This is a genomic window from Brevundimonas sp. P7753 (assembly GCF_013386595.1).
GTDB lineage: Bacteria > Pseudomonadota > Alphaproteobacteria > Caulobacterales > Caulobacteraceae > Brevundimonas > Brevundimonas bullata.
In genome coordinates this window covers 1-57,671 of sequence record NZ_JACARP010000014.1, presented here as the reverse complement: position 1 = coordinate 57,671, position 57,671 = coordinate 1, and the positions used below count along the sequence as shown (strand labels likewise).

Genomic DNA, 57,671 nt, shown 5'->3' with positions numbered 1-57,671 from the left:
AATGATGTTGGCGGACTTGCCGCCCAACTCCTGATGTACGCGCTTGATGGTGGGGGCGGCGTTTCGGGCCACCTCGACGCCCGCGCGGGTCGAGCCGGTGAAGCTGACCATGTCCACGCCAGGGTGGCCGGACAGGGCCGCGCCGACACCCGGCCCGTCGCCGTTGATCAGGTTGAACACGCCCGCCGGAACGCCCGCCGCGTCCATGATTTCGGCCCAGAGAAGGCCCGACAGGGGCGCGACCTCTGACGGCTTCAGCACCATGGTGCAGCCCACGGCCAGGGCCGGGGCGACCTTGCAGCCGATCTGGTTCGACGGCCAGTTCCACGGGGTGATGAAGGCGCAGACACCGATGGGGTCGCGGCTGATCAGGGTCGAACCCCGCGCCTCCTCGAACTCATAGTCCTTGAGCACGGCGATGGCCGTGCTCAGATGGGCCGCGCCCATATAGGCCTGAGCATTACGCGCCAAGGCGGCGGGGGCGCCCATCTCGGTCGTGATGGCCAGGGCCATCTCGTCCTGACGACGGACGTACTCGGCCAGGATGGCTTCCAGCAGGTCGATCCGTTCCTGCCGCGAGGTTCGGCTGAAGCTGATGAAGGCGCGCTGAGCCGCCTTGACCGCGCGATCCACGTCTTCCGCCCCGCCCAGGCTGATGCGGGCCACGGCCTGCTCGGTCGCCGGGTTGATGACATCCAGGGTGCGGGCCGCAACGGGATCGACCCAGGCGCCGTCGATGTAGAATTTCAGATGGTCGATCATGACGCCTCCAGGGACGAGGGAATTGGGCAAGATATAATCACAGCGCGACCGCCTTCATCGGCGTCGCACGGTCGGCCAGCCTTGCGCGACAAACGGGCGTCCGGCGGCCGATCAACTGGCGTCCGACCAGAAACTCGGCGGGCGCGTTGACAGCTTCGACGGCCTGTATCAGGTCGCCCGCCATGTGGAACAGGGCGAAGCCGGGGGCGTCAGGGACGCCGCGCACGACCATGTCGTCGCAGCCGATCGGCACGCCCGCGATCTGCAGCTTGAGGTCATACTGGTCCGACCAGAACCACGGCGTCTCGGGTTCCGGCGCGGGCCGTCCCACGATGGCGGCGGCGGCCTGACGCGCCTGCTCGAGCGCATTGGGCACGCTCTCCAGCCGCATGACCGTGTCATAAAGCGGCAGGGGTCGTCGGGTCACATCGCCTATGGCGAAGATCGCCGTGTCGCTGGTTCGCGCCGCCAGGTCGACCAGGACTCCGTCCTGGCACTCCAAGCCCGCCGCCCGCGCCAGCTCGTCGTTGGGCTGGGCGCCGACCCCGACCAGAACCGCGTCGCAATCCAGCACGGAGCCGGCGCCGAGATGGACGGCCTTCACCCGCCCGTCCTCGCCGCTCAGGCGCTCAACCGTGGCATCGAGAATGAAATGAACCCCGCGTTCGCGGTGAGAGGCCTGGAAGAAGCGTGACAGAATCGGACAGGCGACGCGGGCCAGGATGCGACTTTCGCGCTCCACGATGACCACCTCAGCGCCGAGCGCACGGGCCGAGGCCGCCGCCTCCAGGCCGACATAGCCGCCGCCGATCACGACCAGCCGCTTTACGCGATGGCGCACTGGCGCAAGCGCCGTCTTCAGCGCCTCGGCGTCAGCGGCTGTGCGCAAGGCCATGACGCCGTCCAGCTCAACGCCGTCGATATCCAGCCGGCGCGCCCGTGCGCCCGTCGCCAGGATCAGATGATCGTAGGCCAATGTTTCGCCATCGCTCAGCCGAACCGTCTGCCCGGCTCGGTCGATGGCCTCAACTGCCTGCGCCAGGCGCAGATCGACCTGGTTGTCGCCATACCATTCGGGGGCCTTGAGCCGCAGGGCGTCTTCATCAGCCTCGCCCTTCAGCCAGGCCTTGGACAGCGGCGGTCGTTGATAGGGCGCCACAGGCTCGGCGCCGATCAGGGAGACTGCGCCGACGTGGCCGTACTGGCGCAACAGGGCGGCGGCGGTTCCGCCCGCATGTCCGGCTCCGACGATGACGATGCGCGCGCTGTCGCTCATGAACCCTGGCTCTACCCGGAATAACAAAGTCCCGATCAGGAGACCGGCGAGGCTGAGGCCGCCGATCTCCTGCCGAGATGTCGGCCTAGAACTTCACGCTGGCCTGCAGACCCAGGCTGCGTGGATCGCCCCACTGGCGGATGGTGAACAGGGTCAGGTTGATGCCCGAGACCCAGTATTCCTCATCCAGCAGGTTCTTGCCCCACAGCGAGATTTCAGCCGTGCGTCCGTCGCCGATGTTGATGTCGGCGAGCGACAGGCGACCGTCCAGAAGGCCATAGGCCTTGCGGTAGGACAGCGGGTCGTTGGTGATCCCGCCCGCCTGCTCGCTGCGCCAGCTGTAGTTCAGGCTGGCCACGACCTCGCCGCCCGCCACGCCCGGCCAGCGATAGTCGACCCCCAGGGTGTAGTTGTGCTTGGGGATGAGGGGGAAGACGTAGGTGTTGGTCACGTCCTGGCCCGAGGGCAGGATGAACTCGTCATACTCGGCCTTGGTGTAGCCGTAGCCGAAGTTGAGCCGCAGGTTGTCGACGGGCCGCACCGTGCCTTCCAGCTCGACGCCCGACATATGGGCCTTGCCGGCGTTGATGATGGTCGTCGTGATCAGGGCCGGCACGAAGACCCCGACCTGGAAGTCGCGGTAATCGCTGTAATAGACCGCCGCCGACAGGTTCAGGCGACGGTCGAACCACTGACCCTTGGTGCCGATCTCATAGGCCGTCAGCTTCTCGGGCTCATAGGGCGTCATGAAGCTGGCGTTGGTGGCGGCGACGTCGTTGTTGCCGCCGCTCTTGAAGCCCGTCGCCACACGACCATAGACGTTCCAGTCTTCTGCCAGTTTCCACGACGCATTGAACTCGGGCGTGAACTCCGACCAGGAACCCGTCGCCGTTAGCGGGATCAGATCAGACGGACCGATATTGCCCGGACCGGGAAGCGCGCCGAGAGCCGGGCCGCCGCTGCGCGTGATCGGGTTGCCGGCAGCGTCGCGCTGGAACACGCCCGAACCCGGCGCCGCCGGATTGGCCAGATAGGCGCTATAGGACTGGCTCAGCGAGGTCGCCGACTTCTCGTCCTTGTTGATCCGCCCGCCCAGGGTCAGGCTGAGCCGCTCGTCGAAGGCGGTCGGCGTCCAGGTCATCTGACCATAGGCGGCGATCGAGGTGTTGTCGGCGGAGCGCTCCTGAAGGTCGTACTTGTTGCCGCCGAACTGGAAGTTCCAGCGCGGGTTGAAGACGCCGTACTCTTCCTTGAAGCCGAACAGACCGAAGGTGTACTTCACCGGGCCGTTCGCGCCGATCAGCTGCAATTCCTGCGACCACTGCTCGTAGTTGTTGTTGAGCGTGAAGTGCATCAGGTCCACGCCCGTCCCATCAAAATCGGTCTGGCTGCGCGATTTCATGTTCCGGTAGGCCGAAATCGACTTGATCGTGACGTCGCCGAAGAAGGGCACGGCGTCGGCGTTGTACTCGGCCGTCAGCGAGTGACCCTTGACGAAGAAGTCGCTGCGGTTGGCGTAGTCGTTGGCGATGCCCTCCGGGCGCGAGGTGTAGATGGCGTTCTGGATATAGGGATAGAGGGAGGCATAGGCGCCGCCCGGCCCGATGGCGCCCGGTGCGCTGATCGCCAGCATGGCCGGCGAGCTGCGGCTGGAGGTGTCGTCGTAGCCGTAGGCGACCTTGATATCCTCAGTCGGACGCCAGACCACATCGACGCGACCAGCTTGCTGGTTCTGCTCGCCGAAGGTGGAGAAACGGGCGTTGGGATGGGTGTTGTCGAAGAAGCCGTCGCGCGTGCGGCCCGAATAGGCGACCTTGACGTCAAAGGCGCCGAGGCCCTGACCGATCTCGCCGATGCGCGGCAGATCCAGCGACAGCCGCTGCTCGAACAGGTCGGCGCTGCCGACGCCCAGCATGAACTTGCCGCCGAAGACGCCGGTCGGTTGGCGTGTCACCAGGTTGACGGCGCCACCGATGGTGTTCTTGCCATACAGCGTCCCTTGCGGGCCGCGCAGCACTTCGATGCGTTCCAGGTCCACCGTGTCGAAGGCGGCGCCCGTCGACTTGGCGATCGGCACGCCGTCGATATACATGCCGACCGGCTGGTCGCGACCCAGACTGGTGTCGGCCGAGGGCGCCAGTCCGCGCATCGAGATCAGCGGCCCGAAGGCGCCGCCGACCGTCTGGTTGATCTGGATATTCGGCACATAGCCGCCGATGGCGGAAATGTCGGCCACCCCGGCGCGTTGCAGAGCCTCGCCCCCCAGGGTGGAGACCGAAAGCGGCACGTCGATCAGGCGTTCTTCGCGGCGTTGAGCCGTGACCACCACGTCAGAAAGGCTGGTCGCCTGTTCGGGCGCCGGACCCTCCTGAGCCAGGGCCATGGCGGGCCAGGCGCCGGCCAGAGCCGTGCCGGCCAGCAGAATGGTCGCGGTGCGAGTCATGCGTCGTGTCATGTAACCCTCCCTAATAGCCTATGACCATTTTCTGATCTAATTGGCTGTTTTTATTTTGTTTTTATATAACGTCACTGTGGATCTACGGCAGAGACGAGCCCCCTCCTCCTCGCCGTGTTCCAGTCTTTTGCGGCCTTACCCCCCGAGCCCGATGGGGGCGCTGCGGGCCAGGATGCTCTCGGTGCGGCGGCGGATGTTGCCGTCCGACCGCTCGCTTTCCGGCAGCAGCCAGAAGCGACCCGCCGCGACCCCGTCCAGGGCGAAGGCGGCCACTTCTTCCGGTTCCGTGACCGGGACCCCGCCGTTCTGCCGGGCCAGTTCCGCCATCGACTTGCCAGCGGGCTGCGGGCTGGCCGGATCGACATAGTCGGCCGGTCGCGCCGAGCGCATCAGGTTGGTGTTGACCAGGTGCGGTCCGGGGAACAACAGCGCCGCCTTGACCTTGGCGTCCTGGGCCGTGAGCTGATGATGGAGCACCTCCGTCAGGCTCGTCACCGCTGCCTTGGTCGAGGCGTATACGGGAGTTCGCGCCGAGGGCACCAGCCCGCCGTTGGTGGAGGTGGTGTTGACGACATAGCCGTATTCACCCCCCGCCAGCATCCGGGGCACGAAGGCCCGGATGCCGTGGACCACGCCCATGACGTGGATGTTGTGGCCCCACTCCCAGTCCTTGAGCGCCAGGGTCCAGATCGGCTCACGGAAGTCGCCCAGACCGACGCCGGCGTTGTTGAACAGCAGGTGGACCGCGCCGTGACGGGCATAGGCCTGATCAGCCAGGGACTCGATGGAATCCTGCTTCATCACGTCGGCGACGACGCCGACGACGTCACCGCCCTTGGCGCGCAGTTCGGCGGCGGTGGCTTCCAGCGCCTCGGCGTTGATGTCGCTGAGAACCACCTTGGCGCCGCGTTCGATCAGGGCTTCACCCAGCGCACGCCCGACCCCGCTGGCGCCGCCGGTGACGACGGCGACCTTCCCCTTCAGATCACGCATCCTGAAGCGCCGCCTCCGAAGCGAGCGCGATCTCGATGCCGCCGGTCGGGTTGTCGTCGTAGCGGCCGAACCAGAAGGGCTGCAGCCACTCGCCCGGCACCTTCTCGAGGATTTCACCGCCGGTGATGCTGCGACCTTCCGAGTATTCCATCTTCAGCAGCTTGCGCACCGGCACATCGACCAGCGGGTCGGCGGCGGACTCGCGCAGCGTGACTTTGCCGCCGTTGACGACATGGTGCATGTCCCAGTCGCGATCCCAGTTCAGCTGGGTCAGGAAGACATCGCCGTCGAAGCCGAAGCCGTTGTCGATGCCCGGCATGCCCTTGTAGCAGAAGAGGTTCTCAGTGAACTTCTTGCCGCCCAGGCTCTCGCCGATCTGACCTTCCAGCTCGACGAAGGCGATGCCGTTGCGGGTGCAGGTGACGTGCAGGCGGTCGCCGTCCTTGGTGAACTTGACGTCGGCGATCTTCTTGGGCTCGCCGAAACGCTCACGGCCGCTGATGACGACGAACTCGCCGCCCATGGGCATGGCCAGGACGTACCAGCCGGTCTTGCCCTTGTAGGTGGACTCGACGCCGACCGTCATGGCCGCCGACACGACGACATTGTCGGGCGTCGGACGCATTTCAACATAAGAGAACTGGATCAAGATCTTCGGCGTCGCCGTCGGCTGCAGCGGCTTGGGCAGCAGGGCCGCCACGATCTCGGGATCGGTCTCATAGAAGGCGCGCAGGGTCTGCACGGTGTTCTTGAGCCCGCCGCCAGAAGCGCGAGCCTCCATCGCGGCCTTGAGTTTATTCACGTCCTGAACGTAGCGAAGCTTGGCCAACGTCGTCTCTCCCAGTCGTTTTTTATGAGGATTTGGACGGGAGCGGCACGAACGCGACCGCTCCCGGTCGGTATCAGGCGGCGGCCTTGATGAAGTTGGTCTTCTGCGGGCCGATGCGGGCCGCGATGGCGTTCAGCGCCTTCTCATCCAGGTCGTAGACTTCCAGGGCGTTGCCCGCGAACATCCTGGAGATGTCGGCTTCGGGCAGCCCGCCCAGGCTGGCGATCATCTTGGGCAGGGTGTGGGGCCAGGTGCCCTCGGGGTGGGGATAGTCGGTGCCCCACAGCACCCGGTCGATGCCGATGTTGTAATAGGACTCGGTGGTCTCTTCGTCCGGCAGGGCCGAGCAGCCGACCCAGATGTTGCGCTTGAAGTAATCGCTCGGCTTCATCGACAGGTTGGAGCGGTGATCGCCCAGCTTGCCGCTGGTGTGCTTGACCGAGGCGCGGACGTCCATCAGCTCCAGCATCCACGGGAACCAGAACTCGCCGCCCGCTTCGGTGAAGGTGACCTTCAGTTTCGGAAACTGCTCGAACACGCCGCCGAAGATCAGGGCCGACATCGGGCGGGTGAGGAAAAAGGCGTACTCCGAAAGGTAGATGCCGATCCAGCCAGGCTGGGCCGTGTCATAGGCCGGCGCCGCGCCCGAGTGGAAGTTCACGGGCATGTTGAACTCTTGCAGCATGGCCCACATCGGGTGGTATTTCGGATGGTTGTAGAAGTCGTAGCCCTCCATCAAGGTCGGCAGGACCACGCCCTTCAGACCATTCTCCTTGGCCCAACGGATTTCCTTGAGGTTCTCTTCCATGTCGTAGAGGGCCGGGATGATGGCCAGGCCGATGCGGCGCACCGGGTCCATCTGACAGAACTCGGCCATCCAGCGATTGTGGGCGCGGGCGCCCGCCCATTGCAGGTGCGCGTCCTTCAGGACTGGCCTCAGGCCGATGTCGGCGCCGAAAGGCGGGGCGTTCCGCTCGGTGATGCCATCGGGATAGAGGACCTCGGCGGCGACGCCGTCCTCATCCAGAATACGGCTGCGGATCGTCGAGTCCCAGGCGCCCTCCATGCCTTCGCCGGCATCGGCGCGCCATTTGTTGTTGAAGTCGTCGAGGAGGAAGTTCTTCTCGTGCTGTTCGCGGGCCGCGATTTCCTTGACGATGCGCTCGTCAAACTCGGCCCGATACTGCGGGTCCAGATACTCGCGATACTTTTCCGGGGGCAAACCGGCATGACCATCGGACGAAATTACCAGATACCGATCCACGGAACACTCCCACGTTTCTTTGACCATCACGAACTAGTCTGTTCGTCAGCCGATTTTTAAATCTTGATGGAACGATTATTACCCGACGCTCGTCGACAACAAGCACGTGGACGCAGACGGTTTATCCGCATCAGGAAACAATCGAAGTCCGCGCCAGGCCGGGCTCGCCGCGCCGCAGCGAGGGGTTTTTCCAGGCGTAGAGCGCCAGTCCAGCCATGACGACGCAGTTCAGGATGAAAGGCGCCGCAGGTGCGAACTCGTAAAGCAGCACGCCGATCACAGGGGTGACGACGATGGCCGCACCCGACAAGCTGGAGACCATGCCCGCCACGAGGCCTTGCTGATCAGGGCGAGCCGCCAGCGAAGAGCCCGCCGTAAAGCCGGGCCGGCAGAAGCTGAAGCCCAGGGTCAACACCACATAGCCAAGCGTCAGAAGCCAGATGTCGCCGGCGAAGACGGTGATCAGATTGCCCGCCAGCGCCAGAACCGCCCCAGCCCGCAACAGTTGTCGCGGCGACATCTTCAGCCCAGGGATCAGGACCCACTGACCCGCCAGGCCCGCCGCCGCGCCCGCCGCCATGGCGATGCCGATATAGCCCTGAGCCTCCGCCGCCGGCAGGGCCATCTCGTCCATGATGACGAAACCCAGGGTATAGACATTGATCGCCTGGGCGCAGGCCGAAAGCAGACCGTACCAGAGATAGGGTCCGATGTTCTTGTCGCGCCAGACTCCGGTTCCCGCCTTGGCGCGGGCTGGCTTGCCGCCCGCCGCGTTCGCCTTCAGCCCCTGCTCGCGCACCGACACGGGCGGACGATCCGACGGAATCATCACCGCCACCGCAATCAGAATCGCCGCCGCGATCAGGGCGAAGATGGTCATGGGTCCAGCCAGACCAAGGAAGCCGAAGACCAGAAGCGGCGACACCGCCGGACCGATGATGGTTCCCATGCCCAGGGCGCCGGCCAGGGCCGACAGGGCAGCCGTCCGATCCTTCTCGGAGGTGCGCTCGGCCACATAGGCCTGGCTGGACGAAGCGGTAGCCGAGCCCAGCAGACCGAACACCCCGCGGATCGCGGCGAAGGCCAGAAAGACCGCCATGGGCGCCAGCAGGGCCTGCAGCCCGGCCCAGACCACCAGGGCGCAGCCCAGCATGGAGAAAACAAAGCCGCCCAGACCCAGCATCATCATCGGCTTGCGCCCCCGCACGTCCGAGACCCTGGCCCAGTACGGCGCGCTGATGGCCCACAGCAGGGCCGACAGCGAGAAGATCGCCGCCACCAGATGATCAGAAATGCCGATGGCGCGTCCGATAGCGGGCATGACTGAAACCAGGCCCAGGTTGCCCACGGCCATGGCCATCGACACCACGAAGATCAGGGCGAACACGCCTTTGGACAGGGTGGTTTCACCCGTCAGGGGCGCGCCGGGGGTGTTGCGAAGTCTCTGAAGCAAACGGGTCTCCCGCGCGGCGACCTTATGGATGTCGCGGGCGGACCAGGCCGCCGGTCGGGAAAATAGAGCCCAAGCCGACCGCCGCGATAAGGCGCGAAACACGACCAGAGTGTTTCGCCAGCAGCCCTATTTCGGGGGTCGTCCGCATTGTCTTCGGACGCAAACAATCCGTTCCTTTGGGGACCCTTCACCGTCTCCGGCCGGTCTCATAGCGTCGTGACAGGAACCAATCTTCCCTGCTTCACGGAGTGTCACGGCGTGCTGGATAAACGGCTGGATCTGGATGGCTTTGTCGCCAGCCTGCGCGACGGAATGACCATCGGAATCGGGGGTTGGGCCACGCGCCGCAAGCCCATGGCCCTCGTGCGCGCCATCGCGCGTTCTGACCTTAAGGACCTGACCATCGTCGGCTACGGCGGCCCCGACGTCGGGACCTTGGTGGCGTCGGGCAAGGTGAAGAAGCTGATCTTCGGCTTTGTTTCTCTGGATCATTTCCCCTTGGACCCGCATTTCCGCGCCGCACGACAGGCGGGCGCGCTGGAGATCCTGGAACTGGACGAAGGCCTGCTGCACTGGGGCCTGCGGGCCGCAGCCATGCGCCTGCCCTTCCTGCCCGCCAACTTCGGCCTGGCGACGGATATTCCCTCGCAGGGCATCAAGACGATCCGCTCGCCCTATGAGGACGGCCAAACCTTGCTGGCCATGCCGGCGATCAAGCTCGACGCCGCCATTCTGCACGTCCACCGCGCAGATCAGGCGGGCAACACCCTGATCTTCAGCCCCGACCCCTTCTTCGACGACCTGATGGCCCGCGCCGCCGATCAGGTCTTCGTCTCGACCGAACAGGTGGTGACGACCGAGGAGCTGGATCTGCCCGCCAACGCCCGCTTCCATCCGTTCGAGCGCAGCGTCGTCACCGGGGTCATCGATGCCCCGCTGGGCGCCCACCCGACCGGCGCCTCGCCGGACTACGGGATCGATATGGCCCACCTGAAGACCTACGTCGGCGCCACCTCGCCAGAAGACTGGGCCGACTATCGGGCTCGTTTCATCGACGCGACGCCCGACGCCTATCTCGCGGCGGTCGGCGGCGCCGACCACGTCCGCGCCCTGCCCGCGCCGATCTATTGAGGCCCGCCGACATGACCCAAGTTCCCTATACCTTGGCCGAACTGTGCATCGCCGCCGCCGCCGACGCCTGGCGCAACGACGGCGAGGTTCTGGCCACCGGCATCACCCTGATGCCGCGCCTGGCCGCCGGTCTGGCCAAGCTGACCGTCAACCCGGCCCTGATGCTGACCGACGGCGAGAACCACTTCGTCTCGGAACCCGTCCCGGTCGGCCCGCGCAACGGCTATGTGCCCAAGGTCGAGGGCTGGATGCCGTTTGCCCGCACCTTCGACAACCTGTGGGGGGGCAAGCGTCACGCCATGGTCGTGCCGACCCAGATCGACCGCTTTGGCCAGACCAATATTTCGGTCATCGGCGACCACGCCAAACCCAAGGCCGCCCTGCTGGGTGCGCGCGGCTATCCGGGCAACTCGATCAGCCATCCCAACAGCTATTTCGTGCCGACCCACAACACCCGGTCCTTCGTCGGCGGTGAAGTCGATTTCGTCTGCGGCGTCGGCTACAATCCGGCTCGTTGGCCTGATGGGAAAAAACCCGCCGGCCTCGACCTGCGGATGGTCATCACCGACCTGGCCGTGCTGGACTTCAGCGGCGCCAACAAGGCGATGCGGGTGCGATCCCTGCACCCCGGCGTCACCTTCGACGAGGTTCAGGACAAGACCGGCTTCGCCCTGGCGCGGCCCGAGACCATCTCTGAAACCGCAGCGCCGACGTCTGAGCAGCTGTCGATCATCCGCAACCGGCTGGACCCGCACAACCTGCGCGCCACCCTGTTCAAGGGCGACCCCGCCGGCGACCGCCGCCTGCAGGACGCGGCCTGACCATGAGCGACCTGGTCCCCCCGAAAGACGTCGAGATCACCTACGAGACCGAGACGCCCGTCGCCTATGCGGTCGAGGGGCCGGTCGTCTGGATCACCATGGATCGCACCGCGTTCCATAACGCCCAGAACTCGCAGATGACCTATGCGCTGGACGACGCCTTCCGCCGCGCCGTCGATGACGATGCGGTCAAGGTCATCGTCCTCCGCGGGGCCGGCAAGCATTTCTCGGCCGGCCACGACATCGGCACCCCAGGCCGCGACCTGCACAAGAGCTTTGATCGTCGCCATCTGACCTATGACCACGTCAATAAGCCGGGCGCAGAGCTGCTCTATGCCCGCGAGCACGAGGTCTATCTGGGCATGTGCCGACGCTGGCGCGACATCCCCAAGCCGACCATCGCCATGGTTCAGGGGGCCTGCATCGCTGGAGGCCTGATGCTGGCCTGGGTCTGCGATCTGATCGTCGCCTCCGACGACGCCTATTTCCAGGACCCGGTCGTGCGCATGGGCATTCCCGGCGTCGAATACTTCGCCCACGCCTTCGAGATGCACCCGCGCATCGCCAAGGAATTCCTTTTCTTGGGCGAGCGGATGCCCGCCGCCCGCGCCTATGAGCTGGGCATGGTCAACCGCGTGGTCGCCCGCGATCAGTTGGAAGACCAAACCCGCGCCATCGCCGAGAAGATCGCCGTCCTGCCGCGCCTGGGCCTGTCGCTGACCAAGCAGGCGGTGAACCACGTCGAGGATCTGCGCGGCAAGCGCACGGCCATGGACGCCGTCTTCCACATGCACCACTTCGCCCACGCCCAGAACGATCTGGTCAGCGGCAACAGCCTCAGCGGGCTCGACGGCAAGGCCATGGCTGCCGGCAACAGGCGCGCGGACGAGGGCAAGGCATGACCCTCAATACCGAACTGACCGCCCGCCTCGGCTGCCGCTATCCCATCATCCAGACGGCCATGGGCTGGATCGCCACGCCTGAGCTGGTCGCCGCGACGAGTGAGGCGGGCGCCTTCGGCTTCCTCGGCGCGACGGTGATGCGCCCCGACGAACTGCGTCAGGCTATCGCGCAACTGAAGATCCTGACGGCCAAGCCCTTCGGCGTGAACTTCCACATGTTCCAGCCAGGCGCCGCCGAAATCGTCGAGATCATCCTGTCCGAGCGCGCTCAGGTCCGAGCCGTCAGCTTTGGACGCGGTCCCGACAAGGCGATCATCGCCCGCTTCCGCGACGCGGGCATCGTCTGCATCCCCACCGTCGGCGCGCTGAAGCACGCCCGCAAGATGGTCGAACTGGGCTGCGACATGATCACGGTCCAGGGCGGCGAAGGCGGCGGCCACACCGGCTCGGTCGCCACCACCGTCCTGCTGCCTCAGGTTCTGGACGCGGTGAAGGTGCCGGTCGTGGCGGCGGGCGGTTTCAGCGACGGGCGCGGCCTGGCTGCTGCCTTGGCCTATGGCGCCGCCGGAATCGCCATGGGCACACGCTTCCTGATGACGGCCGAAAGCCCGGTGCCCGGTGTCACCAAGGCCCACTACGTCAAGGCCGGCCCCGACGACATCCTGGTTTCGACCAAGGTCGACGGCCTGCCCCAGCGCATGATCCGCAACCGTCGCCTGGCGCGTATCGAGAGCGCCGGTCCGGTGTCGATGTGGCTGCGCGCGCTGGAAAGCGCCCTGATGATGAAGCGGGCGACGGGGGCATCGGTGCCCGAGCTGCTGGCCGCCGCCCGCGCCATGACGAGCCACGGTGGATTGACGCTGGCCCAGGCCATGATGGCCGCTAGCGCCCCCATGCTGATCCGGCGCGCCGTGGTCGAAGGCCAGCCCGACGACGGCCTGATGGCCACAGGCCAGGTGGCGGGACGTCTCGGCGACTTGCCGACCTGCCACGACCTGATCGAACAGATCGTCGCCCAGGGCCGCGCGCGGCTGGAGGCTGTGACCAGTTCCCTCGCCCCCAACCTGACAACAGCGGCCTGACGGGACCCCCATATGCCCATCCGCACCGACATCAACGACCGCATCGGGGAGGTCATCCTCGACCACCCGCCGGTCAATGCGCTGGACTCCACCCTGTGGAACGCCCTGCCGGGGATCATCGCCGAGATCGGCAGCCGCGAAGACGTGCGCTGCGTCCTGATCCGCGCCGAGGGGCGGGGCTTCTGCGGCGGCGTCGACATCAAGGAGATGCAGGCCCATCCCGAGCGGATCGTGGCCCTGAACCGGGGCAACTACCTGACCTTCAAGGCCGTGCGCGACTGCCCGGTGCCGGTCGTGGTGGCCGCCCACGGCTTCGTCATCGGCGGCGGCATCGGCATCTGCGGCGCGGCCGACACAGTCATCGCCTCGGACGACTGCTACTTCTCCCTGCCCGAGATCGACCGGGGCGCCATGGGCGGGGCCTCGCACCTGTCGCGGATGCTGCCCCTGCACACGGTGCGCGCCGCCTTCTTCACCGGCGGCAGGATCACGGCCCAGGACGCCTGGCGTCTGGGCGGGGTCGAGAAGCTGGTCCCGCGCGATCAACTCCACGCCGAGGCCCGCGCCTTCGCCGCCGTCATCGCCTCCAAGAGCCGCACCGCCCTGGTCCTCGCCAAGCAGGCGCTGAACGGGCTGGAACCGCGCGACGTCGACCACGGCTACCGCTTCGAGCAGGGCTTCACCCTGGAAATGTACATGCACGCGGACAGCCAGGCCTCTCGAGACGCCTTCGTCCACGACAACAAGACCGCCCAGTTCTGAAGGTCCCCCCAGTGAACCTGAGTTACACCCCCGAGCAGACCGCTTTCCGGCATGAGGTGCGCGCCTGGATGGCCGGCCATGTGCCCGCTAAGCCCCTGCCCTCGTTCGACACCGCCGAAGGCTTCGAAGCCCACCGCGAGTGGGAACGCACCCTGAGCCGGGGCAATTTCGGCATGGTGACCTGGCCGAAAGCCTATGGCGGCCGGGCGCTGGACCTCGTCCAGTGGCTGATCTTCGAGGAAGAATACTACCGCGCCGGCGCCCCCGGTCGGGTCAATCAGAACGGCATCTTCCTGCTGGGCCCGACCCTGATGGAGTTCGGCACGCCCGAGCAGAAGGCGCGCTTCCTGCCCGCCATGGCCGCTGGCGATGAAATCTGGGCCCAGGCCTGGTCCGAGCCTCAGGCGGGCAGCGACCTGGCCGCCGTGGCCGCCACCGCCGTGATCGACGGCGACGACTATGTCCTGAACGGCCACAAGATCTGGTCGTCGCGCGCCGTCTTCGCCGACTGGGCCTTCGTCCTGGTTCGCACCGAGGCGGGGTCGTCGCGGCACAAGGGCCTGTCCCTGCTGCTGATGGACCTGAAGACGCCCGGCGTGCGCGTCCAGCCTATCCCGCAGATCGACGGCGAGGCGGGCTTCGCCGAAATCTTCCTCGAGAACGCCCGCGTGCCCGTCGCCAACCGGCTGGGCGACGAGGGTCAGGGCTGGCACGTCTGCATGGCCACCGCCGGGTTCGAGCGCGGCCTGATGCTGCGCAGCCCGGCCCGTTATCAGGAGGCCGCGCGCCGACTGGCCGCCCTCTATCGCCGCCATGAAGCCGAGGTCGATCCTGCGCTGGGCCGCGACGTGGCCCAGGCCTGGATGAACGCCGAGGCCTATGCCCTGTCGATCTATTCGACGGCCTGTCGCCTGACGGCGGGCGGCACGATCGGGGCCGAGGCCAGCTGCAACAAGATCTTCTGGTCCGAGATGGACATCGCCCTGCACCAGACGGCCATGGCCATCCTGGGGCCGCGCGCCGAGCTGCTGACGAGCGCGCCCTACGACGAGGAAGCCAGCGACTGGCTGGGCGGATACCTGTTCTCGCTGGCCGGGCCGATCTACGCCGGATCGAACGAGATCCAGCGCAACATCATCGCCGAGCGCCTGCTCGGCCTGCCGAGGGGCTGATCGTGGATTTCGCCTTCTCCGACGAACAACAGGCCATCGCCGAGGTTGTCCACAGCCTGCTGCGGGCCGAATGCACGGGCGCGCACCTGCGCCGCCTGATGGATAGCGGCGACGCGCGCGACGAAGCGCGCTGGCGTCAGATTCTTGACCTGGGTCTGACCGGGATCATGGTCCCCGAAGCCAGGGGCGGCCTGGGTCTGGACGAGACCGACTTCGTCCTGATCGCCCAGGCCTGCGGCCACGCCGCCCTGCCTGAGCCGCTGGTCGAGCTGGCGGGCGTGGTCCTGCCCCTGCTGGCGGCGGTCGATCATCCGCGCGCGACTGAGTGGCTGGACAAGGCGCTGGCGGGCGAGACGACCGTGGCCTTGGGCCACCCGTCCAATCCCTTCATCGCCGACGCCGATAGGGCGGACGCCCTGTTGCTGGTCGATGACGGCGCGCTTCATCTGGTCGAGCGCTCGGCGGTCGAACTGATCGCTCAGCCCAGCATCGATCCCTTCCGTCGCCTGTCGCGCGCAGTCTGGACGCCGTCCGCCGACACCTTGCTCGCTGACGATGCGACGGCGGCCCCCTTGCTGGAAATCGCCTTCGAGCGCGGCGCAATCTTCGCCGCCGCCCAGTGCATCGGTCTGGCGGAACGCAGCGTCGAACTGGCCGTCGACTACGCCAAGGAACGCACCCAGTTCGGTAAGCCCATCGGCGTCAATCAGGCGGTGAAGCACCTGCTGGCTACGGCTCAGGTCAAGATCGAGTTCGCCCGCCCCGTCGTCTTCGCCGCCGCGACCGAGCGCGCCGCCGACAACGCCCTGTCGCGCGCCCGCGCCTCGCACGCCAAACTGGCCGCAACCGAGGCCGCGTCTCTGGCCGCCCGCACCGCCATCCAGGTCCACGGGGCCATGGGCTATTCGTGGGAGGTGGACGTCCAATTCCTGTTGAAGCGCGGCCTGGCGCTGACCGGCGCCTGGGGCGACGAAAGCTTCCACCGCGCGCGGGTCAAGACGCGCGCCCTCTCCTCCCCCGAAATCGACCACAGCTTCGCCTGGGCCGCCCTGAAGGAAGACGCCGCCCATGCCGCATGAGGCCTATATCATCGACGCTGTCCGCACCCCGGTCGGGCGCAAGAAGGGCGGACTGGCTCACGTCCATTCGGCCGATCTGGGCGCCCACGTCCTGTCGGCCCTGATGGCGCGCGTCGGGGTCGATCCCGGCGCCGTCGAGGATGTGGTCTTCGGCTGCTGCGACACCATCGGTTCTCAGGCCGGCGACATCGCCCGTTCCTGCTGGCTGGCGGCGGGTCTGCCCGAACACGTTCCCGGCGTGACCATCGACCGCCAGTGCGGATCGGCCCAGCAGGCGGTGCATTTCGCGGCCCAGGGCGTGCTGAGCGGCACCCAGGATCTGGTCGTCGCCGGCGGCGTGCAGAACATGAACGCCATCCCGATCTCGGCGGCCATGGTGGCCGGTCAGGCCTATGGCTTCGCCGACCCCTTCCGCGGCTCGACCGGCTGGCGGGCCCGCTATGGCGATCAAGAGGTCGGCCAGTTCCGCTCGGCCGAAATGATCGCCGACAAATGGAACATCAGCCGCGCCGAGATGGAGCAGTTCGCGCTGGAGAGCCATCAGCGCGCGCTCGACGCCGCCGAGGCCGGACGTTTCGCTGACGAGATCATCCCGCTGGCCGGCGTGACGCGCGACGAGACCCCGCGCCAGACCTCGCTGGAGAAGATGGCGACGCTGCCGCCGCTGACGCCCGGCGGCCGCATCACCGCCGCCGTGGCCAGCCAGACCGCCGACGGCGCCGCCGCCCTGCTGATGGCCTCGCCTAAAGCCGTGAAGGATCACGGCCTGAAGCCTCGCGCCCGCATCCACCACATCTCGGTGCGCGGCGATGACCCGATCTGGATGCTGACCGCGCCCATCCCGGCCACCCGCCACGCGCTGGAAAAGACCGGCCTGAGGATCGAGGACATCGACCTTTTCGAGTGCAACGAGGCCTTCGCCTCGGTCGCCTTGGCCTGGATGAAGGAGCTCGGCATTCCACGCGACCGGGTCAACGTCAACGGCGGCGCCATTGCGCTCGGCCACCCGCTGGGGGCCACCGGGGCGCGCATCATGACCACCATGCTCAACGAACTGGAACGCCGCGGCGGCCGCTACGCCCTCCAGACCATGTGCGAGGGCGGCGGTCAGGCCAATGTCACCATCATCGAGCGTCTGTGAGGGAAGCGTCCATGTTCGGTATCTGTGAAGGCCGCGTGGTCATCGTCACCGGCGCGGGCGGAGGTCTCGGCCGGGCCTATGCCCTCGCCCTGGCGGCCGAGGGCGCGAAAGTGGTCGTCAACGACCTGGGCGTTGGAACCCACGGCGAGGCGGGCCAGACCGTCGGCGCGGCTCAGGCCGTGGTCGACCAGATCATCGCGGCGGGCGGCAAGGCCGTCGCCAACACCGACGACGTGACCGAGGTCGAGGGGGGGCAGCGCATGGTCCAGACGGCGCTCGACGCCTTTGGCGACCTGCACGCCGTGGTCAACAACGCCGGCTTCGTGCGCGACCGGATGTTCGTCTCCTGCACGCCCGAGGAATGGGACGCTGTGCTGCGCGTCCACCTGCGCGGCCATTTCTGCGTCAGCCGCGCCGCCGTCGACTACTGGCGCGCCAAGCAGAAGGCGGGGCGCAATCCTGACGCCCGCATCATCAACACCTCGTCCGGCGCGGGCCTTCAGGGGTCGATCGGTCAGAGCGCCTATTCGGCGGCCAAGGGCGGCATCGCCAGCCTGACCCTGGTGCAAGCCGCCGAACTGGGCCGCTATGGGATCACCGCCAACGCCCTCGCCCCGGCGGCGCGCACCCGGATGACCGAGACCGCCTTCGCTGCCGCCATGCAGGCGCCCGAGGACGGTTTCGACGCCAACGATCCCGCCAACGTCGCACCGACCGTCGTCTGGCTGGCCAGCGCCCAGTCCGCCGAGGTGACGGGCCAGGTCTTCGAACTGCAGGGCGGGCGGATCATGCTGTCCGAGGGCTGGCGCAACGGCCCCGGCGTGGATCAGGCCCGCCGCTGGCGTCCGTCCGAGGTCGGCGCCGTCGTCCACGACCTGTTGGCCCAGCGCACCCCGGCGCAAGCCGTCTATGGCGCGGGCTGAGGGCGGGCGGATGAACATCACCCTAAGCGACGAACAACTGGCCATCGCCGAAAGCGCCCGGGCGTTTCTGGACGAACACGGCAGTTCGGCCCGCCTGCGCGCCGCCATCGAATCCGCCGACGGCTGGGACGCTGAACAGTGGCGCGCCATGGCCCAGGAAATGGGCTGGCTGGGCGTCGCTGCGCCGGAACGCTTCGGCGGCAGCGACCTGGGCCTGGTCGAGCTGGCCATCCTGCATGAAGAAGCCGGACGCACCCTGACGGCGGCCCCGCTGTTTCCCACCCTGGGTCTGGCCCTGCCCGCCCTGATGTCGGCGGGCTGCGAAGCGCGCCAGGCCGAGTTCCTGCCCCGGCTAATCGAGGGCGAAATCCGCGCCGCCGTCTGCCTGACCGGCGCCGCTGGTGCGCCCGTCCCCGTCGACGTTTCGATCCGTCTCGAAGCGGACGGCGACGGCTGGACGCTGAACGGAACCGCCGAATACGTCCTGATGGGCCACGCCGCCAATCTGCTGATCGTCATCGCCCGGCTCGAAGGGACGACGGGCTGGGAGGGTCTGAGCCTGCTCGCCCTCGCCGCCGACACGCCGGGGATCAGCGTCGAGCGCCTGACCAGTCTGGACCTAACCCGCCCCTTCAGCCGCGTGCGCTTCGATCAAGTCCGCGTCAGCGACGACGCCCTGCTGGGCGCGCCCGGCCAGGCGGCCTACGCCATCCGCCGAATGCTGGCGGTCGGGACCGTCATGCTGGCCGCCGAGCAGCTGGGCGGGGCCGAGCGGACGCTGGAGATCACCACTGACTACGCCAAGCAACGGGTCCAGTTCGGCCGCGTCATCGGCTCGTTCCAGGCCATCAAGCACAAGCTGGCCGACATGATGATGGCTGTGGAATCCGCCCGTTCGGCCCTCTATTACGCCGTGCGTCTGCTGGACATGCCGGACGAGATGGAAGAGGCCGCCGCCGTCGCCGGGGCCTGCTGTTCCGAGGCCTTCCTGCAATGCGCGGGTGACGCCATCCAGATCCACGGCGGCATCGGCTTCACCTGGGAGCACGACGCCCACCTCTATTTCAAGCGCGCACGCGCCAGCGCCGCCTTGCTGGGCGGCCCGTCCCATCACTATGAGGCCGTCGCCGTCCTGATGGGTCTGGACGACGCCCCGGAACCCACCACATGACGACTCCCCCGCCCTATCCGGTCGCCCGCAACCTGTTGCAGGGCAAGACGGCCGTCATCACCGCCGCCGCCGGGACCGGCATCGGCTTTTCGGTCGCCAAACGCTTCGCCGAGGAAGGCGCGACCCTGCTGATCAGCGACCTGCACGAGCGCCGCCTGAACGAGGCCGCCGACGCCATCGCGGCCGCCGTCGGCCAGCGCCCGGCCACCCAGTTGTGCAACGTCACCGTCGAAACCGAGGTCCAGGCACTGGCCGCCCGCGCGGTCGAGGTGCTGGGCCGGGTCGACATCCTGGTCAACAACGCCGGGCTGGGCGGCTCGACCGCCGTGGTGGACATGGCCGACGACGAATGGGCCCGCGTCATCGACGTGACCCTGACCAGCGTCTTCCGCATGAGCCGCGCCTTCCTGCCGATCATGTACGCCCAAGGCGCCGGCGCCGTGGTCAACAACGCCTCGGTCCTGGGCTGGCGGGCGCAGAAGCTTCAGGCCCACTACGCCGCCGCCAAGGCCGGGGTCATGGCCTTCACCCGCTGTTCGGCGCTGGAAGCCGCCGAGCATGGCGTGCGCATCAACGCCGTCGCCCCCTCCATCGCCATGCACGCCTTCCTGGCCAAGGTAACGACGCCGGAACTGCTGCAGTCGCTGGCCGCGCAGGAGGCCTTTGGCCGTCCCGCCGAGGTCTGGGAAGTGGCCAACGCCATGCTGTTTCTGGCCTCGGACCTGTCGTCCTACATGACCGGCGAAGTGCTGTCGGTCTCGAGCCAGCGGGCCTGAGCCGGATGCGCGTCTTTGAGACCCCACAGGCCATGCTGGGCCTGAGCGACGAAGCGCTCGGCGTCAGCGACTGGGTCGAGATCGATCAGGACCGGATCGACGGCTTCGCCCACGTCACCGGCGACGACCAGTGGATCCACGTCGATCCCGAGCGGGCCAGGACCGGCCCCTTCGGCGCCACCATCGCCCACGGCTATCTGACCGTGTCGCTGGCCAATCTCTTCCTGCCGCAGATCATCGAGGTGCGCGGGTTTTCGGTGGGGGTGAACGTCGGCTGCGACAACATCCGCTTCCTCGCTCCGGTCCGGGTCGGATCGCGTCTGCGCGGCTCGGGCGTCCTGCTGCACGTCGAGGAAGCCAAGGCCGGATCGGTCCAGGCGACCGTCCGCATCACCATCGAGATCGAGGGCGACGCCAAGCCGGCCTGCGTCCTCGACGCCATCAGCCGCTATTATCCGTAAAGAGATTTCATGCGCCAAGCCGTCATCGTCAGCGCCGCCCGCACCCCGATCGCCAAGGCCTATCGCGGCGCCTTCAACGACACCGAAGCCACGGCCCTGTCCGGCCATGTCGCCGCCGAGGCCGTGCGCCGGGCGGGCGTCGATCCCGCCAGCCTCGAGGACGTCATCGTCGGCTGCGCCGCCCAGCAGGGCACGCAGGGGTACAACATCGGCCGTCTGACCGCCGCCGCCGCCGGCTTTCCCGACAGCGTCTCCGGCATGGCTCTGGACCGGATGTGCGCCTCGGGCCTGATGGCCATCGCCACGGCTTCAAAACAGGTGCGCGACGACGGCATGGAGGTGGTGGTCGCGGGCGGGGTCGAGTCCATCACCCTGACCCAGAACAAGCACAAGAACGCCTATCGCGCCCGCAACGAGAGCGTCCTCGCCCATTCGCCGCATATGTATATGCAGATGATCGAGACCGCCGAACTGGTCGCCGACCGCTATGGGATCAGCCGCGAGGCGCAGGATCAGTACAGCTATCAGAGCCAGCAGCGCACCGCCGCCGCCCAGGCCGCGGGCCGCTTCAACGCTGAACTGGCGCCGCTCACCACGCGCAAGCAGGTCGTGGACAAGGCCACTGGGGCGATCAGCCATGAGACTGTCACCCTGACCGCCGACGAAGGCCCGCGCGCCTCGACCACGCTGGAAAACCTCGCAGCGCTGGAGCCGGTGTTCAAGGACGGCGATGTCATCAAGCAGGGCCGCCACATCACCGCAGGCAACGCTTCGCAGCTGTCGGACGGCGCCGCCGCCGTGGTGCTGATGGAGGCCGCCGCCGCCGAGCGCGCGGGCCTGTCGCCGCTCGGCGCCTGTCTGGGCATGAGCGTCGCCGGCTGCCGCCCCGACGAAATGGGCATAGGCCCGGTCTTCGCCGTGCCCCGGCTGCTGGCCCGCCACGGGCTCAAGGTCTCCGACATCGGCCTGTGGGAGCTGAACGAGGCTTTCGCCTGTCAGGCCCTCTATTGCCGCGACACTCTGGGAATCGACCCGGAACTGTTCAATGTCGACGGCGGGGCCATCGCGGTGGGCCACCCCTTCGGCATGACAGGGGTGCGCACGGCGGCGCACGCCCTGATTGAAGGCAAGCGTCGCGGCGTCAAACACGCCGTGGTGACCATGTGTGTCGGCGGCGGCATGGGCGCCGCCGCCCTGTTCGAGGTGTTCTGATGCCCCAGATTTTCGTGACCCAGCAGGACGGCCGTCAACTGACGCTGGAGGTCCCGTCCGGGCGGCGGCTGATGGAGGCCCTGCGCGACGGCGGCACCACGGTCGAGGGCACCTGCGGCGGCGCCTGTTCGTGCGGCAGCTGCCACGTCTATGTCGACGACGCCTGGCTGGCCAGGCTGACCGAGGTCGAGACCGACGAGCGCGAGATGATCGAGGCTATCGGCGATGTGATCGAGGTCCGCCCCACGTCTCGCCTCGCCTGCCAGATCCAGATGAGCGACGCCCTGGACGGCCTGACCCTGACCATAGCCGAAGCCATCTAGGAGGCTGGGATGAGCCGCAATTACGCGCCCGAACAAGAGGGCTTTCGTCGCCAGGTCGCGGCCTGGCTGGACGAGCAACTGTCCGGCCCCTTCGCCCACCTGCGCGGGCTGAACAACCACGTCGACGCCATTGCCGAACGCCGGGAATGGGAGGCCGCGCTGGGCGAGGCGCGCTACGGCTGCATCGGCTGGCCCGAGGCATGGGGCGGTCGCGGCGCCAGCATCGCGGAACAGGTCATCTTCGCCGAGGAATACGCCCGCGCCAAAGCGCCCTCGCGCATCGGACACATCGGCGTCGAGCTGGCCGGGCCGACCCTTCTGCTGCACGGCACCGAAAAGCAGAAGCAACAGTTCCTGCCCGGCATCGCCTCGGGCGCCGACATCTGGTGCCAGGGCTATTCCGAACCCAACGCGGGGTCGGACCTGTCGAACGTGCGCACCACCGCCTGGCTGAAGGACGGTCGCTGGATCATCAACGGCCAGAAGGTCTGGACCTCGATGGCCCAGTTCTCGGACTGGGTCTTCGTCATCTGCCGCGCCGATTCCGGTACGCGCGGGGCCAGCGGCCTGGCCTATCTGCTGGTGCCGATGGATCAGCCCGGCGTCACCGTCCGCCCCATCCGCCAGATGACCGGCGAGGCCGAGTTCAACGAGGTCTTCTTTGACAACGCCGAGACGGCGGCCGAGAACATCGTCGGCCAGCCGGGCGAGGGCTGGAAGGTCGCCATGGCCACCCTGGCCTTCGAGCGCGGCGTCTCGACCCTGGGCCAGCAGATGCATTTCAGGAACGAGCTGGAAGAGCTGGTCGCCCTCGCAAAAACCAATGGCGCGGCGCGCTCGCCCCTGATCCGCCAGCGCCTGGCCAAGGCCCATGTCGGCCTGACCGTCATGCGCGCCAGCGCCCTGAGGATGCTGGCCAATCAGGACCCGCTGACCCCGACCTCGGGCGCCTATACCTACAAGCTCTACTGGGCGCTGTGGCATCGCTCGCTGGGCGAACTGGCCATGGATGTTCAGGGTCTGTCCGGCCAGATCGGCACGGGTGAAGCCGATTTCAACGCCCTGACCCACATGCATCTGATGTCGCGCGCCGAGACCATCTACGCCGGCACCAACCAGATCCAGCGCAACATCATCGCCGAACGCGCCCTGGGCCTGCCCCGCGAAGCGCGCGGCGCCCTGCACGCCTGACAAAAAAGGGCCTCTCCGCGAAGGAGAGGCCCAGTTCGCCGGTCCTGGCCGGAGTCTAGACCAGGTCGAGGAAGGAAGGTCGCTCGCCGCCGCCGTCGACCGACAGTCGGGCGCCGCTGACGTAGGAGGCCAGGGGCGAGGACAGATACAGAACCGCATTGGCGATATCGCGCCCGACGCCCATCCGCTTCAGCGGCAGGGCCTCGGCGATGGCGGCGTGGCCGGCGCCATAGTGATCCGCAGCGCCCTCGGTGGCGATCAGGCCAACGATCACGGCGTTGACGCGGATCTTGGGACCCCACTCCATCGCCAGGCTCTGCGTGAGGTTGATCAGCCCCGCCTTGGCCGCGCCATAGATGGCCGTCCCCGGCGAAGGCCGCACGCCGGAAACGCTGCAGATATTGACGATGGAGCCGCCGTTCGGCTGAGCCTGCATATGCCGCCAGGCGGCCTGCGAGACGTGCAGGGGCGCCATCAGGTTCAGCGCCACGATGGCGTCGCTGAAGCGCGGCGAAGCGGTCGAGGCCTCGGCCATGGGCGAGCCGCCGGCGTTGTTGACGACGATGTCCAGCCGTCCGTGGCGCTCGACCACGCCATCGACCAGGGTCCGGACCTGATCGGCGACGCGCACGTCGCAGGGTACGAACTCGGCTGTCCGTCCATCGTGTGTCGGCAAGGTCTCGGGCGCGTTGCGACCGCAGACGACGACGCGACATCCCGCCTCCAGCAGAGCCTCTGAGATGGACTTGCCGATGCCCTTGGCCCCGCCTGTGACCAGAGCCACCTGCCCGGTCAGATCGACCGTGACCGAACCCTCACCCGACATGGCGCAGGCCTTCGTCGGAAGGCATGGCGGCCAGCAGGAACTTCTGCACCTTGCCCGCGGGATTTACGGGCAGGGCGTCGATGAAGGCGAACAGGCGCGGGACCTTGTAGTTGGCCATGTTGGCGCGGCACCACTGGCGGATTTCCTCGGCGTTGGCCTCGGCGCCAGACCTCAGGACGATGAAGGCCTTGCCGATCTCGCCCATGCGCTCGTCGGGCGTGCCGATCACCGCCACCTGGGCGATGGCCGGGTGGGCCGACAGGATGCGTTCGATCTCGGCCGGATAGCAGTTGAAGCCGCCGGTGATGAACATGTCCTTCATCCGGTCCGTGACCCGCAGATAGCCGTCGGCGTCGAAACAGCCGATGTCGCCGGTGTGCAGCCAGCCGTCGGCGTCCACGGCCTCGGCGGTCGCGTGCGGGTCCTCGAAATAGCCGGCCATGACGTTGAAGCCGCGCACCCAGATCTCGCCCTCGCGCCCGGTCGCGACCGGCTCGCCGAGACGATCGACGCACATCACCTCGACGCCGGGAATAGGCTTGCCGCAGCTGTTGGCGATGCGTTCCACGCCGTCGCCCATCTGGCTCATCGTCACCATGCCCGAGCTCTCGGTCAGGCCATAGGCGGTCAGGACGTTGCGGATGCCCAATTCGTCCTGCATCCGCTGCACCAGCGACGGCGCGACCGAAGCGGCCCCCGTCACGGCGACGCGGATCGAGGACAGGGTCACGCCCGTCTCGGCGCTGCTGGCCAGCATCTGCTGGAAGATGGTCGGCGGTCCGGGCAGGACGGTGATGCCCTCGGCCTCGATCAGCTCGACCACCCGCGCGGGATCAAAGGTCGCCGTCGGATAAGCCGTCGCCCCCTTCAGCAGGCAGGCCAGCCAGCCGGCCTTGTAGCCGAAGGTGTGGAAGAAGGGATTGACGATGAGATAGCGGTCGCCCTCGCCCAACCCGGCGCAGTCGGCCCACGAGGTGAAGGCCTGAACGCTCTGAGCATGGCCGCTGACCACGCCCTTGGGATGGCCGGTCGTGCCTGAGGTGAACAAGATGTCGGCGGGGTCTTCACCCTTGACCGCCAGCATGGCGGTGCGGGCGCGGTCGAAATCCTGGCCAGTCGCCGCGAAGGCGTTCCAGTCCCCGTCCAGCGTCAGCGTCCGCTCAAGATGCGGCAGGTCCAGCCCGTCCAGCAGGGTACGGTAGTCCTGTCCCAAAAAGTCGCCGACCGTCAGCAGGATACGGGCGCGGGTCTTGTTGAGGATATATTGCGCCTCCAGCCCCTTCAGCCGGGTGTTCATGGTCACGACCACCCCGCCGGCCGACTGGACCGACAGGCAGGCGACGATCCATTCCGCGCTGTTCGGCGCCCAGATGGCGACGCGGTCTCCGGGGTTGAGGTCCGTCTCGATCAGGGCCGCCGCGCCTTGCAGCACGCGCTGCTCCAGTTGGGCGAAGGTCAGGCGTTCATCATCGACGATGGCCAGGGCCTCGCCGAAGCGGGCGGCGGCGGCGATCACCGCCTGAGGCAGGGTGGCGACGCTCATGGCTTCTTCTTCTCGTGCCATTCGCCCATCTCGATCATGGCGTTGCGATAGGGCTTGCGGGCCATGAAGAACATCAGCGCCACCAGGGGGCCGATGATGGCCGGCAGGATGGCCAGCGAGTAGCGCAGCGCATTGTCGTCATGGAAAACGAACTGGGTAACGGCGGCGATGACGCTGGAGCCCAGGGCCATGCCGATGGTGGTCACGCACATCAGCATCAAGGCCGTCATCTGACCGCGCAGGCGGCTGGGGGTGATGTCCTGCAACGAGGCCAAAGCGACGCTGTTGGTGCCTTGGCCGATGAAGGTGGCGATCCCCATCAACAGCAGGGCCCCGCCCGCCGTCGGCATCAGCGGCCCGACTACCAGAGGCGCGACCTTTACCAGCGTCACCCAGATCATGATGTTCAGATTGGCGCCCGGATGTCCCCGGCGCATGAAGAAGCCCGAGAACCAGCCGCCGGTCAGATTGCCCAGACCGCCGCAGACGATCATCAGGATGCCGAAGGAATAGCCCGCCTCGGTGGCGCTCATCCCATAGGTGCGGATCAGGAAGGTCGGGTACCAGATGGCCGTGCCGATCGCGAGCATCCCCAACAGGGAGACCGAGCCGATCAGCGAGGAATAGACCTTCCAGCGACGGGCGAGGAAGGCCCCGGTTTCACGCAGGGTCAGGCGCTCGACGCCGATCACCGCCGTCGGCGATGCATGGCGTTTAGGCTCGCGGATCATGGCGACAAGACCGGCGACCAGCAGGCCCGGCAGGCCGACGATGAAGAAGACCATCTGCCAGGGCTGAACCAGGCCGATGATCGGCACGACCACCGCGCCGTGCGCCTTGGCCAGTTGCAATACATATGCGCCGATGACCAGGGCCAGCCCGCCGCCGACCGGATAGCCCAGGGCGAAAACGCTGATGGCGAAGGCGCGGCGCTTGGGCTCGAAATAGTCGCTGATCAGCGAATAGGCGGTCGGGCCGAGAGTGGATTCCCCGATGCCCACCGCCACCCGCGCGCCGAACAGATGACCAAAGGTCCGCGACAGACCGCTGGCCGCCGTGGCCAGACACCACAGGACGATGCCGCCGGCCAGAAGCTTGCCGCGATTGCGGCCGTTGTCGACGATGCGCCCGATCGGCACGGCGGCGACCGCGACCAGAAGCACGGTGGCGAAGCCCTGGACCAGACTGATCTGGAAGTCGTCCAGCTTCAGATCCTGGCGGATGTCCGACACCATCAGGGTCATGACCCGAGAGTCGATCGCCGAGATCGTGTAGCAGACGAACAGCAGGATCACGACCGCCCAGGCATAGGCGTTCGACGGCTGTTTCTCGACACTGGCTGCAGGTTCGCCAGCCTTCATCGCCGGCTCGTCATCGGGGATCACCCGGGTTACTGGCGCATCATCCAGGACGGTCATCGATGATCTTTCTCAGGGATGAAAAGGGCGACGGAAGCGATCCGATCACTCGACTATATTCAGCGGCGCCATCGGGATAAGTCCGCCTGAACGACGGCTTTGTTTCCCATCACGAACACTCGGCTCACCGTTCGATCTGGCCCAGGTTGGCGTGCAGAACGGCCCCGTTCAGGGCCGGACTGTCGGCGCAGACGCGGATCAGCTCGGCGATCTCCTCGGGCTTCAGCAGGCGACCCGCCGTCACCATGCCGGTGATCGCCTCCACCGCGTCGCCCACGTGGGCGCGCAGCATTTCCGTGTCGGTGAAGCCGGGGCAGATGCAGGCGGTGTGGAGGCCGCTGCCCGCCAGATCCTGACAGGTCGCCCGCATCAGGCCGATCATCCCATGCTTGCTGGCGACATAGGAAGCCGCGCCCGCCACCGCCTTTTCCGCCAGGGTCGAGCCGACATAGAGGATAGAGGAGCCTGGCTTCATCCCCGGGATCAGAGCCTGGTTCAGCGCCTGGGGCGCCGCCAGATTGGCGCTGAGCACGGCCAGAAGATCGCGGGGCGACAAGGTGGCGACGGTGTCATGCCGATGGATGGCGGCGTTGTGGATCAGGACCGTCTGGTCCCAGTCAGCGACGCGCTGAACCAGGGCCTCGGCCCCGCGCTCGACCGAGCCCAGGTCAGTGATGTCGGCGGCCAGATGTTCGATCTCCGCAGTCGGCGGCGCTGATCGCGACAGGCTGATCACTTCATAACCGAGGCTCTGGAACAGCCGCGCCGTGGCCAGACCGATGCCGCGGCTGCCGCCGGTCACGACGACGCCGCGCCTCATGCCCCGACGCTCCGCCAGCGGCACTGGGCCGACTGGCCGGGACCGGACGAAACCTCCAGCGCGATCTCGGTTACGCCCCAGCGCGCCGACCAGGCCTCCTGCGCCACCAGCCGGTTCAGCAGATAGGCGGCCAGTTCCTCGACCGTCGTATTGCGGATCGGCAGCAGGCGCACGTCGTCGGCGGGCAGACGGAACTCGTCCTCGCCGAAGACGACGACGACGCTGCGCCCGACCGTGCTGACGGCCAGCGAGGGCGCCAGCGTCGGGATCAGGACATACTCGTCCAGCTCCTCGCACAAGACTCGAAGTACGCGTTTGATGATGTTGTAATCAAACGCCATTCCATGCGCGGTCACACGCGTCGAGATGATCGCGGCGACATTGAAATTGTGGCCGTGCAGCCGTTCCCGCGCGCCATCGGCGAACAGAGTGAAGTGGCCGGCGGAGAACTTGATGTCCTCCTTGTCGATCCGGATCGAGCACTGCTGGATCGGAATCGGCGCGGGCTCGTGCGCGCGCCTTTCCGATCCCATCACCATTCCCATCAGAACGCCTGTCTACTCGGTAAAGGGAAAGGTGCGGCTATTCCGCTGCGACGCGCGCGGCGGGGTCGCCGTCGAACTGGTAGAACTGCTCGAAATACTCGCGGAAGCGCAGGACCGGACCGTCGCCGTCGCACAACAGCGGGCGGACGCGGTGAATCTTGGTGTGCCAGATGGGAATATCTCCCTCGACACCCGATTGACCGATGATGCCGGCGATAGAGCGGCGGATCATCTCATTCTCGGGCGCGCCTTCCGGGAACTTCGGATGGCGGAATTCGAATCGCAGCTCGACCTTGTCATGCTCGACCGGGGTGGCCAGGACCTGAAGCAAAAGGTCAGCCATGCCCTTGAAACGGGTCGACTTCTGACCCGCGCCGGTCTGCAATGTGCGGACCTCGGTATCCAGGGTGCGGACCGTGCCGTCCGGCAGCTCCATCGTGCGCTGGCCGGCGGCCAGGCTGCGGCGGATGTGGCCCTCATAGTGGCTCTCGCCCTCGGGCACCGCGTCCATCTTGTGCACGTACTTGAAGTGGGCCAGGTCGACGCCGTTCTCTGCGATCTCCTGCGGATTGCTGTCGAAGGTCCACTCATAGCGGATCGGCGCGCCCCAGTCGGGCGATGACACCTCGTCCAGCACCTCGACCTCGAACATGGGGGCCACGCCCTGCGGGTGATGCCAGGCCCAGACCACGCCGTTGGTCTCGGTGATCGGATAGGTCTTCAGGCAGCCCGGCTTGCGCGCCGCCGGCGGAATGATCCGCGAATAGGGAATCTCCTTGCAGGCGCCGCTCAGGTCGAAGGCCCAGGAGTGGAAGGGGCAGCGAATGGTCTCGCCCTCGACGACCCCGCCGTGACCGATGTGGGCGCCCAGATGCGGACAATAGGCCTCGGCCAGACCGGCGACGCCGCCCTCGGTGCGATACAGCACCAGATCTTCGCCGAAATAGCGGACCGGCTTGACGTCGCCGACCTCCAACTCATTCGAATAGGAGACAAAGAACCAACCGAACGGAATCGGCATGGGGAACCGGTCGACCATGGATAATCCTCCCAAAGCGCCGGTTGGCCCGACGTCTAAAGTTCAGCGATAGCGGCGCCTGCCCGCCTGTGACGGTGCAGACTGAGCCCGCACGTTATCAAGATCGGACGCAGCGATAAGGCGTCGTGGTCAGACTGAGCGTTCGTACGGACGGACAATCGGTCCGCGCGGGCTTCAGCTGACCTTCTCCATCTCGAGCGAACTTCCGCCCGCCAGGAAGACGTCCAGCTCGGCCAGCGAGGTCTGCATCCAGGGCCGCAGCTGGGTGCGGGCGAAGCGGCTGGACAGGAAGTCGAGCAGCAACCGCAGCGTCGCCGGCACCGGCGTGCCCGGCGCGAAAATGGCCCAGGCCTCGCGGTCGTAATAGCTCCACTCGTCCTCGACAGCGACCAGGGCGCCGGACGCCAGTTCGCTGCGCACGAAGGCGATGGGCAACTGGGCCAGACCCAGGCCGCGCACCGCCGCGACCCGCAACGCCGCCCCCTTGTTGCTCTTCCACCGGCCATTGACCCGCACCTTCTCGGCGCCGTCGGTGGAGTTGAACCACCAGTGGCCGCTCAGGTCCGACAGGCAGATGTGGTTTTTCAGGTCGGCGATCCCCTTGGGCGTCCCGTGCTCGGCCAGATAGGCGGGCGAGGCGCACATGCAGAAGGACAGGTAGCCGATCCGGGCGGCCCGCAGACTGGAATCGATCAGGTCGCCGTAGCGGATCGCGACATCGAAATCCTCGCCGATCAGATCGACTTCGCGCGAGCCCGCGTGGACCTCGATGCCCACGCCGGGATACTGACAGGCGAAGTCGGCGATGACCGCCGAGATGAAGTTGACGTCAAAGGTGTCGTTCAACGACACCTTCAGCTTGCCGGTCGGCGTCTGCTGCATCTGCGCCGCCTCGTGACTGGCTGAGGCCAGCGAGCGGCGCATATCCCGACACGAGGCGTAGAAGCGCTCGCCGATGGCGGTCATTGACACCTGGCGCGTGGTGCGTTTCAGCAGCTGCACCCCCAGCCGCGTCTCCAGCTCGCTGACCCTCTTGCTGACGAAGGACTTGGAGGCGCCCAGTTGGTCGGCGGCGGCGGTGAAACTGCCCGTCTCCACAACCGAAATATACTCTTCGATGCCGTCCCAGATAGAAATCACAGCCTCCCCCGGCCACACTCTACGCGGTCCATCGCCTCACGCCCCCACGCGCTGCATCTGGCCCTGACGCTCACCCTACATGTCCGCTTGATCATGACAATTGTTCGCGTGACGAAACTATTCAGAAAACTGACTATCCAGCGCTTCATGGCTAGCGCCCCACAAACAGGGGCGCGCGGCGTTCCATGAAGGCCCGGGGCCCCTCGCGCGCATCCTCGCTGGCCATGACCACGGCCTGACATTCTTCTTCGATCTGGAAGGCCCGATGCAGGTCGCAACCGCTGGAACGCAGAACCGCCTCCTTGGCCTTGCTCAGAGCCAGAGGCGCCCCTTCGGCAATCCTGTGGCAAAGATCCCTAGCCGTGGCGCGCACATCCTCGGGGGCGACGACGCGATTAATCAGACCCATCGTCAGGGCGCGGTCAGCCTCGATCACGCTGGCCGCCAGGATGATCTCCATGGCGTTCGTCCAGCCGATCTGACGCGGCAGGCGCGCCAGAGATCCGCCGCTGGGGATCAGGCCGTGCCGCACCTCGCTCAACTGAAAGATCGAAGCCGTCGACGCCACGCGGATGTCCGCGCCCAGCATCAGCTCGAACCCGGCGGCCACCGCCAGTCCGTTGATCCCCGCCACCACGGGCTTGAGAAAGTCGGTGTGGCGCAGCAGGGCGCGGTCCACCAAAGACTGATGCTCCTCCACCCAGCGCTGTTCGTAGGCCGTCTCCGGCGCCTTCGCCCCTGTCGCCAGCGGCGCCAACGAACCCAGGTCGGCCCCCGTGCAAAAGGCCCGGTCGCCCGCTCCGGTCAGCAGCACCACCCGGACGCTCTCGTCCTGTGCGATCTGGTCCCAGGTCTCGGCCAGGCGGACCATCATCTCGGCGTTCAGGGCGTTGTGCTTCTCTGGCCGGTTGAGCGTCACAACCGCCACTCCGCCGTCGTTCTCGACCTGAACAAGAGACATGAAGCCGATCCATCAGCACCGGGAACCTGCCCCGGAGGAAAGACAGTTAAGGCGGTAAAGCCCCGCTCCGACAACGGCCAGGCGCCGAGGAAGCTCGCTGGAAAATCACTGTTTACGCAGGAGAGGCTTTCAGGCGAAGACCGGGATCGGCGCCCGCCTTGACCCGACCGTGCCGCCGCCCGAAGCTGCACAAAAGCCCAATACGAGAGAGTGCGATGAGCAAGCGAGTCACAGTGATCACCGGCGCATCAGGCGTGCTCGGACGAGCCATCGCGGACGCCGCCCTGGCGCGCGGCGACGCCGTCGCCGCCATCGACTTCGGTCCCGTTGAGCGTGCTGACGGCGACGACTGGATGGGCCTCGGCGGCGTCGATCTGACCGATCCTGCCGCCGCCGAGAGCGCCATCGACGCCGTGGTTCAGCGGTTTGGCCGCATCGACTGCCTGCTGAACGCGGTCGGCGGTTTCGTCTGGCAGATGACCGACGGCCCGCTGGAGAACTGGGAGCGGATGCACCGGATGAACCTGACGACAGTGCTGAACGCCTGTCGCGCGGCCCTGCCCCATCTGTCGCAATCGACCGCCGGACGCATCGTCAACGTCGGCGCCCTGGGCGCGCTTCAGGCCGGCGCCGGCATGGGCGCCTATGCCGCTTCAAAGGCCGGCGTGCATAAGCTGACCGAAGCCCTGGCCGAAGAGACCAAGGCGACCGCCCTGACTGTCAACGCCGTCCTGCCCTCCATCATCGACACCCCCGCCAACCGCGCCGACATGGCCGACGCCGACTTCTCGACCTGGGTCCAGCCGCGCGAGCTGGCGGCGGCCATGCTCTTCCTCGCCAGCGACGCCGCCTCGGCGGTGACGGGCGCGCTGCTGCCGGTGAAGGGACGGGTCTAAAGAGACCTGTCACCCACCTCTTCTCGGTCCACCGTAATGCAGGGCGCGTCCGACGACGCAAAAACAGAAACAGTTTCCTTTTCTCCTTGCGAGAACGCCAGCCATATGAAAATCTCCGGTTGGGGAAACACTCACAGGCGTTCTGGAGGGGGAAATCATGAAAATGCGCACATGGCTGCCGGTCGCAATGATGCTGATGCTGGGCGCCTGCGGGACGAAGCCGACCGAGAAGGGCACGGACCTCTCGAAGGCGAACACCACCTACCAGAATGAGCTGATGGAGCAGCTGATCGACGCCAAGCCTGGCACGGTGATCGAAATCCCGGCGGGCGTCTTCACCATCGACACCAGCCTGAGCCTGGCTGTCGACGGCGTGACCATTCGCGGCCAGGGCATGGACAAGACCATCCTGAACTTCCGCAATCAGGCGGCCGGCGCCCAGGGCCTGCTCGTCACGGCCAGCAACTTCACCATCGAGGACCTGGCGCTTGAAGACACCAAGGGCGACGCCCTGAAGATCAACGAGGGCGAGAACATCATCGTGCGCCGAATCCGCACGGAATGGACGCAAGGCCCCAAGACCGAGAACGGCGCCTATGGAATCTATCCGGTGCAGACGAAGAACGTCCTGATCGAGGACAGCGTGGCGATCGGCGCATCCGACGCCGGCATCTATGTCGGCCAGTCGAAGAACGTCGTGGTCCGCCGCAACCGGGCCGAATTCAACGTCGCCGGGATCGAGATCGAGAACTGCATCGACGCCGACGTCTATGAAAACCTGGCCACCAACAACACCGGCGGCATTCTGGTCTTCAACATGCCCCAGCTGCAGCAGGCGGGCTATCGCACGCGCGTGTTCAACAACCGCGCCATCGCCAACAATACGCGCAACTTCGGCCACGCCGGCACCCCGGTCGCCAGCGTGCCGGCGGGGACCGGCGTGATCGTAAACTCCAATGATCAGGTCGAGATTTTCGACAATGAGATCGCCGACAACAAGACCGGCAACATCATCATCTCCGCCCTGTTCTCGGCCGGTTACTCCGACAGCGCCATGAGCGCCGATTTCGACCCCTATCCTGAGAGCATCCTGATCAAGGACAACCGCTTCAGCGGCGGCGGAAACGCGCCTGACGGCATGGATTTCCAGGCGCTGCGCATCGCCAAGTTCGGTCCCACGGGCCGCTTCCCCGACATCCTCTGGGACGGCTACGTCAATCCAAAGCGCCTGGTGAACGGCCAGTTGCCCGCCGCTCTGCGCATCTGCATCGACAATGGCGAGGCCGGGATTCTGAATGTGGACGGGCCGAACAAGTACGCCAATCCGAACACCGACATGACGCCGCACAAATGCACCCTGCCGCGTCTGTCGCCCGTCGTCCTGCCGGGAGCCTGACGCGGCCTCATGTCCCGGTTCACTCTGCTTACCCTTTGCCTGTCGCTCGTCGTCGGAGCGGCGGCCTGCACCAGGGCGCAACCTCCACAGGCCCTGGTCGATCCGACCTATTTCGCCACGGAGAACCCCAAGTCCCTGCGGGACTGGGGCATGATCCAGGTGTCCGGCGACGCCCTGGTCCTGGGCCAGCGCGTCACGCCCTATGACCTGACGACGCCGCTGTTCACAGACTATGCGCAGAAGCTGCGGACGATCTGGATGCCGCCCGGCGCCGCAGCGGACTACAAGGCGGATCAGCCGGACGAGGCCCTGGCCTTCCCGGTGGGAACCGTCATCACCAAGACCTTCTTCTATCAGACCGGACGCGGCGGTCGGGTGCTGCAACAGGCCGACCAAGCCGTGATCCATGACGGCGAAGGGCTGAACCTGAAGACGGTGCGCATGGTCGAGACCCGGCTGCTGATCCATCGGCCAGAGGGCTGGGCCGCGCTGACCTATCTGTGGAACGAGGCCCAGACCGAGGCGGTCCTGCACCGGGTCGGCGCGGTGATCCCGCTGAAGTTGGCGCGCGAGGACGGCAAGGACCAGGCCTTCTCCTACATCGTGCCCAACGTGACCCAGTGTTCGGCCTGTCACGCGACCAATGTGGCCACGCGCGTCATCCACCCGATCGGCCCAAAGGCTCGGCTGCTCAACCGCGACTTCGCTTATTCGGACGGGTCCGAGAACCAGCTGAGCCGCCTGACCAAGGCGGGCTATCTGCGCGGCCTCGCCGATCCCAAAGCGGCGCCGGCGGATGTGTCGTGGACCGACGAGAGCGCCTCACTTGAGGCGCGGGCGCGGGCCTATCTCGACGTCAACTGCGGCCATTGCCACAATCCCAAGGGTCCAGCCGACACCTCGGGCCTGTACCTGAACGCCGCCACGCCGGTATCGGGGCCGTCCGGCGTCTGCAAGTTGCCGGTCGCCGCCGGCCCCGGCACCGGCAACCTTCGTTTCGACATCGTGCCCGGAGACGCCAGGGCGTCGATCCTGTCCTACCGCATGGCCTCGACGAACCCCGCCGTGATGATGCCCGAAATCGGCCGCTCGACCGCCCACGCCGAGGGCGTCGCCCTCGTCGGCTTCTGGATCGATTCAATGGAGGGATCATGCCGGTAGAAACTGCGCTGCCCCCTGCCCCCGATGTCGCTGCGGTGATCCGGACCCTGCGTGCCGCCTTCGACAGCGGTCTGACGCGCGATCTGGCCTGGCGAAAGAGCCAGCTCGCCGCGCTCGAACGGATGATGGTCGAGAACGAGGCCGAGATCTCCGAGGCCCTGAAGGCCGACCTGGGCAAGCCCTTCGGCGAGGCCTGCACGGCCGAGATCGATTTCGTCCGCAAGGAAGCGGCCCACGCGCAGAAGCACCTGCGACGCTGGACCCGGCCGCAACGGACCGCGTCGCCGATCGCAATCCAGCCCGGCAAGAGCGTCATCGAGGCCGCGCCCTATGGCGTGACCCTGATCATCGGGGCGTGGAACTATCCCTTCCAGCTGGTGCTGGCCCCGCTGGTCGGGGCCATAGCCGCGGGCAACTGCGCCGTCATCAAGCCATCGGAAATGGCGGCCCAGTCGTCGGCCCTGTTGAAGCAGTTGGTGGCGCGCTACCTGGACCCGCGCGCCTTCGCCGTGGTCGAGGGCGATGCGGAGGTATCGACCGCCCTGCTGGCCCAGAGGTTCGACCTGATCTTCTACACCGGCGGCGAACGCGTGGGCCGGGTCGTGATGGCGGCGGCGGCCAAGAATCTGACGCCCGTCGTGCTGGAGCTGGGCGGTCAGAACCCCTGCATCGTCGACGAGACCGCCGATCTGGCGGTCGCCGCCCGGCGCATCGTCTGGGGCCGTTTCCTCAACGCCGGCCAGATCTGCGTGGCGCCCGATCACGTCTATGTCGCCGCCTCGGTCGAGGCCCGGCTGCTGGAAGAGCTGACGCGGGCGGTGACGACCATGTTCGGTCCCGATCCCAAGCAGAGCCCCGACTACGGTCGCATCATCAACCCGCGCCATGCCGCACGGCTGCAGGCCCTGTTGGCCGATGGTCGCGCCGTCACGGGCGGCGTGGCCGATATCGACGCCTGCTATGTCGCGCCCACCATCCTGACCGAGGTCTCGGCGGATGCGCCGGTGCTGGCCGAAGAAATCTTCGGGCCCATCCTGCCGGTCCTGCCCTACGACAGCCTGGATGCGCCTCTGGCGGCCATCAACGCCCGGTCGCCGGCCCTGGCTCTCTATGCCTTCACGCGGGACAAGGCGACCGCCGACCGGATCATCGCCTCGACGCGATCAGGGTCCGTGACGATCAACGATGTCGTGGTCTTCATGGCCAACCCCAACCTGCCCTTCGGCGGCGTCGGGGCCAGCGGCATGGGCGCCTATCATGGGCGCTACAGTTTCGAGACTTTCAGCCACCGCCGCGCCGTACTGAGGCGGGGTTTCGCCCTGGACGCCAGCGTCCGTTATCCGCCCTTCACCAAGGCCAAGCTGGCGCTGCTGCGGCGCGTGACCTGAGGTTGCGCCTCAGCCAGGATCTTCCAGATAGAGCGAAAGATACCGCTCCAGCGCCAGCGTGGCCTCGGCGAACAGGCTGTCGGTCCATTCCGACTGGGCCTCGCCGCTGGTCAGGGTTTCAAATGAGGTGAAGATCTCGGTGGCCATACGGGCGACCGCCAGCGGCGCGCTGCCGTGGAAGCCGTCCAGCCCCTTCTCCCAGCGCGCCGCCAGATAGGCCGCGATCTGCGCATTGGCGTGTTCCTTGACGATCCGCAGCTCGCGGGTGGTCAGCATCAGGTGGAACAGCGGCCGATAGGCCGGGTCCTCGTTCAAGGTCCGACGCAGGACCAGCATCACCTCAAGGTGACGCTCGCGCCAGGACGTGTACTGCGGGTTCTCAAGAATCTCGGCGATTCGGCCGTGGATCTGCGACACCAGGGTCTCGAACAGCTCCTTGTAGATGGCGAAGACGTTCGGGAAGTAGCGATAGATCGAGCTGACCGGCACATCGGCTTCGGCGGCGATGCTGCTGGTGGTGATGGTGTCGACGGAGGTGGTGGCCAGCAGGCGTTCGGTCGCCGCCAGGACGCTGTCGATCCGGTCGCGCGCACGTTGCTGCATCGGCGCCGTGCGCCGTTCCAAAGTCCTGGCCAGCGTGGCGGTGGTCTCTTGCGGCGTGCGCGGGGCCACTGACGTCGTCCTCTCCATCCGGTTCCACAGGCCGTCTAACACGACCTGACGCCCCTGCAAGGGCGCATAGGCGCACAGCCCCTTGTCAAACGGAATAATATTCTGTTTCGTGAAGTTGAGGGAACGGGGATTTGGGAGGGCGACTATGATCAAGATGGAATTCTGCCTGAAGGCGACGTTGGCTGCAGGCGTGGGCGCAGTCGCTCTGATGGGGCCTGATCTGGCCAGGGCGCAGGAGGCGACGTCGCTGGACGACGTCATCGTCACCGCGCAACGCCGCGAACAAAGTCTCCAGGAGGTGCCGATCACGGTCAGCGTGCTCACCGCCGCGACCTTGGAGGCGTTGGCCGCCGACGACATGGGCGACATGGCCGCCTTCGTGCCCGGCCTGTCGGTCTCGAACACCAGCCCGACCCAGGCGCGCTACAGCATTCGCGGCGTCGCGACCTCGGACTTCGGCGTCGGGACCGACCCGGCGGTCGGGGTCTATATCGACGGGGTCTATGCCGCCCGTTCGGGCGCGGCCCTGCTGGCGTTCAGCGACGTGGCGCGGGTCGAGGTGCTGAAGGGGCCGCAGGGCACCCTGTTCGGCCGCAACAGCGCCGCAGGCGCCGTCTCCATCACCACCAACAAGCCCAGCGACGAGTTCGAGGCCCGGCTGGGTCTGCGGCTCGGCGAATATGACAAGCGCCGTCTTGAGGGCCTGATCAACGTGCCGATCAACGAGGCCATGGCCTTGCGGGTCAATGCGCTGGTGAACCGCCGCGACGGCTGGCTGATCGATAGCGCGACGGGCGAGGACTATGATCGCGAAGACAACTGGGCGGCGCGCGCGGCCCTGCGCTGGGACGTCACGCCCCAGACCCAGGCGATCCTGAGCTGGACCCATGACGAGATCGATCAGGATGCGCGCCCCGCGATCGGCGTCGCGCCCATCCCGGCGGCGCCCGGCCTGCCCGCCTTCCCGTCCGATCCCGCCGACTACACCAACCCGTTCGAGCGGCGCGTCTTCAACGACGTCATCGACAACCACGAAACGCGCCGCCTCGACGAGGGCGTGCTGACCATCACCCACGCCTTTGGCGACATGGATTTCACCTCCCTGACCTCGGTCCGGCAGTTCACCACAGAGAACCGCGAAGACGAGGACGGCACTAACCGCCCGGACCTGTATTTCGACACCAACAACCGGGAAAAGAACCGATCCTGGTATCAGGAATTCCGCCTCGCCGGTGAAAGCGGCGCCTTCAACTGGATCGCCGGCGCCAGCTATTATTCCGAAAACGCCAAGCAGCGCAGCGACACCTACGCCACCACCGACAGCATCAACACCATCCTGACCAATGCGGCCGGCATGCCGCTGTTCTCGCTCGCCGACATGATCCTGGGCATGGCCGGCATTTCCGCCAGCACCCTGGGCCACAGCTGGCAGGAGGACATGATCAACGAGGGCGACTTCGACGCGACCGCCCTCTTCGCCGACGTCATCTGGGCCGCCACGGATCGCCTGAACCTGACGTTCGGCCTGCGCTACACCCAAGACAAGAAGTCGTTCCAGTGGCTGAACGACCGCCACGTCGCGCCTGGACTGGACGCGGTGCTCAATGACCCGACGATCAACTTCGTGCTCAGCGACAACATGGGGCCGGGCCTCGGCTATCTATACGCCGACTATGTCTTCGACCTGTCCGGCCTGGCCGGCGTGCCCTGCGAGAACGGCGTCACCGTCCAGGAAGGCGTGACCTGCAAGCTGTCGGATTCGTGGGAGGACCTCAGCCCGCGCTTCGTCGCAGACTACCATCTGACCGACAGCGCCATGGTCTTCTTCTCCTACGCCAAGGGCTACAAGGCCGGCGGCTTCAACAGCGTCGAGGTTGCCTCGCGTTTCGACAACGAAGACGTCCAGAACTTTGAAATCGGCCTGAAGAGCGACCTCGGCGCCAAGGCCCGCCTCAACATCTCGGCCTTCCAGTACGACTATGACGGCAAACAATCGATCCGCTTGGTCGTGCCGGCGGGGTCCAGCGTGCCGCAGTATCTGATCGAGACCAGCGACGACACCGCCTGGGGCCTCGACATGCAGTTGGATGTGGAACCGCTGGAAGGACTGAAGCTGTTCGCCAACGCCCAGTACATCGACGCCACCTACAATCGGAAAATCACCGACGACGGCGATCTGGCCGGACAGCCTACCGGCGAGCCCCTGTGGTCAGCGGCGGCCGGCGCCTCCTATCGCCACAACATGGGCGATATGGGTTCGCTCGACATGCAGGTGATCCACGCCTATCGCGGCGAGGGACGGTGCAACACCACTTCGACGGGCCAGGGCTCGTGCCTGAAGACCCGCTGGTTCGACCCGTCCGAGGCTCAGAACCGGACGGACGCGCGCCTCTACTGGCGGACTGCGAACGCGCGCTATCAGCTCGGCGTCTACGTCAACAACCTGTTCGACAATCAGTATGTGACCGGCGTCAACAACATCACCGCCACGACGCTGGGCACGCCGTTCGTGGGCCTGACCGAACCCCGGATGTGGGGCGTGGACCTGACCTACACCTACTGACCGAGCGTCGCCGGAGCCTGCGTCGGCTCGAAAAGGCCTCCAGCTAGGTGGCCGCTTCCAGTTGAACGGCAAGACGCAGGGGCTGGAGCATTCCAGACGGCGGCGGCGGCAATCGACGCCCCTGCACGGACGTTTGAAGATCGGCGTCCGCCTCTGGGTCGCCCAGGGGGGCGAAGCCGACGCGCGACACCCCGCCGTCAGGGGCGATCCAGAGCTTCAACTCCAGCGACGGCGTCGGCTGATCAGGCCCTGAACGAGTCTGGTGCAGGTAGAGACGCAGGTTGGACGCCGCCTCGCCGTACTCCTCCAGCCAGGTCTTTACGGTGTGCGTAGCCGCTTCGGCGTAGGCGACCCACGCAGCGGGCGCAGCCTCGGGCGACAGGCTTTGGGCCTGAACCGGCGCCGCAAGCCCGAGCGCGGCGGCCAGCCCGGTCGCCAAGGCGCGCCAGGACGACAGTCTGGGGCGGGTTGCAGCGCCGGTCACGGCTCTATCGCGCCGGCTGGGCAGCGGCCTGGGGCAGGCGTTCGCGTTCGAAGGTGATGGTCGACAGGCGGCTGTCCAGCGCCTGCACCACCTCGGCGGTCAGATCGTTGGCGAAATTGCCGCCCAGCGCCGAGTTGCGGTCCAGCAGCAGGCCGCACGACTTGGTCGCATAGACCTGGGCGATGGCGGGCTGGGCCTCGTTGGCGATCCGCTCCATCGCCTTGACCCGCGTGGCCTCGACTTCCTGACCGGCATGGGCGGCCTTCTGTTGCAGGGTCTGCCACTGGCCGGCCAGGGCCTCGGCGCGTTGGCGACGGGCGGCGTTGTCGGGCTGGCTTTCGAGGGCGCGCAGTTCAGCCTCCAGCGGCTGGCGCTCGGCCTCAATCTCCGTCTGGGCGGCTGCGGCAAGTTCCTGAAGACGGGCGCTGGCGGCCTTGCCAGCCGCGGCGTTGGCGAAGACCGCCTCGCGCGACAGCAGGCAGACGCCCGGAATGACCGGGCCGCCGAGCGGTTGGGCGGCCTGTTGCGCGGCGGCTGGCACGGCGGCGCCCGCGACGGCAGCCAGGGTCAGGGCGGCGAGAATGGAGCGGGTGGTCATGGATCAGGCTTTCTTTGACTTGGTCGGCTTGGTCGCGGGTTCAGCGGTCGCCGCCGCCTGGGTTTGCAGGGTCAGCAGCGCGCCGAAACGCTCCAGCGAGGCCAGATGGAAGTGAACCAGCGCCAGCCACCCTCTACGGTGCCAGTCCAGCACGACAGCCTCGTCAAGGTTTGCGAACCGTTCCGTGTCGATGACCTGGAAACCGTCGAGGCCGAGCTTGCGCCCGTCCGGCAGGGTGGCGTCGGCGCGGCGGTCGATCAGCAGGTTCTGGGCGCGCAGGGCCTCGCCGAAGGCGCGGGTGGCCGCGGCCTCGCCCTGGAAGGTGTTGCAGAAGGCCATGGCGTCCTGCGTCAGCTGGCTGGGCTGGTCGCCGTCGAACAGGGTCGTTCCCTCTTCGCCTGACCGGATCACGCGATCCGACGCGGCGTCGATGGCCAGGGCGAAGCCTTCGGGATTGATCGTCGAGATGAAGCCGAACGGATAGCGGCGCACATAGGCGGGCACATAGGCCTCGTCCATCCAGCGCCCCTCGGCGACGAACAGGTTGCGCTGCTCCAGACCCAGGACGGCCACGGGCTGCGCCCCCTCCCCGGCTGAAAAGACGACGGGATAGCTGCGGGCGGCGGCGGCGATCTCGCCGACCACGACGGGCACGAAGGGGGTTTCGGCGGCGAAGGCCACGTCGCCGTCCTTCAGACGCCAGGCGGCGTGCTGGGCGGCCGAGAGCGGCTGCGGGTCGCGATAAAACAGGGGCAAGGCAATGGCCTGGGACATGGGATACTCCAGTCAGAATGGGGCGCATGGAGGGAGGCGCGTCGGCCTCCCTCCCGCTGTCAGTTACTCGCCGAAGCCGAGGAAGCGGCTGGTGATGATGGCGGGGATGTCGCCGGTCTTGGGACGGGCGCGTTCAGCCAGACGGGCGGCCTCGGCCACCACCGAACTGCTGGCCGAGGAGGCGGCCGTCAGGGCGCCGGTATTGACCGCCGCCACGGCCGGAATGCCTACCGCGTCGCCCTGGACCTCGATGTTGGCGGCGTTGACCACCTGGAGCGCGGCCAGGTTGACGTCGCCAGAGACCCGGATGCCCGCCTCGCCCGCGTCGATCGTGCCCAGAGGCGCGATCAGGTCTACGTCGCCCGCCGGGATTTCCGGGATGGGGTTCAGGGTGGCGATGCCGGCGCCGGTGTTCTGGGTCGGCGGCGACAGGGTGACATTGCCGTAGCCGTCATAGACCCGGCGCGGCGGCTGATAGACGGCGGTCGATTTGGACCCCCGCCCGGCGTTGATGTCGCCCTCGGCCGACCACATCAAAAGATCGCCGCCGAAGGTGGTGAAGACCCGGCTCTGGCCCAGCAGCACCGACTTCAGCGAGTAGATGTCGATATCGCCCGAGCCCATGGACAGGATGCCCGCCGTCGAAGGCGGCGCCACCCCGCCCACGCCGACCACCGCCTGACCGCCGGCCACCAACATCTCGATGTCGCCGCCGAACAGGGTGCGCACGCCCGACCCGCCGAACAGGGTCAGATCCCCGGCGTAGGAGATGGCCTGACCCTGCGCGTCCTTATCGGGGAAGAGGGCGGCGATGGCGTTGCGACCGCGCAGATAGCTGCTGAAACGCGGACCATTGGGGTCGTTGTATTCGCGACCGCCCGCCTTCAGCTCGTCGAAATAGACCCGTCGGGCGAAGACGCCGCGCTGCTGGCGATCCAGACCGTTGAAGTAGGTCAGAGCGTCTTCGGAGCCGGACGCCTCGTAGCCGAAGCGATCCTTCAGCCACTGGACCAGTTCGACGTCGTAGGTCTTGACCACCTTGCCGTCCTGATCGGCCAGGGGCCGCCCGACCTCGGCCAGATTGGCCGGGTCCAGATACAGATCGGTGAAGGCGTCATAGTTGGGACCGCCCGCCCCGACCCCGGTCAGGATCGAGATTCCGGCCCCGCCGTTGCGGGTCGAGGGCGACAGGTCGAACAGCGGGCCGACGCTGGTGAAGCGACCGTTGTCCGCCTGATAGATGTTGCGCCCCGCCTCGACGACCAGGTTGCCCGGACCGGCCACCGTCATGTTGCCGTAGATGATGTCCCGACCCGCCGAGATCAGCGAGATGTCGGCGGGGTCGTTGTGCACCACCAGACCGCCCTGGTTGAAGACGCCGAACAGATAGGCGGCGGCGCGGCATTCCGCCGGACCGCCCGGCGGGCAACCCAGACCCGTGCCGGTGCCGAGGTTGACGATGTCGCGCGAGGCCCGAAGATCGACCGGACCCGAGTTCACATAGAGCTGCGACTGCCCCTCATAGGTCATGAAGCCGAAGCTCACGTTGCTGATGTCGCCGTTCGCCGCATAGAAGAGCGCAGGCGCCTTGCGGCCGGCGATCAGGGTTCCCGTGGCCGTGTCCTTCTGGAAGGCCGTCAGTCCGCCGATGCTCATGGCGTTGCCCTGAACAGGCTTCACCGCGTTCGGGTCCGCCGTCACGAAGTTGCGCCATTCCGTGATCCACACCGGACGGAACGGATTGGGCAGCAGGTCCAGAGCGTTGGACATCCCCGACAGGGCGATCGGTCGACCGGCGGCGAAGGGGCCGGCGCTGTCTGTGGCCCGGAAGCCGCCGCCCAGGATCGACACCCCGGCCAGGAACTCGACCTGCCCCAGGGGCGACGGCGCCAGCTCTAGCGGCAGGATGCCTGCGTTGCAGTTGTAGTCGTCGCATCGACCGGCGTTCCAGTAGATGTTGCCCTGGGCCGCCGTGACCCGAAGGATCGGCGGATACCAGTAACGGCCTTCACGACCGCCCGCATCGCCGTCGCCCCCGGTGATCGGGGTCACGTCGCCGCCGGCGCTGAACAGGTCGATGTGGGTGTCGTCCCTCCACAGCGAGAAGCTGGTCTGCATGATCAGGCCGTCGGGGCGGATGAACTGACCCGAAGCATTCACATAGCCGACCGAGACGCCCGCGATAGAGGTGACGGTCGAGCCGGGATCGCCGATGCCGGTCAGGACCAGATCGCCCCGCGTATTGAGGCTGGCGCTCCCGTCTCCCAGAACCAGGGTGACGCCGCCAAAGGCGTCCTGGAACGGCGTCCGCAGCGGATCAAAGCGACGCGGGTCCAGTTCATCCCGCCCGCCGACGTAGGCCGTGGCGCCTACGCCCCCCGCCATGATGGCCGTATCGCCCCGCAGGTTGACGACGCCGCCGCCCGCCAGGGGCGAAGGCGTGGCTGCGCCCGCTCCGGCGTTCAGCGTGCCGCCCAGGCGAATGTCGATGTCGCCGCCGCCGGTCTGGACCACCGTACCGTCCACGACGACGCCGGCGTTGCGGATGACCGAAGTCACACGCCCCGTGCCGCCGACGGCGAAGTTCAGCGCCGTGCTGGCGATCCGGCCCAGGTTGCTGTCGGGATAGCCGGCCGAGTTCAGGGCCCAGTTTTGATGCACCCCGGCGTCGCCGCCTGCGCGCACGATCAGATTGCCGCCGCCCAGGGCCCCGATGCCCATGAAGCCTTCCAGCAGGGGAGCGTTGAAGTTGACGTAGTCGTTGAAGCTGCCGGCGTTGTTCGGGACATAGCCGCCGAAGTTGATCCACCAGGCGGTGGGCACGTCCTGCCCCAGTTGCGCCGACTGACCGTCGGTGACGCCATAGCCGCCCTGACGCCACAGCCAGTTGCCGACCGAGCCGCTGCCGACCCGCTGGTAGCCAGAGTCGCGATCTGTAGCGTAGCCGGTCAGTCGCCCCTGAACCGCCAGCATCAGATCGCCGCCGTGCTCGGGATACCAGGCCTGATAGTCCTGGTTCGAGGCGGCGTAGCCGTCGAAGTTCTGACCGATCCACGGATTGGCCATGCCGCTGGACCCCGCCAGCGTCGCGCGCGGCTGGTTGTAGACGTTATGACCGTCCAGCGTCAGCCCGCCGATCTCCGCCGAGGGCGTACCCGCCGTATAGACGCCGAACAGCGACATCTGCTCGTAGTCGCCGCCCGCCAGCAGGTCCAGCGAGCCGACCCCGGTGCGGATGACGCTGAAGTTCTGCATCAGCTTCATGCCGGTCAGCCAGTTGGGCGAGAACCCGTCCGCCGCCGAGGCCTGCGGATTGACGTAGTGACGGTCCGACAGGGTCAGGTCGCCCGAATGGCCTGCATTGGCCAGGTCGGTCGCCGCACGCAGAGTGCGCCCGTCCGACGAACCGATGTCGGCGCCCGCGACGAAGCGCATCGACCAGGACTGCGATCCCGCCGCCAGCATCGGCGCCACGGCCCAGATACGGCCCTGCGTCCCGTCAGCCTGAACCGGCCGAGTGTTGTGCAGGGTCTGACCAAGCGGCTGCAGGTTGACGCCCGCCGGCACGGTCACGCCTGCCGCCAGGGTGATGTTGCGGTTCAGCGCGACCTCGCCCTCGAACACATTGATCGGGGTCCCGGCAGGCACCCGCGAAGCGAGGATGCCGAAGCTGTCGCCCACGTCAGTCGGAATGACGGTTCCCGAGCCGTAATAGGCCCCAGGCTCGATATAGCTGGTGACGGTCGCGCCTGCCGCATAGAGGGGCGCCGACCCCGCCTCGAAGGCTGCGCGGCTGGCCCAGATGGGCGCCGTCGCCGTCCACCCCGTGGCGAAAATGTAGTCGTACTCGCTGCTGACGAAATCGAAGGGAATGATCGTCCCCGAGAAAACGCGGCTGTTGTCACGCACCTCGATCTCGAAACCCAGCACCAGGTCGGAATCCCGCCCGCCGAGGAAGGTGGTGACGCCCGGCGCGATCGGATCGCCGCGCATGACATAGGCCGCGTCCAGCACCACCGGATCGCGCATCAGGCCGAACAGACCCGCGATGGCGATATTGGTGTTGCGCGGCAGGATGTCGCCGGCCTGAAGCTGCGTCGCCTCGGACAGCTTCAACTGCGCCGGCAAGGGCGTGTCCTTGGGCCAGGTCGTCGCCTGCAAGGCCACCGTCATCGGGAACATGGCGCCCTGCTCCAGCCGCGCATTGGCGGGCAGGATCGTGCCGGCTTCGAGGATCGATCCCCGTGCAATGACGCTGCCGTCCGGCAGATGGATAGCCGAGGTCGCCACCCAGTCCTGCGGCAGGGTCACGGCCTGGGCCAGACGCGTCTCCGCGCCGATCACCGTGTTGCCCAGGACGCTGAAGCCGTCGACCGGCGCGTCGAAGGTCAGCTTGACGCCGGTCGGGAAACTGGCGCCGGCGGCCAGCTTCACCGGAGCCGACAGCTGGTGGTCTGCCGGCCAGACGCCGACGCCGCCCGCTTCGCTGGTACCATACAGCACCCAGCCGTTGTCGTCCGGCGTGCGCGCAGGCTCGCCGAAGCCGTCGGTGATGCTGCCGTAGATGTTCAGGTCGTCGGCGGCGCGAACCAGCAGGACGCCGGCCTCGCCTGAGCCATAGACGCCGGTCATCTGCGTGTCGGCGTTCAGGCTGGCGTAGCGATAGCCGGCCAGGTTCAGGTCCCCCGATACGCTCAGGCTCTGACCCGGCGCGCTGGCCAGCTCCACGCCCGGACGTAGATGGAATGCGTCCTGATAGGCGCGCAGTCCCGCCAGACGCTCCAACAGGGCCTGGTTGACGATGGCGGCGTTGATAAAGGCCGTGCTGTCCAGATGGATGTCATCCATCAGGGCCTGACTGATGACGCCGCCTGCCGGTTGATAGGTGCGGAAACCGTTGACCGACAGGCTGTCGGCGCCCTTGATCGTCAACGCGCCGCCCGCCTGAATGGCGATGTCATTGCCGCCCAGACGCGGGGCGTTCAGCTCGACCCGGCCCCGGTTCACGCCGTCCGGCGACGACAGATCCAGCGTCGCCCCCGACGTCAGGGTCAGGGTTCCGGCCCCGCTGGCCAGTTCTATATTGGCGCGGTTGGACGCCTCGATCGGCGCGCCATAGCCGTCGACCGCCACAGTGTCGGCCCTGGCGTCCAGCACCGCCGTCGCGGCCAGGGTCAGGTCGTCGCCCGCCGACAGGCGGATCGCGCCGGGGCGTGCGCCGCTGGCGTCGATGCGGCCGTTGACGATCAGATCGCCGCCGTCCGCCGCGATCGTCACCTGACGCGCCTTGACCTCGTCGCCGATGACCAGGTCGCCGGTCTTGATGACGAAGCTGCGGCTCTCGGTGACGCCGCTTTCGGTCAGGCGCTCGTTCAGGTCCTTGAAGTCGCTGACCACGTTGGCGCGGATGTCGATGGAGCCGTTGCGCAGCGAGGCGTCAGGCGCCTTGTCGCCGTTGCGGGCGTGGGCCTCGATAACGCCGTCCAGCGTCGCCGCGCCGTTCAGCGCCGTGACCTTCAACGTGCCCGCATGGTTGTAGTCGGCGCTCAGGTCGATCTTGGACCCCGAGGATAGGACGACGTCGCCCTTTGCGCTTTCCAGCTCGACGTCGCCGCCCCAGCTGTAGCGGGTCTCATCGAAGAAGTCGGTCGCCCTGCCCGCCATGTCGAGGCGCGCATTCTGACCCAGGACGATATCGCCCTCGGTCGCCGTCAGGACCAGTCGGCCGCTGGGCAGGGCGATGGTGGTGTCCGCCGTGATGCTGGCGGCGGTCATCTTGATCTCGGCGCCCAGCTGCGGCTTGGCGGTCTCGGCCGCCGTGGCGCCCGCAGGCGCGCTCAGGTTGATCGCGCCGCCCGCCTTGTAGTGCAGGCTGGACCCGGCCTGTCCGGTCAGCAGCGGCGTGGTCAGGTTCAGCGTGCCGCCCTGCCCCGCCTGACCATAGACGGCCTGCGACTGATAGACGGCCAGATCGCCCTTGTGGTTGGCCTCGATGCGCTGCGTCGCCGTCAGGTTGACGGTGCTGAAACCCAGGGCCAGCCGGTTCAGCGGCAGGTTGGCGCTGATCGCCAGCCCGTCCTGGTAGCCCAGGACGATGCGGTCGGCGATCAGGTTCAGCGTGCCCAGCCCTTCGCCCGGCCCGCCGTGGATCGGCGCGCCCGGCAAGCCGGTGATGACGGCCGCGTTCCACTGGTCGCCCTGGACGCCCAGAACGCCATTCCACACCAGGGTTCCGGTCGTGATCTGGGCCACGTCGCCCGCGTCGCCTGCGCCGTAGAGGGCCGGAGTGTTCAGCACCAGTTGCAGCTTCGAAACGCCGGTGGCCGCGTCGCGGGTGTCCAGGCTGACCGAGCCATAGAAGTTGACCGACTGGCTGGCCGACAGGATCAGCCGCTCCAGCTTGGGCGCGCCCGCGCTCTGGTCGCCCGCCATCAGACGGTCCAGCACAGACTGGTTCAACGCGATGCCCGAGGGCAGGACGCCGTCCGTCGCCGCCTCGGCCAGGGCCGCGCTGGTCCCGATGTTCACCGCACCCGAGGCGAAGGCCAGGTAGCGCGCGCCATAGTTGACGTTCTCACCCAGGCTGACCGCGCCGGGGGTGACGAAGCTGAGCGTGCCGTCGGAATAGAGGGACGCGCCGTCCTGTACGGTGATGACGCCCGTGCTGCCGGCGGCGGCCGTATTGCTGGTGAACTCCAGCAGGCCGTTCGACACGGCCAGCAGGTTCACATTGTTGGCCATCAGCGTGTAGCCCATGGTCGAGTCAAAGGCCGGGTCGCCCTTGCCCAGGGTCGTGATCCGTGCGCCGGATTCGACCAGAATGTCGGCGTTGCGGTCGGCGACCAGTAGGACCTGCGGCCCCTCCAGCACTGCGCCTTCGCGCACGACGACGCCGGCGAAGCCGCTGTAGCTGAAGTTGGGCTGGTTGGGCATGCCGGCGCCGACCAGCACCTGGATGCTGTTCGACAGACTGGTGGAGACCCGGTGCGACACCCCGCCCAGGGTCATGATCCGCGCGCCGACCGCATTCAGGTCGGACGCATAGAGAGACAGGGACTTCTCGGAGCCCGTCGCGCCGTCGGCCAGGATCTCCAGGGTGTAGTCGCCGCTGCTGTAGTAGGAGCCGGCGACGACGGCGAGCGCGCCGCCCAGGCCGCCCTTGGCTGCATCGAACAGACCCTTGCCCTTGAAGGAGAAGGCCGGACGATCACTGTCGGCCTTGGGCGGGGTCAGGGCCAGAAGGAAGGTCTTGCCGTCCTCGGGCAGGATCGGCAGCGGATTATTGAACTGAGCCGACGCCGGCGCCTTGAGCAGGAATTCGCCGAAGCTGGTCTCATTGTACTGGGAATAGGTGCGGACCACCTTGGCCGGGGTCAGGATGGCCTCGACCTTCAGGGCGCTGCGGATGTCGGTGTTGGCGATCGAGGTGGTCACGCCCAGGTGGGTCGACCCATCCGCCAGATGCGTCAGGTTTCCGCTGCCCGCCGGCAGGTTGGACCCCAGCTCCACCCGGAAGGCGCCGTTCATCAGCGCGTATTCGGCGGGCAGCAGGGTATAGACGCCCGCCGCCAGACCCTCGATTCCGGCCGGAATGACGATCTGCTGGCCGACGCCTGGCTGGGCGTGACCGTCAATGGTCGTCGGCGCGACCGAGCCGCCATAGGACGGCACGATGGCGTAGACCTTATTGTCGGCGTGGCTCAGACCATCGAAGGCCGGGCTCAGATTGGCCAGCGCCGTCTTCAGGACGTCGACCGAACCGCCGCGACCGGGAACAAAGCCCGCGCCCGCCGGCGTGCCGCCGCCCGAGAGGTCCAGCACCGAACCTTCATCGGCCCGCAGCGACCCCACCACGGTGACGCCCTGGCTGTTCAGGGTGGACTTGAGGTCGGCGCCGTTCAGACGCCAGATCAGGCCGTCGATGGTCCCGCCGTAGGGAATGACCAGATCCTTGGCGCTGGCCGAGGTCAGGCTGCCGGGCAGCAGGTTCACTTCCGAAGTCGTGACCGACACCTCGCTCCAGTAGTTTTGGCCGGGCTCCAGCTGGTCGAGGCCGGGAACAAACTTGTCGCCGCCGACGCCCAGAACGATCGAGCCGAGCGGCGCGCGCAGCACCCCGCCCTGATTGATGATGTCGGCGCCCACGGTCAGCGAACCATAGAGCGACAACGGCGCGGCGGGCGTCGCCCCCTCCAGCTTGTGGAAGCTGACGACGCCTCCGGGCACCAGGGAGTTGTAGGAGTTGGTCGTGCCGGGAATGGTGTAGACGTACTTGCCCGCATAGATGGCCGCGGTCGCGCCGGTCGTCGGATAGATCTGGGCGGCGGTCAGCGAGATATTGCTGATCGCATTGACCTCGCCGCCGGTCATGCGGATGTCGCTGCGGCTGACCACGTCGATCTGACCGTGCGCGGCGTATTCGTAGTCAAGCTGGCGACCGCCCGACAGGCCGATCGAGCCGTTGACGCCGAAACGGGCCCCGCCCATGTCGACCAGACCGCCCGTGATCGTCAGCCGGCCCGCGCCGATCTCCGGCATCTTGAACAGGGCCGGACGGCCGTCTTCCGAGCGGACCAGGTTGTTGCCGTTCATCGAGCCGGCGGCGACGAACCGGACGTAGGCGGCGCTCAGGCTGGAATCGAGGTCTGCGCTGTCGCCCATCGCGCCGATGGTCCCCGACAGGGTCAGGTTGCGCGCCAGCTTCAGGTTCACCGCCCCGTCCAGCAGGACGACGTCCGACGAGTCCAGGGTCAGGCTGCCGAAGCCCCCCGCCGTGATCTGGTCCACCCCGATCCGCGCCTGACCGACCACATCGGCCAAGCCGTCATTGGCGGCCATGGCGTCGGCGACCAGTTGGCCCGGCGTCCAGCAGCCGGTGACGCAGTCGCCATATTGCAGGTCCGCCGTCAGACCGCTGTCTTGTTCCTGGCCCAGGATGATGCTGCGCAGACGGCGCATGTAGTCGGGCATGTCGCGCGAGCCGAGGCCCAACTGCGCCACATAGGGCGTGTTCAAAGTAACCGACAGCAGCCCGCCCGAGGCGCCGGCGCCGCCCGCATGGGCCCGCATGTCGCCGTCGAGGAAGATGCCGTACTGCGACTGGAAGCGGATCGCGCCGCCGTCGCTGGCGACCGTCAGGGTCCCCTTGTCGCCCGTCAGCGCCGAGGTCAGATAGTCAATCTCGGTCGAGGCGCCCGAGGCGTCCAGAACGGCGCCGGGACGCACCACCACATAGGCCGCGCGCTTGCCGCCGACCGTGATCTCGCCGCCCTTGGAGACGTGGCCGTAACGCGCGCCGTCGGCGCCCAGGGCGCTCACGCCCCGACCCGAAACGTCGATGACGCTGTTCTCGCCCAGCCACAGGGCGGTGGTCGGGTTGTAGACGATTTCCGAAGGCTGATAGTCGCGCCGTTCGTTCTCTTCGCGACCCGCGAGCAGCGTCACCTTGCCGCCGCGCGCCTCGATACGGCCGTCGATCCTCATGCCCTCCATCGCGGTCAGGCTGACCGACTGACCGTCGTCGACGCGGATGCTCGCGCCCTCGGCCAGGACCAGTTCGCCGATCGGGCGCGGGTCGGTTATGGGGTTGCCATAGCCGGTCATCCAGTTGCGCTCGCTGAGGCCGTGGGCCGTCAGATTGAGGCTGGCCCCCTGACGCTGGACGAACCGGCCGTTGGCCGCGTCCTCGCGCAGCATGTCCGGCGTCCACAGCTCCATGGCGTCCTGCGGCGCCGCGCCGCTGGCGATGTTGGCGCTGTCAGCCGTAAAGCGACGCACCGGCGCACTGACATCCAGCTGGCCGCCGACATGCAGGTCGCCGCCTGCGCGGATGTCGTAGCGAGAGAAGCCGGTCTGGAAGAGGTCGGCCTCAAGGTGCAGAGGCTTGGCGACCTTGATTGCGGTCTGGAACACGGTCCCGGCGGTGACGGTCCGCCCCGCCGGCAGGATCAGATCGGCCTGGAGAATCTCGCCCTTGGCGTAGGTGTAGGCGACCGGCGGAATGCTGATGCCGTCCGGCCAGATTTCGGCCGGAACGATCGTGCCACCCGGCAACTGCCCATAGCCCAGCTCGATATAGAAGCCGGCCGGCAACACCGTCCCGCCGAAATACATCTTGTAGTCGGCGTCATAGACCTCCACCCCATCCGGGATCGTCCATTCGCCGGTCAGGGTGATGCCGGAGAACTCGACATTGGCCGTGCCCGGCAGCGGCTGTCCGGCCGGGATCCGGTCCACCGTATAGCTATAGTCGAACGGCAGGGCCTCGCCGGCCTTCAGCACCAGTTCTTCCAGAAGCTGCAGGTCCATGGGCGCGGGCTCGCCCGCAGCCAGTTCCTCGCCGCCGCCCAGCACGGCCTCGCCGATGGTGATCGGGCGACCAGCAGCCGAGACCGTCAGCGTGCCGCCTGCCTTCTCGCCTGAGCCATAGGCGTGAATGGCGCCGTCCAGCGTCAGTTGGCCCATGACGGCGCGCGGCTCGGCGCCGACGGCCAGGCCGACCGAGCCGCCCTTGGCGCCGACCGTCTTGCCGTCCAGCAGGACAGCCCCGCCCGCCGAGACGTCGATCAGGCTGTCCTTCGACAGGGTCAGGTTGCCCTGGCGGCTTTCCAGCATGACCGAGCCGCCTTCGAGGTGCGCCAGGTCGCGAACGTCGCCGCCGGTCTTCACATTGGCCCACAGGCCGCTGGCGTCCAGCGTCACGCCCTCCCCGACCGTCAGGTCCGTCACGGCGGTGCAGCCCGCGCTGCAAGGCGGAACCGCGGCCAGTGAGATCGAGCCGCTGCGGGCCGTGATGTCGGCCTCGACGTCTATGGTCTGAGCCCGCATGGCCACGTCGCCGCCGGGGCTCAGGGTCAGGTCCCCCTCGATCTTGATGGAGCCGCCGTTGACGCGCAGCGAACCCAGTCCCGCCTCGCTCAGGGCCTCAGCCGACAGGAGGACGGTGTTCAGCAGATCCGGCATCAGCGCCGCCCCCGCCTCGACCCCGACCGAGCCGCCGCCTTCGCCCACGATCACCGTGTTGGCGAACGGAACTTCCTGCGTCAGGACGGGCGCATAGGTCTGGTGCAGCTTGTTGCCGACATAGAGGCCGCCTGCCAGCGGGGTGACGTTCTGAGGCAGGTCATAGCCGTCCAGACGTTGCGGGAAGTCACCCGAGATCCCGCCGTCCTTGATAACCGGCGGGGTCGTCGGGCGCACGCCCGTCTGGCGGTCGCCGACCACCACGTCAGCGACGATCTGGCCGTCGAACAGGACGGTCGGCGCCGACAGCGACAGGACGCCTGCGTCGCGCCCGACGGTATAGCCCGCCTCCCAACGCACGCTGCGCGACGAATTGAACAGGGGCTGGGCATAGACCTCCTGGAAGGCTGCGCCCCAGCGGTCATGATTGACGACGAAGGCGTTGCCTACGGCCAGCATCTTCACGCCCGCCGGCGCCTTGCCGAGATCGTACAACTTGCCGTCCGAGCCCAGCATCCGCGTCGATTGGATATAGCCGGCGGCGTAGTCCAGCGACCCGCCCGAGATGTCGAACACCGCGCCCTTGTGGGCCACGATCTCCTTGCTGGAGATGGCGATGGTCCCGCCCTGAGCCGCCCACTCGCCTATGCCGTGGGCGGTGTTGCCCAGATGGCCGCCGACCTCGATCAGGCCGCCCGGCGTGTAGTAGCGATCGCCCTCATGACCGCCCGTGCCGCTGGGCAGCAGGATCAGGTCGCGGATATCGATCCAGACGTCGTTGTTCTTGAGGCCTTCACCCTCGCGGTTCAGCGGCGAGTCGCGCAGCTCGAACGGCTGGATGTTCACCTTGAGATTGTTGGAAGCCATGTCCATGGCCACGTCGCGCACGCCCGAGACGTTCAGTTCGGCGCCGTCGTGGACCGTGGTGCGCTTCATCGCCACAACGGCGATCTGGCCGCCCTGGGCGATGGTCTGGGACGCCCCCTGGAACTCGACCGAGCCGCCGGTGGAGATCTCGACCCGCGACATGTCCTTGCGGTCGGGCAGCATGTAGCTGAGCCGGTTGATGCCCTGGTTGTTCAACAGGATGGTGCTGCCGACACCGAGGGCCGATTCCGCCAGCAGGGCGTCACGCTGGGCGTTGGTCGCCGTGGCGTCGCTGTCGAGTTCCGGCAGGATCAGGGTCAGGCTGTCGTCGGTCAGGGTGACGCTGGACTCGGCGTCGCTCAGGTCCGTCAGCAGGTGAACGGTGCCGCGCGTATTGACCGAGGTGGTGGCGATGGCCACGCCGTCCTGAACCACGTGACGTCCGGCCAGAGTGATATCGCCCTCGGTCGCTTCGACCACGCCGCTGTTGACCACCCGGCCGGCGTCGCTGCCGGCGTTCAGGGTGATGGCGACTTCCTGACCGCGCGTGGTCGAGCTCGGATTGCCCGCCGTACCGTAACCCGGACGCAGGATGAAGTTGTCGCCCGCCGCCAGAAGGGTCTGGCCCCGAGCCGTGACGATGGAGCCGGCGTTCTCGACCTCGGACCCCATCAGAGCGACGAAGCCGCCGCCCTCGACGACGGTGGCCGGTTTGGTCGTGGTGATCCGCGCGCCCGCCTCGACCTTCACCGCGCCGCTGGCGTTGGTGAAGGCCGGCGTCAGGATCGGCGGCTCCCACCAGTTGGGGCTGGGCGTCTCGGTCGCGTAGATGCCGCGCTCACGGAACTGGATGTCCGAGATATTGGCCGTGGAGGCGATCAGGTTGCGGACGTTGACCTGCGAGGCGCCGCCGAAAATGATGCCGTTGCGGTTGATGATGTAGACCGAGCCGTCAGCCTTGATGCTGCCCAGAATCTTGGTCGGATCAGCGCTCGCGTCGGTGACGCGGTTCAGGGCGACCCAGTCGGAACGGCCCTGCTGGTTGAAGACCAGGTCCGTCTCGCGACCGACGTTGAAGCTGTCCCAGGTCAGGATGGCCTTCTGCTCGGTCTGGCCGACAGTGACCGTGGTGCGGCCATCCGCCTCCGTCGTCTGGGTCGGACCATTGGCGCCGATCCACAGATTGGGGTCCAGGGTCACGCCGTCGGCGACCTGAAGCCCGCCCTGCCCCAGGCCGTTGGGGATATGGCTCTGAGCGGCCTGAGCGGCGGCGCGGGCGGCGTTCTGGGCCGCGCTCATAGCGCTGCGCGTGGCGGCGGCGCGGGCGAAGGAGGCGATGGCGCGCTGGCTCGCGGACGACGCCTGAGCCGCGCGACCGGCCTCGGCCTGGATGGCCTGGCTGACGGCAGCGGTCGGATTGGCGCCCGCCCCGCCCCGGCTGCCGAAGCCGCCCCGGTTCTGGGCCTCGGCCGCGCCGGCGACGATCAGGGAGCCGAGCGAGGCGCCGACCAGCAGACGGCGGCGCAGCGAACGCGAGTCGAGACGGATCATCGGGCGATCTCCAGAGGAGCAGAGGCCGCGAGCGCGGCTGTCTGGCGAATGAGGGAGCAGACGGGGCGCGGGGCGCCCTCGGCCTGAGAAAGGGAAAGGTCGGGGCGGCTCATGGGCGTCCTCCCGGTCGCGACGACGGCGCGGGCCGCGCGGGACGCTGGGGATGGACGGACTGGCCGAAGTTCGAGCCCAGCCGCTGGCGCACAGCGGTCTGGCTGACGACGCCGACGGTCAGGTCGGACGAGCGCACGTCGGGCGTCGGCGCCTCGAAGGCGGCGCGGGCCTGGCTCTGGGCGATGCGGGCGGCGCGTTGCAACGCCTCGGCGGCGCAATCCAGATGACCGGCGCGATCACCCCCGACATCGACCTGAACGCAAAGACTGACGGACGGCGACGCGGGCGCAGAATCCTGAGCCAGGGCCGCTGCGGGCGCAAGCGCCAGCAGCGGAAGAAGACGGGCCGCTTTGACAGGGGATATGCCAAGGCGGCCCGCCCGCATCGCCTCGCCCCGGAACGGGCGTGAACCGGGCGAGACGACGAACCGAGAGCGCATGACGACAGCGTCCGCACAGGCGCGCGCCATCGACCCGTCGAAGGCGACGCGGCGAAGGGTCGAGCGCAGAAGGGCGAAAGCCGTCGTCATGGCGCGGATCAGAACCGGGTCAGCAGGTCGATCAGCAGGCGATCCGCCGACAGGGGCGCGCCGGCGATCTCCTCGGCCGACAGCCAGCGGGCGCTGACCGCCGTGTTCTTGCCGAAGGCGTAGGCGCCGCCGACCATCCAGCCCTGCGAGTTAGTCCCGCCGAGGTGGAAATCGCTGTCGGTGAAGGCGTCCAGAACCGCGTCGGATTCGAGATGGCGATAGCCGGCGTGAACATTCCAGTCGCCGCGCGACGCCAGGTCCAGCCGGCCCGCCGTCAGCTTGACCGACCAGCCTGACGAGCCGCCGTCCCAGGCGCCCGGCAGAGTGACGGTCCCGTTGGCGTTGGTCGGATCAGGAACGGTCGTCGACGGGCCGAGGTTGTTGACCGCGCGCAGACGCATCATGGCGTCGTCGAGACCCAGGTTCTCGACATAGTCGCCCTCGACCCGGAAGCCGACGCCGTCAAAGGCGTTGAAGTCCAGGCTGGCGCGGACGTTCAGCACCTCATAGGCCGAGGCCAGGCCGAAATACTGGTTCTCGGGGCTGGTGATCGGGTTCAGCGGATCGGCGACCACATTGCGGATCGGGAACATGGTGTTGCCGAACTGCTGGAACTGCGGACGCGTCGGGTCGGTGTCGCAGACGGTTTCGTAGAACTGGCAGGGCTTGGAGACCTCGCCCTCCACGCCGTCGAAGTTGAAGTAGCCGACGGCGGCGCGCACGCGCACGTCGTCGCGCGGCGTCCAGTCCAGGCCCAGCTGGGCCGCCAGCAGGTACTTGTCCCGGCTCTCGAACGGCCCGCCCTTGCCTTCCGGCGCATTGCGCGAGCCGAAGTTGAAGTCGGTGTTGAAAATGGGGAAGGCGCCGGCCGTGCCGAAGACGGCGAACCCCGAGTTCAGCGCATGGCGCGCCGAGACAGCCACCCCGTCGAAGTTCAGGTCGTCGTCAAACACCAGATCGCCGGTCCAGAAGGGATTGCCGAAGCGGCCGAAGTCCAGGGCCACGTCCTGAACCGGGGTCAGGCGGATGGCCGCGCGATCCAGCCACAGGGCGTATTTGCCGAACTCGTCGCCGCCGCCGAGCGTCTGGTTGGTCGAGACGGGCGAGCTGTCATTGCCGGTGGCCACGCGCACCTCGGCCGAGATCCAGCTGTCGATCTGGGCCTTCAGGCCGAAGCGGGCGCGGATGCGGGCGCGCTGGCGGTCTTCCAGGGTGTTGAGGTAGGGCGGGCCGACATAGCCCGGCGTCTTGTCGTTGATGTTCTGGCCGGGCCCGCCGTTGATCGCGCCGTAATCGACGAAGATGTCGGCGTTATTGTCGTCCATGAAGACGCCTTCGCCGCGCACGCGAATGTCGCCCGACAGGGTGATGCCGCGCGTCCATTCCGGCGTCTGGCCGGGCGCCGACCAGCCCTGGGCCTGAGCCTGGGTTCCCAGTTCGGCGCGCAGTTCTTCCTTGATCTGATCGCGGACGACCTGCGGGATATAGGGGATGGTCTGCACCCCGTTGGCCACGCCGCCGGCCGGGACCGGCGCAGGGGTCGGAGCGACCGTCGCCTGGGCCAGCAGGCCGTCGGCCTCCTCGCGAGTGACCAGGCCCTTGGCGACCATCAGCTCCAGCAGCTTGGCGGAGTCGACGGTCTGGGCGAAGGCCGGCTGGGCGGCCAGCAGGCTGAGGCCTGCGGCGCAGGCCATCAGGGCCGGTTTGAGGCGGTTAGGACGGTTCATTTACGATAATCCCCAGGAGTGTCAGGAGGGAGGTCAGGCGCCGCTTCGGGCGTTCAGTTCGATACGCATGACGGGCAGGCCGTCGGGCGGGCGGCGGGATAGCTTCAGGCCGGTCAGGGCGCGTTGCAGGGCGGCGTCGCGACGGGCGTCGCCGGTGCCGCGCAGCAGACGGACCGAGGTGATCCGGCCCTCGGCGTCGACCGTGACCGCCAGTTGGGCGGAGTAGCGGCCCCGGCTCAGGTCGCGTTCGCCCTGGACGGCCTGGGTCACTTCACGACGGGCCAGCTCGCCATAGGCGCCGAAACCGCCGTCGCCGCCGCCGGGACGCCCGCCGATGCGGGTCCCCGAGCCGTCGCCGCGCGCCAGACCGTAGTTGGACGGCCCGGCCCCTTCGCGGGCGGTCAGGGCGCTGTCCCCGACCGTCGGTTCAGACGGCGCATCCGGCGGCGGAGGCGCAGCCTCGACCGGCTGATCCATCGGGGTCGGCGTCGGCTCGGGCGGCTTCTCTTGCACCACCT

43 protein-coding genes (1 of these 43 running past the window's edge) are annotated in these 57,671 nt (G+C 67.5%); 20 read left to right on the top strand and 23 right to left on the bottom strand.

All coding sequences use genetic code 11. The annotated features are described in order from the left end of the window. The 7 genes from HX774_RS03390 to HX774_RS03360 all read right to left on the bottom strand — a co-directional run. Positions 1–762, bottom strand: partial view of an aldehyde dehydrogenase family protein gene (locus tag HX774_RS03390; RefSeq protein WP_178824219.1) — the 5' portion only. It extends 660 nt beyond the left edge of the window; 762 of the gene's 1,422 nt are visible here — the first part of the coding sequence; the start codon lies at positions 760–762; its stop codon lies off the left edge, out of view. Between the two features lie 37 nt (positions 763–799). After that, positions 800–2,038 (bottom strand): NAD(P)/FAD-dependent oxidoreductase, encoded by a 1,239-nt coding sequence (locus tag HX774_RS03385; RefSeq protein WP_178824217.1) that lies wholly within the window; start codon positions 2,036–2,038, stop codon positions 800–802. Between the two features lie 85 nt (positions 2,039–2,123). Next, positions 2,124–4,481 carry a TonB-dependent receptor gene (locus tag HX774_RS03380; RefSeq protein WP_218650247.1) on the bottom strand — a complete coding sequence of 786 codons (2,358 nt, stop codon included), beginning with the start codon at positions 4,479–4,481 and terminating at the stop codon, positions 2,124–2,126. Positions 4,482–4,628: 147 nt separating this feature from the next. After that, the gene (locus HX774_RS03375; RefSeq protein ID WP_178824215.1) at positions 4,629–5,486 is read right to left on the bottom strand and encodes an SDR family NAD(P)-dependent oxidoreductase; all 858 of its coding nucleotides are present in this window, start codon (positions 5,484–5,486) and stop codon (positions 4,629–4,631) included. Then, positions 5,479–6,288: an acetoacetate decarboxylase family protein gene (locus tag HX774_RS03370; protein ID WP_218650246.1), complete on the bottom strand. Its 810-nt coding sequence runs from the start codon at positions 6,286–6,288 to the stop codon at positions 5,479–5,481. The genes HX774_RS03375 and HX774_RS03370 overlap by 8 nt, the downstream gene beginning before the upstream one ends. Before the next feature lie 100 nt (positions 6,289–6,388). Next, entirely contained in the window at positions 6,389–7,579 is a 1,191-nt protein-coding gene (locus HX774_RS03365) for an amidohydrolase family protein (protein WP_178824213.1), read from the bottom strand. A 130-nt stretch (positions 7,580–7,709) separates the two neighbouring features. Further along, positions 7,710–9,032, bottom strand: coding sequence for an MFS transporter (locus tag HX774_RS03360; RefSeq protein WP_218650245.1), 1,323 nt, complete (start codon positions 9,030–9,032; stop codon positions 7,710–7,712). Positions 9,033–9,290: 258 nt separating this feature from the next. On the opposite strand from HX774_RS03360, the gene HX774_RS03355 reads away from it, so the two are divergent. Genes HX774_RS03355 through HX774_RS03285 form a run of 15 tightly spaced genes read left to right on the top strand, consistent with a single transcriptional unit; the run spans position 9,291 to position 23,179 of the window. Then, the gene (locus HX774_RS03355; RefSeq protein ID WP_178824211.1) at positions 9,291–10,163 is read left to right on the top strand and encodes a CoA transferase subunit A; all 873 of its coding nucleotides are present in this window, start codon (positions 9,291–9,293) and stop codon (positions 10,161–10,163) included. 11 nt (positions 10,164–10,174) lie between these two features. Continuing rightward, complete coding sequence (locus HX774_RS03350) at positions 10,175–10,984, top strand: CoA-transferase subunit beta (RefSeq protein ID WP_178824209.1); 810 nt, start codon at positions 10,175–10,177, stop codon at positions 10,982–10,984. Between the two features lie 2 nt (positions 10,985–10,986). Continuing rightward, positions 10,987–11,886 carry an enoyl-CoA hydratase gene (locus tag HX774_RS03345; protein WP_178824207.1) on the top strand — a complete coding sequence of 300 codons (900 nt, stop codon included), beginning with the start codon at positions 10,987–10,989 and terminating at the stop codon, positions 11,884–11,886. Further along, entirely contained in the window at positions 11,883–12,968 is a 1,086-nt protein-coding gene (locus HX774_RS03340; RefSeq protein ID WP_178824205.1) for a nitronate monooxygenase family protein, read from the top strand. Before HX774_RS03345 ends, HX774_RS03340 begins: the two co-directional genes overlap by 4 nt. A 12-nt stretch (positions 12,969–12,980) precedes the next feature. After that, positions 12,981–13,730, top strand: a complete 750-nt coding sequence (locus tag HX774_RS03335) for an enoyl-CoA hydratase family protein (protein WP_178824203.1) — start codon at positions 12,981–12,983, stop codon at positions 13,728–13,730. Positions 13,731–13,741: 11 nt separating this feature from the next. Beyond that, a complete protein-coding gene (locus tag HX774_RS03330) occupies positions 13,742–14,902 on the top strand; it encodes an acyl-CoA dehydrogenase family protein (RefSeq protein ID WP_178824201.1) in 1,161 nt (386 codons plus the stop codon). Between the two features lie 2 nt (positions 14,903–14,904). After that, positions 14,905–15,981, top strand: coding sequence for an acyl-CoA dehydrogenase family protein (locus HX774_RS03325; RefSeq protein ID WP_178824199.1), 1,077 nt, complete (start codon positions 14,905–14,907; stop codon positions 15,979–15,981). After that, complete coding sequence (locus HX774_RS03320) at positions 15,971–17,122, top strand: acetyl-CoA C-acetyltransferase (RefSeq protein ID WP_178824197.1); 1,152 nt, start codon at positions 15,971–15,973, stop codon at positions 17,120–17,122. The genes HX774_RS03325 and HX774_RS03320 overlap by 11 nt, the downstream gene beginning before the upstream one ends. A gap of 11 nt (positions 17,123–17,133) precedes the next feature. Further along, a complete protein-coding gene (locus HX774_RS03315) occupies positions 17,134–18,045 on the top strand; it encodes an SDR family oxidoreductase (RefSeq protein ID WP_178824195.1) in 912 nt (303 codons plus the stop codon). A 10-nt stretch (positions 18,046–18,055) separates the two neighbouring features. Continuing rightward, complete coding sequence (locus tag HX774_RS03310; protein ID WP_178824193.1) at positions 18,056–19,216, top strand: acyl-CoA dehydrogenase family protein; 1,161 nt, start codon at positions 18,056–18,058, stop codon at positions 19,214–19,216. Beyond that, on the top strand, positions 19,213–19,992 hold the full coding sequence (locus HX774_RS03305; protein WP_178824191.1) for an SDR family oxidoreductase: 780 nt from the start codon (positions 19,213–19,215) through the stop codon (positions 19,990–19,992). Before HX774_RS03310 ends, HX774_RS03305 begins: the two co-directional genes overlap by 4 nt. 5 nt (positions 19,993–19,997) lie before the next feature. Continuing rightward, positions 19,998–20,453 (top strand): MaoC family dehydratase, encoded by a 456-nt coding sequence (locus HX774_RS03300; RefSeq protein ID WP_178824190.1) that lies wholly within the window; start codon positions 19,998–20,000, stop codon positions 20,451–20,453. Between the two features lie 9 nt (positions 20,454–20,462). Continuing rightward, positions 20,463–21,665 (top strand): acetyl-CoA C-acyltransferase, encoded by a 1,203-nt coding sequence (locus HX774_RS03295; protein WP_178824188.1) that lies wholly within the window; start codon positions 20,463–20,465, stop codon positions 21,663–21,665. Next, complete coding sequence (locus HX774_RS03290) at positions 21,665–21,988, top strand: 2Fe-2S iron-sulfur cluster-binding protein (protein ID WP_178824186.1); 324 nt, start codon at positions 21,665–21,667, stop codon at positions 21,986–21,988. The genes HX774_RS03295 and HX774_RS03290 overlap by 1 nt, the downstream gene beginning before the upstream one ends. 9 nt (positions 21,989–21,997) lie before the next feature. Then, on the top strand, positions 21,998–23,179 hold the full coding sequence (locus HX774_RS03285) for an acyl-CoA dehydrogenase family protein (RefSeq protein WP_178824184.1): 1,182 nt from the start codon (positions 21,998–22,000) through the stop codon (positions 23,177–23,179). Between the two features lie 55 nt (positions 23,180–23,234). On the opposite strand, the gene HX774_RS03280 is transcribed toward HX774_RS03285, so the two are convergent. The 8 genes from HX774_RS03280 to HX774_RS03245 all read right to left on the bottom strand — a co-directional run bounded on the left by HX774_RS03280 (position 23,235) and on the right by HX774_RS03245 (position 31,471). Further along, a complete protein-coding gene (locus tag HX774_RS03280) occupies positions 23,235–24,005 on the bottom strand; it encodes an SDR family oxidoreductase (RefSeq protein ID WP_178824182.1) in 771 nt (256 codons plus the stop codon). After that, on the bottom strand, positions 23,995–25,548 hold the full coding sequence (locus tag HX774_RS03275; RefSeq protein ID WP_218650244.1) for a FadD3 family acyl-CoA ligase: 1,554 nt from the start codon (positions 25,546–25,548) through the stop codon (positions 23,995–23,997). Before HX774_RS03275 ends, HX774_RS03280 begins: the two co-directional genes overlap by 11 nt. Then, the gene (locus HX774_RS03270; protein WP_218650243.1) at positions 25,545–26,966 is read right to left on the bottom strand and encodes an MFS transporter; all 1,422 of its coding nucleotides are present in this window, start codon (positions 26,964–26,966) and stop codon (positions 25,545–25,547) included. The genes HX774_RS03275 and HX774_RS03270 overlap by 4 nt, the downstream gene beginning before the upstream one ends. A gap of 124 nt (positions 26,967–27,090) precedes the next feature. Beyond that, positions 27,091–27,786, bottom strand: coding sequence for an SDR family NAD(P)-dependent oxidoreductase (locus HX774_RS03265; protein WP_178824178.1), 696 nt, complete (start codon positions 27,784–27,786; stop codon positions 27,091–27,093). After that, on the bottom strand, positions 27,783–28,319 hold the full coding sequence (locus HX774_RS03260) for a 6-carboxytetrahydropterin synthase (protein ID WP_218650242.1): 537 nt from the start codon (positions 28,317–28,319) through the stop codon (positions 27,783–27,785). Before HX774_RS03260 ends, HX774_RS03265 begins: the two co-directional genes overlap by 4 nt. A gap of 49 nt (positions 28,320–28,368) precedes the next feature. Beyond that, entirely contained in the window at positions 28,369–29,370 is a 1,002-nt protein-coding gene (locus tag HX774_RS03255) for an aromatic ring-hydroxylating dioxygenase subunit alpha (RefSeq protein ID WP_218650241.1), read from the bottom strand. A 174-nt stretch (positions 29,371–29,544) separates the two neighbouring features. Then, positions 29,545–30,510, bottom strand: a complete 966-nt coding sequence (locus HX774_RS03250) for a LysR family transcriptional regulator (protein WP_218650240.1) — start codon at positions 30,508–30,510, stop codon at positions 29,545–29,547. Positions 30,511–30,661: 151 nt separating this feature from the next. Next, entirely contained in the window at positions 30,662–31,471 is an 810-nt protein-coding gene (locus tag HX774_RS03245) for an enoyl-CoA hydratase/isomerase family protein (protein ID WP_178824174.1), read from the bottom strand. Between the two features lie 215 nt (positions 31,472–31,686). On the opposite strand from HX774_RS03245, the gene HX774_RS03240 reads away from it, so the two are divergent. The 4 genes from HX774_RS03240 to HX774_RS03225 all read left to right on the top strand — a co-directional run bounded on the left by HX774_RS03240 (position 31,687) and on the right by HX774_RS03225 (position 36,312). Then, positions 31,687–32,367 carry an SDR family NAD(P)-dependent oxidoreductase gene (locus tag HX774_RS03240; RefSeq protein ID WP_178824172.1) on the top strand — a complete coding sequence of 227 codons (681 nt, stop codon included), beginning with the start codon at positions 31,687–31,689 and terminating at the stop codon, positions 32,365–32,367. A gap of 157 nt (positions 32,368–32,524) precedes the next feature. Continuing rightward, positions 32,525–33,763, top strand: coding sequence for a parallel beta-helix domain-containing protein (locus HX774_RS03235; protein WP_114817739.1), 1,239 nt, complete (start codon positions 32,525–32,527; stop codon positions 33,761–33,763). A 9-nt stretch (positions 33,764–33,772) separates the two neighbouring features. Beyond that, positions 33,773–34,924, top strand: a complete 1,152-nt coding sequence (locus tag HX774_RS03230) for an SO2930 family diheme c-type cytochrome (RefSeq protein WP_178824170.1) — start codon at positions 33,773–33,775, stop codon at positions 34,922–34,924. Next, entirely contained in the window at positions 34,915–36,312 is a 1,398-nt protein-coding gene (locus HX774_RS03225; RefSeq protein ID WP_178824168.1) for an aldehyde dehydrogenase family protein, read from the top strand. The genes HX774_RS03230 and HX774_RS03225 overlap by 10 nt, the downstream gene beginning before the upstream one ends. Positions 36,313–36,321: 9 nt before the next feature. Here HX774_RS03225 and HX774_RS03220 read toward each other — a convergent pair whose 3' ends face one another. Beyond that, the gene (locus tag HX774_RS03220; RefSeq protein WP_178824166.1) at positions 36,322–36,984 is read right to left on the bottom strand and encodes a TetR/AcrR family transcriptional regulator; all 663 of its coding nucleotides are present in this window, start codon (positions 36,982–36,984) and stop codon (positions 36,322–36,324) included. 145 nt (positions 36,985–37,129) lie between these two features. Between HX774_RS03220 and HX774_RS03215 the strand changes: the two genes are divergently transcribed. Then, complete coding sequence (locus tag HX774_RS03215) at positions 37,130–39,547, top strand: TonB-dependent receptor (RefSeq protein WP_178824164.1); 2,418 nt, start codon at positions 37,130–37,132, stop codon at positions 39,545–39,547. Between the two features lie 43 nt (positions 39,548–39,590). On the opposite strand, the gene HX774_RS03210 is transcribed toward HX774_RS03215, so the two are convergent. The 7 genes from HX774_RS03210 to HX774_RS03180 all read right to left on the bottom strand — a co-directional run. After that, positions 39,591–40,031 (bottom strand): hypothetical protein, encoded by a 441-nt coding sequence (locus tag HX774_RS03210; protein ID WP_178824162.1) that lies wholly within the window; start codon positions 40,029–40,031, stop codon positions 39,591–39,593. A 4-nt stretch (positions 40,032–40,035) separates the two neighbouring features. Then, the gene (locus HX774_RS03205; RefSeq protein WP_178824161.1) at positions 40,036–40,629 is read right to left on the bottom strand and encodes an OmpH family outer membrane protein; all 594 of its coding nucleotides are present in this window, start codon (positions 40,627–40,629) and stop codon (positions 40,036–40,038) included. A gap of 3 nt (positions 40,630–40,632) precedes the next feature. Beyond that, positions 40,633–41,403 (bottom strand): SapC family protein, encoded by a 771-nt coding sequence (locus HX774_RS03200; RefSeq protein WP_178824159.1) that lies wholly within the window; start codon positions 41,401–41,403, stop codon positions 40,633–40,635. Between the two features lie 63 nt (positions 41,404–41,466). Beyond that, a complete protein-coding gene (locus HX774_RS03195; protein WP_178824157.1) occupies positions 41,467–54,783 on the bottom strand; it encodes a filamentous haemagglutinin family protein in 13,317 nt (4,438 codons plus the stop codon). A 109-nt stretch (positions 54,784–54,892) separates the two neighbouring features. After that, the gene (locus HX774_RS03190; RefSeq protein WP_178824155.1) at positions 54,893–55,426 is read right to left on the bottom strand and encodes a hypothetical protein; all 534 of its coding nucleotides are present in this window, start codon (positions 55,424–55,426) and stop codon (positions 54,893–54,895) included. Positions 55,427–55,434: 8 nt separating this feature from the next. Further along, positions 55,435–57,153, bottom strand: a complete 1,719-nt coding sequence (locus tag HX774_RS03185) for a putative porin (protein ID WP_178824153.1) — start codon at positions 57,151–57,153, stop codon at positions 55,435–55,437. A 33-nt stretch (positions 57,154–57,186) separates the two neighbouring features. After that, positions 57,187–57,671: TonB C-terminal domain-containing protein (locus HX774_RS03180; RefSeq protein WP_178824151.1), on the bottom strand; the 485-nt coding region annotated here is incomplete at its 5' end.

Excerpts from the sequence above, each read along its gene's own strand:
- HX774_RS03385 (WP_178824217.1), bottom strand. The coding sequence starts at position 2,038 with ATGAGCGACAGCGCGCGCATCGTCATCGTCGGAGCCGGACATGCGGGC.
- HX774_RS03380 (WP_218650247.1), bottom strand. The coding sequence starts at position 4,481 with ATGACTCGCACCGCGACCATTCTGCTGGCCGGCACGGCTCTGGCCGGC.
- HX774_RS03375 (WP_178824215.1), bottom strand. The coding sequence starts at position 5,486 with ATGCGTGATCTGAAGGGGAAGGTCGCCGTCGTCACCGGCGGCGCCAGC.
- HX774_RS03350 (WP_178824209.1), top strand. The coding sequence starts at position 10,175 with ATGACCCAAGTTCCCTATACCTTGGCCGAACTGTGCATCGCCGCCGCC.
- HX774_RS03345 (WP_178824207.1), top strand. The coding sequence starts at position 10,987 with ATGAGCGACCTGGTCCCCCCGAAAGACGTCGAGATCACCTACGAGACC.
- HX774_RS03340 (WP_178824205.1), top strand. The coding sequence starts at position 11,883 with ATGACCCTCAATACCGAACTGACCGCCCGCCTCGGCTGCCGCTATCCC.
- HX774_RS03335 (WP_178824203.1), top strand. The coding sequence starts at position 12,981 with ATGCCCATCCGCACCGACATCAACGACCGCATCGGGGAGGTCATCCTC.
- HX774_RS03320 (WP_178824197.1), top strand. The coding sequence starts at position 15,971 with ATGCCGCATGAGGCCTATATCATCGACGCTGTCCGCACCCCGGTCGGG.
- HX774_RS03315 (WP_178824195.1), top strand. The coding sequence starts at position 17,134 with ATGTTCGGTATCTGTGAAGGCCGCGTGGTCATCGTCACCGGCGCGGGC.
- HX774_RS03310 (WP_178824193.1), top strand. The coding sequence starts at position 18,056 with ATGAACATCACCCTAAGCGACGAACAACTGGCCATCGCCGAAAGCGCC.
- HX774_RS03305 (WP_178824191.1), top strand. The coding sequence starts at position 19,213 with ATGACGACTCCCCCGCCCTATCCGGTCGCCCGCAACCTGTTGCAGGGC.
- HX774_RS03300 (WP_178824190.1), top strand. The coding sequence starts at position 19,998 with ATGCGCGTCTTTGAGACCCCACAGGCCATGCTGGGCCTGAGCGACGAA.
- HX774_RS03295 (WP_178824188.1), top strand. The coding sequence starts at position 20,463 with ATGCGCCAAGCCGTCATCGTCAGCGCCGCCCGCACCCCGATCGCCAAG.
- HX774_RS03290 (WP_178824186.1), top strand. The coding sequence starts at position 21,665 with ATGCCCCAGATTTTCGTGACCCAGCAGGACGGCCGTCAACTGACGCTG.
- HX774_RS03285 (WP_178824184.1), top strand. The coding sequence starts at position 21,998 with ATGAGCCGCAATTACGCGCCCGAACAAGAGGGCTTTCGTCGCCAGGTC.
- HX774_RS03280 (WP_178824182.1), bottom strand. The coding sequence starts at position 24,005 with ATGTCGGGTGAGGGTTCGGTCACGGTCGATCTGACCGGGCAGGTGGCT.
- HX774_RS03275 (WP_218650244.1), bottom strand. The coding sequence starts at position 25,548 with ATGAGCGTCGCCACCCTGCCTCAGGCGGTGATCGCCGCCGCCGCCCGC.
- HX774_RS03270 (WP_218650243.1), bottom strand. The coding sequence starts at position 26,966 with ATGACCGTCCTGGATGATGCGCCAGTAACCCGGGTGATCCCCGATGAC.
- HX774_RS03265 (WP_178824178.1), bottom strand. The coding sequence starts at position 27,786 with ATGAGGCGCGGCGTCGTCGTGACCGGCGGCAGCCGCGGCATCGGTCTG.
- HX774_RS03260 (WP_218650242.1), bottom strand. The coding sequence starts at position 28,319 with ATGGGATCGGAAAGGCGCGCGCACGAGCCCGCGCCGATTCCGATCCAG.
- HX774_RS03255 (WP_218650241.1), bottom strand. The coding sequence starts at position 29,370 with ATGGTCGACCGGTTCCCCATGCCGATTCCGTTCGGTTGGTTCTTTGTC.
- HX774_RS03245 (WP_178824174.1), bottom strand. The coding sequence starts at position 31,471 with ATGTCTCTTGTTCAGGTCGAGAACGACGGCGGAGTGGCGGTTGTGACG.
- HX774_RS03240 (WP_178824172.1), top strand. The coding sequence starts at position 31,687 with ATGAGCAAGCGAGTCACAGTGATCACCGGCGCATCAGGCGTGCTCGGA.
- HX774_RS03235 (WP_114817739.1), top strand. The coding sequence starts at position 32,525 with ATGAAAATGCGCACATGGCTGCCGGTCGCAATGATGCTGATGCTGGGC.
- HX774_RS03230 (WP_178824170.1), top strand. The coding sequence starts at position 33,773 with ATGTCCCGGTTCACTCTGCTTACCCTTTGCCTGTCGCTCGTCGTCGGA.
- HX774_RS03225 (WP_178824168.1), top strand. The coding sequence starts at position 34,915 with ATGCCGGTAGAAACTGCGCTGCCCCCTGCCCCCGATGTCGCTGCGGTG.
- HX774_RS03215 (WP_178824164.1), top strand. The coding sequence starts at position 37,130 with ATGATCAAGATGGAATTCTGCCTGAAGGCGACGTTGGCTGCAGGCGTG.
- HX774_RS03205 (WP_178824161.1), bottom strand. The coding sequence starts at position 40,629 with ATGACCACCCGCTCCATTCTCGCCGCCCTGACCCTGGCTGCCGTCGCG.
- HX774_RS03200 (WP_178824159.1), bottom strand. The coding sequence starts at position 41,403 with ATGTCCCAGGCCATTGCCTTGCCCCTGTTTTATCGCGACCCGCAGCCG.
- HX774_RS03195 (WP_178824157.1), bottom strand. The coding sequence starts at position 54,783 with ATGATCCGTCTCGACTCGCGTTCGCTGCGCCGCCGTCTGCTGGTCGGC.
- HX774_RS03190 (WP_178824155.1), bottom strand. The coding sequence starts at position 55,426 with ATGACGACGGCTTTCGCCCTTCTGCGCTCGACCCTTCGCCGCGTCGCC.
- HX774_RS03185 (WP_178824153.1), bottom strand. The coding sequence starts at position 57,153 with ATGAACCGTCCTAACCGCCTCAAACCGGCCCTGATGGCCTGCGCCGCA.